The 51,612-nt window shown below is 64.5% G+C and carries 46 protein-coding genes, 3 tRNA genes and 1 pseudogene; 16 read left to right on the top strand and 34 right to left on the bottom strand.

Annotated features, from left to right (window positions below; genetic code table 11):
* Positions 1–33: 33 nt before the first annotated feature.
* The 4 genes from ACE039_RS22010 to ACE039_RS22025 all read right to left on the bottom strand — a co-directional run bounded on the left by ACE039_RS22010 (position 34) and on the right by ACE039_RS22025 (position 2,678).
* A tRNA-Leu gene (locus ACE039_RS22010) sits at positions 34–118 on the bottom strand.
* 180 nt (positions 119–298) lie between these two features.
* The gene (gene secG / locus ACE039_RS22015; RefSeq protein ID WP_332007360.1) at positions 299–802 is read right to left on the bottom strand and encodes a preprotein translocase subunit SecG; all 504 of its coding nucleotides are present in this window, start codon (positions 800–802) and stop codon (positions 299–301) included.
* Between the two features lie 21 nt (positions 803–823).
* Complete coding sequence (tpiA, locus tag ACE039_RS22020; protein WP_105555245.1) at positions 824–1,570, bottom strand: triose-phosphate isomerase; 747 nt, start codon at positions 1,568–1,570, stop codon at positions 824–826.
* A 130-nt stretch (positions 1,571–1,700) separates the two neighbouring features.
* Positions 1,701–2,678, bottom strand: a complete 978-nt coding sequence (locus ACE039_RS22025) for an NAD(P)H-quinone oxidoreductase (protein WP_310033138.1) — start codon at positions 2,676–2,678, stop codon at positions 1,701–1,703.
* A 151-nt stretch (positions 2,679–2,829) separates the two neighbouring features.
* On the opposite strand from ACE039_RS22025, the gene ACE039_RS22030 reads away from it, so the two are divergent.
* The 5 genes from ACE039_RS22030 (at position 2,830) to ACE039_RS22050 (ending at position 7,703) form a co-directional block, all read left to right on the top strand.
* Positions 2,830–2,917: transfer RNA gene (locus tag ACE039_RS22030), tRNA-Ser, on the top strand.
* A 221-nt stretch (positions 2,918–3,138) separates the two neighbouring features.
* Complete coding sequence (locus ACE039_RS22035; RefSeq protein WP_485823323.1) at positions 3,139–3,654, top strand: sigma-70 family RNA polymerase sigma factor; 516 nt, start codon at positions 3,139–3,141, stop codon at positions 3,652–3,654.
* The gene (locus ACE039_RS22040) at positions 3,651–4,607 is read left to right on the top strand and encodes a FecR family protein (RefSeq protein WP_485823324.1); all 957 of its coding nucleotides are present in this window, start codon (positions 3,651–3,653) and stop codon (positions 4,605–4,607) included. Before ACE039_RS22035 ends, ACE039_RS22040 begins: the two co-directional genes overlap by 4 nt.
* A gap of 102 nt (positions 4,608–4,709) precedes the next feature.
* Positions 4,710–7,097, top strand: coding sequence for a TonB-dependent siderophore receptor (locus tag ACE039_RS22045; RefSeq protein WP_485823325.1), 2,388 nt, complete (start codon positions 4,710–4,712; stop codon positions 7,095–7,097).
* A gap of 168 nt (positions 7,098–7,265) precedes the next feature.
* Positions 7,266–7,703 carry a universal stress protein gene (locus ACE039_RS22050; protein WP_485823326.1) on the top strand — a complete coding sequence of 146 codons (438 nt, stop codon included), beginning with the start codon at positions 7,266–7,268 and terminating at the stop codon, positions 7,701–7,703.
* 14 nt (positions 7,704–7,717) lie between these two features.
* On the opposite strand, the gene ACE039_RS22055 is transcribed toward ACE039_RS22050, so the two are convergent.
* The 4 genes from ACE039_RS22055 to ACE039_RS22070 all read right to left on the bottom strand — a co-directional run bounded on the left by ACE039_RS22055 (position 7,718) and on the right by ACE039_RS22070 (position 12,020).
* Positions 7,718–8,653, bottom strand: a complete 936-nt coding sequence (locus tag ACE039_RS22055) for a hydroxymethylglutaryl-CoA lyase (protein WP_485823327.1) — start codon at positions 8,651–8,653, stop codon at positions 7,718–7,720.
* Positions 8,654–8,690: 37 nt separating this feature from the next.
* Complete coding sequence (locus ACE039_RS22060) at positions 8,691–9,650, bottom strand: Bug family tripartite tricarboxylate transporter substrate binding protein (protein WP_485823328.1); 960 nt, start codon at positions 9,648–9,650, stop codon at positions 8,691–8,693.
* A 71-nt stretch (positions 9,651–9,721) separates the two neighbouring features.
* A complete protein-coding gene (locus tag ACE039_RS22065; RefSeq protein ID WP_105555253.1) occupies positions 9,722–10,930 on the bottom strand; it encodes a CaiB/BaiF CoA transferase family protein in 1,209 nt (402 codons plus the stop codon).
* A 163-nt stretch (positions 10,931–11,093) separates the two neighbouring features.
* On the bottom strand, positions 11,094–12,020 hold the full coding sequence (locus ACE039_RS22070; RefSeq protein ID WP_485823329.1) for a LysR family transcriptional regulator: 927 nt from the start codon (positions 12,018–12,020) through the stop codon (positions 11,094–11,096).
* A 277-nt stretch (positions 12,021–12,297) separates the two neighbouring features.
* Here ACE039_RS22070 and ACE039_RS22075 point away from each other — a divergent pair, with 277 nt between their 5' ends.
* The 3 genes from ACE039_RS22075 (at position 12,298) to ACE039_RS22085 (ending at position 15,873) form a co-directional block, all read left to right on the top strand.
* On the top strand, positions 12,298–13,233 hold the full coding sequence (locus ACE039_RS22075; RefSeq protein WP_485823330.1) for an RDD family protein: 936 nt from the start codon (positions 12,298–12,300) through the stop codon (positions 13,231–13,233).
* A gap of 24 nt (positions 13,234–13,257) precedes the next feature.
* Complete coding sequence (locus ACE039_RS22080) at positions 13,258–14,793, top strand: tetratricopeptide repeat protein (RefSeq protein WP_485823331.1); 1,536 nt, start codon at positions 13,258–13,260, stop codon at positions 14,791–14,793.
* Positions 14,794–15,312: 519 nt separating this feature from the next.
* Positions 15,313–15,873, top strand: coding sequence for a PIN domain-containing protein (locus ACE039_RS22085; protein ID WP_485823351.1), 561 nt, complete (start codon positions 15,313–15,315; stop codon positions 15,871–15,873).
* A gap of 70 nt (positions 15,874–15,943) precedes the next feature.
* Here the strand turns inward: ACE039_RS22085 and ACE039_RS22090 are convergent, their stop codons facing one another.
* The 7 genes from ACE039_RS22090 to rpsO all read right to left on the bottom strand — a co-directional run bounded on the left by ACE039_RS22090 (position 15,944) and on the right by rpsO (position 23,038).
* Positions 15,944–17,449, bottom strand: coding sequence for a tripartite tricarboxylate transporter permease (locus tag ACE039_RS22090; protein ID WP_485823332.1), 1,506 nt, complete (start codon positions 17,447–17,449; stop codon positions 15,944–15,946).
* 9 nt (positions 17,450–17,458) lie between these two features.
* Complete coding sequence (locus ACE039_RS22095) at positions 17,459–17,881, bottom strand: tripartite tricarboxylate transporter TctB family protein (RefSeq protein ID WP_105555259.1); 423 nt, start codon at positions 17,879–17,881, stop codon at positions 17,459–17,461.
* Positions 17,882–18,153: 272 nt separating this feature from the next.
* Positions 18,154–18,330: a hypothetical protein gene (locus ACE039_RS22100; RefSeq protein WP_485823333.1), complete on the bottom strand. Its 177-nt coding sequence runs from the start codon at positions 18,328–18,330 to the stop codon at positions 18,154–18,156.
* Between the two features lie 41 nt (positions 18,331–18,371).
* Positions 18,372–19,589 (bottom strand): threonine ammonia-lyase, encoded by a 1,218-nt coding sequence (locus ACE039_RS22105; protein ID WP_448708208.1) that lies wholly within the window; start codon positions 19,587–19,589, stop codon positions 18,372–18,374.
* Positions 19,590–19,604: 15 nt separating this feature from the next.
* Positions 19,605–20,330 (bottom strand): hypothetical protein, encoded by a 726-nt coding sequence (locus ACE039_RS22110; RefSeq protein WP_485823334.1) that lies wholly within the window; start codon positions 20,328–20,330, stop codon positions 19,605–19,607.
* 181 nt (positions 20,331–20,511) lie between these two features.
* On the bottom strand, positions 20,512–22,674 hold the full coding sequence (gene pnp, locus ACE039_RS22115; protein ID WP_416023639.1) for a polyribonucleotide nucleotidyltransferase: 2,163 nt from the start codon (positions 22,672–22,674) through the stop codon (positions 20,512–20,514).
* 94 nt (positions 22,675–22,768) lie between these two features.
* Positions 22,769–23,038 (bottom strand): 30S ribosomal protein S15, encoded by a 270-nt coding sequence (gene rpsO, locus ACE039_RS22120; RefSeq protein WP_006223612.1) that lies wholly within the window; start codon positions 23,036–23,038, stop codon positions 22,769–22,771.
* 297 nt (positions 23,039–23,335) lie between these two features.
* On the opposite strand from rpsO, the gene ACE039_RS22125 reads away from it, so the two are divergent.
* Positions 23,336–23,854, top strand: a complete 519-nt coding sequence (locus ACE039_RS22125) for a hypothetical protein (RefSeq protein ID WP_105555263.1) — start codon at positions 23,336–23,338, stop codon at positions 23,852–23,854.
* Between the two features lie 62 nt (positions 23,855–23,916).
* Here the strand turns inward: ACE039_RS22125 and pssA are convergent, their stop codons facing one another.
* The 4 genes from pssA to ACE039_RS22145 all read right to left on the bottom strand — a co-directional run bounded on the left by pssA (position 23,917) and on the right by ACE039_RS22145 (position 28,221).
* Positions 23,917–24,690 carry a CDP-diacylglycerol--serine O-phosphatidyltransferase gene (gene pssA / locus ACE039_RS22130; RefSeq protein ID WP_105555264.1) on the bottom strand — a complete coding sequence of 258 codons (774 nt, stop codon included), beginning with the start codon at positions 24,688–24,690 and terminating at the stop codon, positions 23,917–23,919.
* 166 nt (positions 24,691–24,856) lie between these two features.
* Positions 24,857–25,873 carry a ketol-acid reductoisomerase gene (gene ilvC, locus ACE039_RS22135; protein ID WP_046807014.1) on the bottom strand — a complete coding sequence of 339 codons (1,017 nt, stop codon included), beginning with the start codon at positions 25,871–25,873 and terminating at the stop codon, positions 24,857–24,859.
* 76 nt (positions 25,874–25,949) lie between these two features.
* Complete coding sequence (ilvN, locus tag ACE039_RS22140) at positions 25,950–26,441, bottom strand: acetolactate synthase small subunit (RefSeq protein ID WP_006217868.1); 492 nt, start codon at positions 26,439–26,441, stop codon at positions 25,950–25,952.
* Between the two features lie 10 nt (positions 26,442–26,451).
* Complete coding sequence (locus tag ACE039_RS22145; RefSeq protein ID WP_255410149.1) at positions 26,452–28,221, bottom strand: acetolactate synthase 3 catalytic subunit; 1,770 nt, start codon at positions 28,219–28,221, stop codon at positions 26,452–26,454.
* A gap of 428 nt (positions 28,222–28,649) precedes the next feature.
* Between ACE039_RS22145 and ACE039_RS22150 the strand changes: the two genes are divergently transcribed.
* Positions 28,650–30,875 carry an FUSC family protein gene (locus ACE039_RS22150; protein ID WP_448711049.1) on the top strand — a complete coding sequence of 742 codons (2,226 nt, stop codon included), beginning with the start codon at positions 28,650–28,652 and terminating at the stop codon, positions 30,873–30,875.
* An 80-nt stretch (positions 30,876–30,955) separates the two neighbouring features.
* On the opposite strand, the gene yaaA is transcribed toward ACE039_RS22150, so the two are convergent.
* The 3 genes from yaaA to ACE039_RS22165 all read right to left on the bottom strand — a co-directional run bounded on the left by yaaA (position 30,956) and on the right by ACE039_RS22165 (position 33,847).
* Positions 30,956–31,729: a peroxide stress protein YaaA gene (yaaA, locus tag ACE039_RS22155; protein ID WP_448711047.1), complete on the bottom strand. Its 774-nt coding sequence runs from the start codon at positions 31,727–31,729 to the stop codon at positions 30,956–30,958.
* 14 nt (positions 31,730–31,743) lie between these two features.
* Entirely contained in the window at positions 31,744–32,526 is a 783-nt protein-coding gene (locus ACE039_RS22160) for a 3-hydroxybutyrate dehydrogenase (protein WP_485823335.1), read from the bottom strand.
* 103 nt (positions 32,527–32,629) lie between these two features.
* A complete protein-coding gene (locus ACE039_RS22165) occupies positions 32,630–33,847 on the bottom strand; it encodes a cation:proton antiporter domain-containing protein (protein ID WP_485823336.1) in 1,218 nt (405 codons plus the stop codon).
* A gap of 295 nt (positions 33,848–34,142) precedes the next feature.
* Between ACE039_RS22165 and ACE039_RS22170 the strand changes: the two genes are divergently transcribed.
* Positions 34,143–34,233 (top strand) — tRNA-Ser (locus ACE039_RS22170).
* Between the two features lie 83 nt (positions 34,234–34,316).
* Here ACE039_RS22170 and ACE039_RS22175 read toward each other — a convergent pair.
* From ACE039_RS22175 to ACE039_RS22190, 4 genes are all read right to left on the bottom strand, one after another.
* Positions 34,317–35,930, bottom strand: a complete 1,614-nt coding sequence (locus tag ACE039_RS22175) for a methyl-accepting chemotaxis protein (RefSeq protein ID WP_485823337.1) — start codon at positions 35,928–35,930, stop codon at positions 34,317–34,319.
* A gap of 353 nt (positions 35,931–36,283) precedes the next feature.
* Positions 36,284–36,901 carry a flavin reductase family protein gene (locus tag ACE039_RS22180; RefSeq protein ID WP_448711041.1) on the bottom strand — a complete coding sequence of 206 codons (618 nt, stop codon included), beginning with the start codon at positions 36,899–36,901 and terminating at the stop codon, positions 36,284–36,286.
* Between the two features lie 3 nt (positions 36,902–36,904).
* Entirely contained in the window at positions 36,905–37,864 is a 960-nt protein-coding gene (locus ACE039_RS22185) for a carbon-nitrogen hydrolase family protein (RefSeq protein WP_105555272.1), read from the bottom strand.
* A gap of 16 nt (positions 37,865–37,880) precedes the next feature.
* The gene (locus ACE039_RS22190) at positions 37,881–39,533 is read right to left on the bottom strand and encodes an MFS transporter (RefSeq protein ID WP_485823338.1); all 1,653 of its coding nucleotides are present in this window, start codon (positions 39,531–39,533) and stop codon (positions 37,881–37,883) included.
* 172 nt (positions 39,534–39,705) lie between these two features.
* Here ACE039_RS22190 and ACE039_RS22195 point away from each other — a divergent pair, with 172 nt between their 5' ends.
* Positions 39,706–40,554: an IclR family transcriptional regulator gene (locus tag ACE039_RS22195; protein WP_485823339.1), complete on the top strand. Its 849-nt coding sequence runs from the start codon at positions 39,706–39,708 to the stop codon at positions 40,552–40,554.
* A 25-nt stretch (positions 40,555–40,579) separates the two neighbouring features.
* On the opposite strand, the gene ACE039_RS22200 is transcribed toward ACE039_RS22195, so the two are convergent.
* Positions 40,580–41,566 carry a Bug family tripartite tricarboxylate transporter substrate binding protein gene (locus tag ACE039_RS22200; protein ID WP_485823340.1) on the bottom strand — a complete coding sequence of 329 codons (987 nt, stop codon included), beginning with the start codon at positions 41,564–41,566 and terminating at the stop codon, positions 40,580–40,582.
* A gap of 73 nt (positions 41,567–41,639) precedes the next feature.
* Positions 41,640–42,767, bottom strand: a complete 1,128-nt coding sequence (locus tag ACE039_RS22205) for a mandelate racemase/muconate lactonizing enzyme family protein (protein WP_105555276.1) — start codon at positions 42,765–42,767, stop codon at positions 41,640–41,642.
* A 162-nt stretch (positions 42,768–42,929) separates the two neighbouring features.
* Here ACE039_RS22205 and ACE039_RS22210 point away from each other — a divergent pair, with 162 nt between their 5' ends.
* Positions 42,930–43,814, top strand: a complete 885-nt coding sequence (locus ACE039_RS22210) for a LysR family transcriptional regulator (RefSeq protein WP_313463016.1) — start codon at positions 42,930–42,932, stop codon at positions 43,812–43,814.
* A 19-nt stretch (positions 43,815–43,833) separates the two neighbouring features.
* On the opposite strand, the gene ACE039_RS22215 is transcribed toward ACE039_RS22210, so the two are convergent.
* A complete protein-coding gene (locus tag ACE039_RS22215; protein WP_313463015.1) occupies positions 43,834–45,057 on the bottom strand; it encodes an amidohydrolase family protein in 1,224 nt (407 codons plus the stop codon).
* A gap of 63 nt (positions 45,058–45,120) precedes the next feature.
* The gene (locus ACE039_RS22220; protein ID WP_199196731.1) at positions 45,121–45,318 is read right to left on the bottom strand and encodes a hypothetical protein; all 198 of its coding nucleotides are present in this window, start codon (positions 45,316–45,318) and stop codon (positions 45,121–45,123) included.
* A gap of 189 nt (positions 45,319–45,507) precedes the next feature.
* Between ACE039_RS22220 and ACE039_RS22225 the strand changes: the two genes are divergently transcribed.
* A complete protein-coding gene (locus ACE039_RS22225) occupies positions 45,508–46,005 on the top strand; it encodes a hypothetical protein (RefSeq protein ID WP_448711034.1) in 498 nt (165 codons plus the stop codon).
* A gap of 290 nt (positions 46,006–46,295) precedes the next feature.
* On the top strand, positions 46,296–46,640 hold the full coding sequence (locus ACE039_RS22230; protein ID WP_485823341.1) for a virulence factor: 345 nt from the start codon (positions 46,296–46,298) through the stop codon (positions 46,638–46,640).
* A gap of 299 nt (positions 46,641–46,939) precedes the next feature.
* Here ACE039_RS22230 and ACE039_RS22235 read toward each other — a convergent pair whose 3' ends face one another.
* The 4 genes from ACE039_RS22235 to ACE039_RS22250 form a co-directional block, all read right to left on the bottom strand.
* Positions 46,940–47,188 (bottom strand): hypothetical protein, encoded by a 249-nt coding sequence (locus ACE039_RS22235; protein ID WP_169270565.1) that lies wholly within the window; start codon positions 47,186–47,188, stop codon positions 46,940–46,942.
* Positions 47,189–47,418: 230 nt separating this feature from the next.
* Positions 47,419–48,765, bottom strand: coding sequence for a serine--tRNA ligase (gene serS, locus ACE039_RS22240; protein WP_485823342.1), 1,347 nt, complete (start codon positions 48,763–48,765; stop codon positions 47,419–47,421).
* A gap of 42 nt (positions 48,766–48,807) precedes the next feature.
* Complete coding sequence (locus ACE039_RS22245; protein WP_313459105.1) at positions 48,808–50,148, bottom strand: replication-associated recombination protein A; 1,341 nt, start codon at positions 50,146–50,148, stop codon at positions 48,808–48,810.
* 90 nt (positions 50,149–50,238) lie between these two features.
* On the bottom strand, positions 50,239–51,030 hold the full coding sequence (locus tag ACE039_RS22250) for a deaminated glutathione amidase (RefSeq protein WP_485823343.1): 792 nt from the start codon (positions 51,028–51,030) through the stop codon (positions 50,239–50,241).
* A 176-nt stretch (positions 51,031–51,206) separates the two neighbouring features.
* On the opposite strand from ACE039_RS22250, the pseudogene ACE039_RS22255 reads away from it, so the two are divergent.
* Positions 51,207–51,612 (top strand): annotated as a pseudogene (locus ACE039_RS22255) (amino acid deaminase); the annotation flags it as partial.

Below are 51,612 nucleotides of genomic sequence, written 5' to 3' on the forward strand. Positions count from 1 at the left end.
TAACGTTTCAGCGGGCTTTTTACGAGGAATTCTTGGTGCCGACGGCGAGACTCGAACTCGCACAGCTTTCGCCACTACCCCCTCAAGATAGCGTGTCTACCAATTTCACCACGTCGGCATTCACCAATTTCCTGACGTCGCCATAGGCATTGCCAGAAAGTCGAGCATTCTAGCACGAATTGAACGAACGACGGAAGCGGCCCCAAATACTCCAACTGCGCCGCGTCCATCCTCCCGATCCCGCCGCCCCAAAGAAAAAGGCCGGCATCCGCCGGCCTTCCTCTGGATCTGCCCGAACTTACTTGGCAGGCGTTTCGGCCGGCTTCTGGCCGGCAGCCGGCGCGGCAGGCGCCGGTGCAGCAGGCGTGGCCGGAACCGACGGCACCGATGCATCAGGCTTGGCCGGGGCGGCAGGCGCTGCCGGCACCGAACCCGGCGCCGGCGAGGCGGCACCCGGAACCGACGAACCGCCAGCGGCGGGCGCCGCGCCCGGCACTTGGGGCACGGAACGGTCGGACGGGAAGCTCTGCATCACGCCGGAGTCCACGGCCGGGCCGCTGGTGCCCTTGTGGCTGACGTAGGCCAGGCCGGCGGTGGACGCGAAGAAGACCACGGCGGCCCACTTGGTGGCGCGCGACAGGAAGTTGGCGGCGCCGGTGGCACCGAACAGGCTGCCGGACGAACCGCTACCGAAAGCGGAACCCATGTCGGCGCCCTTGCCCTGCTGCAGCAGGACCAGAACGATGATAGCCAGCGCCGAAAAAACTTGGACGGCCAGCAGAAGTTTAAGCATCAAGGGCATTACAGACTCCGGAACGGAAACTTAGATGGCGGCAATACGCAAAAATTCTTCAGCCACAAGCGACGCGCCGCCGACCAGGGCTCCGTCGATATCCGTCATGGCGAACAAACTGGCGGCGTTGGCAGCTTTGACGCTGCCGCCGTACAAAACCTGCACCTGGGCCGCGCCCAGCGCGCGCAAGGCGGCGCGAATGGCGGCGTGGACTTCTTGCGCCTGCTCGGGGCTGGCGGTGCGGCCGGTGCCGATGGCCCAGACGGGCTCGTAGGCCAGGACCATGCGCGACACGGCGTCGGCGCCCAGCGCCAGCACGGGCTTCAACTGGCGTTCGATGACGGCCAGGGTGTTGCCGGCTTCGCGGTCGGCCAGCGACTCGCCCACGCAGACCACGGGGGTCAGGCCGGCGGCCAGCGCGGCTTGCGCCTTGGCGGCCACGATTTCATCGGTTTCACCGTGCAGCACGCGGCGCTCGGAATGGCCGGCCAATGCCCAGCGGCAACCGAATTCTTTCAGCATCGCACCGGAGACTTCGCCGGTGTAGGCACCCTTTTCGTGCGCGCTGACATCTTGCGCGCCCCAGGACACGTTGCTTCCGGTCAGGGCCGAACCGGCTTGCGCCAGATAAGGAAACGGAACACAGATGCCGATGTCGCAGTGGCTCGCGGCATCCGCGGCGCGCAGCTCGGTCAGCAACGCGGCGTTCTCGGCCAGGTTGCCGTGCATCTTCCAGTTGCCCAACACGAGGCGGGCGCGGTTTTCGACTGAAGTCATGGCGCAATTGTCAGAGAGGGTGAGTCCCGGGGCATGACACGACCGCCCACGGGCCTGCCTGGAAAAAATTCCAGGCGAAACCCGAGATTGTATCCTGTTGCGCGGCGATACGCCGAACGCCGCGCGTTTCTTACATTGTCAGGATGATTTTGCCGATATTTTCGCCGCCTTCCATCATGGCGTGCGCCTTGGAGGCCTCGGCCAGGGGGAACGTGGCGTGCACGATCGGCTTGATGGCCCCTTTTTCCAGCAAGGGCCATGCGTGTTCGCGCAGGGCGCGCGCGATGGCGCCCTTGAAATCAACCGACCGGGGACGCAGGGTGGACCCCGTGATGGTCAGGCGACGACGCATGACCTGAGACGTGTCCACATCGGCGCGCGCGCCGCCCAGTTGGGCGATGATCACGATGCGGCCGTCATCCGCCAGGCATTGCATGTCGCGGGCGATATAGTCGCCTGCCACCATGTCCAGAATGACGTCCACGCCGCGCCCGCTGGTGGCGTCCATGACTTCCTTCACGAAGTCCTGCGTCTTGTAGTTGATGCCCTTTTCGGCGCCCAGCGCTTCGACGGCGCGGGCGCGGTCGTCGCTGCCGACCGTCGCGTAGACCTTGTTGCCCATCGCGCGGGCCAGCTGGATGGCCGTGGTGCCGATGCCGCTGGCGCCGCCATGCACCAGCAGGATTTCGCCGTCGGACAGGCGGCCGCGGTCGAACACGTTGCTCCAGACGGTGAAATACGTTTCCGGCAAGCCGGCCGCTTCGATGTCGGACAGTCCCTTGGGGATGGGCAGGCATTGCGCCACGGGCGCAACGCAGTATTCAGCGTAACCGCCGCCCGCCACCAGGGCGCAGACCTTGTCGCCCACCGCAAAGCCGCTGCCAGCCAGGTCGCCACCCACGATTTCGCCGGCCACTTCCAGACCCGGCAGGTCGGAGGCGCCACGCGGAGGGGCGTAGTTGCCCTTGCGCTGGAATACGTCGGGGCGGTTGATGCCCGCAGCGCTGACTTTGATCAAAACTTCACCCGCGCCGGCTTCGGGCGTGGAGCGTTCTACGGGGACCAGGACCTCGGGGCCGCCGGGGCGGGAGATTTCTACAGCGTGCATCGCGTGCCTCCTTTGCAGCAAATGGATTATTATTGCGCCCTTTACGGCATATCGCGTTGCCGTTCGGGCAGAATGTTTGCCTGACGGCCGAATCGCCGTGCTGCGCGCGCAAGTCGACCCGACGCGCTCGCAAGACACATCAGCAGACCCCGGAAGCGTGGCAGAGTGGTCGATTGCACCGGTCTTGAAAACCGGCAACGGGCAACCGTTCGTGAGTTCGAATCTCACCGCTTCCGCCAAATACCCTTGGCAATCGCAAGGCCCCGGCCGCCCCGCGCATGTAGCGGGCACGCCGCGCGCGCCGACGCCCCCCTCTTTTCCCCCTCTACACCCACGACGACGCCCCTCTCGCTTGCCTGCGGCCGTCCGGGCCGGGCCAAGGGTGATCCCTGCTATTTGCGGGCCGCCTTTTTCTATATACTGAATGATACTTATTCCTATTTTTTAAGATCTTCAGTTCATGGGAAAGCACTCCGCCCATTCCGCCTTGGCTTCCCTATACGTGAACTATCGCCCTTGGCTGGTGGATCGCCTGCGGTTTCGGCTGCGCAACCAGGCGGACGCTGAAGATCTGGCGTCCGACACGTTTCTGCAGGCCGCCGTCAGCCGCGAGCCCGTGGCCTCGATTGTCGAACCCAAGGCGTACCTCTCCACCATCGCCCGCCGGCTGCTGTTCCATTTCTGGCGCCGCCGCGAACTGGAACAGGCGTATCTGCAATGGCTGGCCCTGCATGCCGACGACATGGCGCCGTCGCCCGAAGCCGTCGCGCTGGGCGTTGAAATGCTGATGCGGGTGGATGCGGTGCTGCATGGCCTGCCGCCCGCGGCGCGCGCCGTGTTTCTCTATAGCCAATTGGACGGATTGAGCTACGACGAAATCGGCCGGCGCATGGGCTTGTCGGCGCGAACCGTGCAGCGGCACATGGCGATGGCGCTTGAACGTTGCATGCGCGTGCGCCGCGAGGGACACGCATGACGCCCGAGATCGATCGCCAGGCCGTGCAATGGATGCTGCGCCTGACCGCCGGGGACGCCGATGCGGCCGAACAGCTTCGGTTCCAGCAATGGCGGCAGGCGGACCCCGCGCATGCCCAAGCCTGGACCACCCTGCAGGAAAGCGTGGCGGGGCCGCTTCAAGCGCTGCGCGCGCTGGGCGCGACCCAAACGCCGGATTCCGCCGGCGCGGCATTGCGCGGCATGCTGGTCCGAGGCCCGTCACGGCGCCAGTTCCTGGGCAAGACCCTGGCGTTGACGGGCGCTGCCGTGGGCGCTAGCTGGTTGGGTGCGCAGCAATGGCAACAGCGCGGCGACCTGGTCACCGGCACCGCCGAACGCCGCACGCTTGCGCTGGACGACGGCAGCCAGTTGCAGCTGAATGCGGACAGCCGGATCCGGCTGGAATTCACCAGCGCGGTGCGGCGGGTTCGATTACTGCACGGCGCATTGATCGCCGCGGTGGCGCCGGATGAAGCGCGCCCGTTCGGGGTCAGCACGGACGACGGCACGGCGTGGGCGCTGGGCACCCGCTACATGGTGCAGAAGGAAAGCGGCCACAGCGTGGCGGCCGTGCTTGAGCATACGGTGCGGGTACGCACGCGCAACGGCGCGACGGAGCAACTGGCGCAGGGGCAGGCGGCGGCCTATGGCGCCGCTGGCATCCGCCGGCTGGAAGGCTCCCCCGCCAACGCACTGGCGGCCTGGGAGGCGGGCCGGATCGACGTGCTGGACGCGTCGCTGGAAGAAGTTGCCTCGGCCTTGCGCCCCTACATGCGGGCCACGCTGCACGTGTCCGACGCGGCGGGCCGGCTGCGGGTGCAGGGCGTGTTCTCGCTGGATCGGCCCGATGAAGCCTGGGCCGCGCTGGCGGCGACCTTGCCGCTGCGCATCGACCATTACGGCGGCTTGCTGACGTGGGTGGACCGGGCCTGAGGCCCGCGCCGCGCGGCTTTTACGATTTTTTTGTCCGGTTTTTTGGCGCCGATACACCTCTGGGTAGGAATTCGAGAAATCAGCAACCCGGAGTTGTACGTCATGCATCCTTTGTATCGGGCCGGCCTAGCGGTCGCCGTCGCCGTGGTTTCCCCTGCCGCCTTCGCGCAATCGGCGCCCACCAGCCAGCAATACGAGATTCCCGCCGGACCGCTGGCGGTCGCCCTGAACCGCATCGCGGCGCAGAACAACCGCGTGCTGTCGGTGGATCCGGCCATGGTGCGCAATATCAACGCGCCGGCGCTTAGCGGCAGCTACACGTTGAACGACGCGCTGGGCCGCGTCACGGCGGGATCCGGCCTGGAGGCCGTCACCCTGCCCGGCGGCGCGCTGACCGTGCGCCCCGCGCCCCAGTCGGCCGTGGCGACGCTGGCGCCGATCAACGTCACCGCCAACGCGGAAACCGCGTGGAGCCCCGTGTCCGGCTACGTGGCCAAGCGCAGCGCCACGGGCACCAAGACCGACACGGCGATCCTGGAAACGCCGCAGTCGATTTCCGTGGTCACCGCCGACCGCATCAGCGCCATAGGCGCCACCACGCTAAGGGATGCCCTGGGCTATACGCCTGGCGTGGCGATCACGACGTACGGCGCCGACTCCCGGTACGACTGGATCGCGATCCGTGGCTTTGACGCGTACTCGCCGGGCTTCTACCTGGATGGCATGCCACTGCGCAACAACGGCAACTGGGGAATCTGGCAGACCGAGAACTACGGCGCCGAACGGATCGAAGTCCTGCGCGGGCCCTCTTCCGTGCTGTACGGGCAGACCGGCCCCGGCGGCCTGGTCAACGTCGTCAGCAAGCGGCCGACCGAAGAGCCCCTGCATGAATTGCAGGCGCAGTTGGGCGACCATTCGCGGCGTCAGCTGGCAGGCGACTTCTCCGGCCCGGTGGATGAAGACGGCAAATGGCTCTACCGCATCACCGCGATGGGGCTGGATTCCGAGATGCCGGAACACGGCATCTCGAACGACCGCCTGTACATCGCACCGTCGCTGACATGGCGGCCGTCAGCGGATACGTCATTGACGCTGCTGTCACAGTATGGCCGCAAGGACGGCGGCACCTACACCCGGGCGCGCCCCGCGGCAGGATCTTTGGTGCGCACGCCTGCCGGCACGCATATCCCCAGTGACCTTTTCGTGGGTGAACCCGACTACGACTCGTTTGACCAGACACAATGGATGGTCGGCTACCTGTTCGAACACCGCGTCAATGACGCCGTGACCCTGCGCCAGAACGCGCGCTACGGCAAGCTACGGGTCGACTACGCGGCGGTGCAGTCGCTGGGGTATCTGCCCGTCAACGACAACCCGTCGGACCCGGCCAATTACCAAACCTTGCGCCGCAGCGTATCCGGCAGCAAGGAGAACATTTCCAGCTTCACCATCGACAACCAGGCGCAGACGGATCTGCGCTTCGGCGATTGGCAGCATCGGCTGCTGCTGGGCGTGGATTACCAGCGCACGGCCATCGACCAGGTCAGTTTCAATGGCGGCTACGCGCCGCCGCTCTCCATCTACGATCCCGTCTATGGCCGCGGCGGCATCGAACGGCCCCGGCCCTGGATGGATGCCGACATCACCGTGGCGCAAACCGGTGTGTACCTGCAAGACCAGATCAAGTGGAACGACCGGTGGGTGCTGACCTTGGGCGGCCGGTACGACGATGTGTCAGGCAAGATGCGCAACCGCCAGGACGGCACCACCACGCGCTTTCCCGACCATCAGTTCACCGGCCGCGCCGGCCTGGTCTACGTGGATCCGGCGGGCTGGGCGCCGTACCTGAGCTATTCGGAATCGTTCTCTCCCACCGTCACCATCGACCCGGTCAGCGGCACGCCCTTCAAGCCGGAAACCGGCAAGCAATACGAAGCCGGCGTGCGCTATCAACCGGTCGGACGCTCGGACAGCTACAGCGCCGCGATCTTCGAGCTGCGGCGCAAGAACTACATCACCTACGACAGCCAATCGATGCCCAGCCAGAAGGGCGAAGTGCTGGTGCGCGGGCTGGAGCTTGAGGCCACCTTCCAGCCGCTACCGCGTTTGAATGTCGTCGCGGCCTATACCTGGACGCCGAAGGCCGATGTGGTCGAAAGCAGCAACCCCGCAGAGGTCGGCAAGCAGGCGACCGCCGTGCCCAAGCATCGCGCGTCGCTCTGGCTGGACTACCGGTTCGAATCCGCCGTCAAGGTCGGCATCGGCGCCCGCTACACCGGGTCGAATTTCGGCGATGGCGAAGCCGCGCCGGTCAAGGTGCCGTCGTTCCTGCTGTTCGACGCGATGATCGGCTACCAGATCAAGAACTGGACCCTGGCGCTGAACGCCCGCAACCTGACCAACAAGACCTACATCGCCAACTGCGGCTATGGCAACTGCTACTACGGCGACCAGCGTACCGTCGTGGGCACGGCGACGTACCGCTGGTAAAGGCCCGGCGGGGCGCCGGCCCGGGTTTCGGGGGCAGCGCTTGATCGGCGTCAGACGCCGTCCCGCGCGCGCCTTCCGGGCCGTGCGGGGCGGGCGTAGTATGAGGCTGTTGTTTTCGCCCGCGTGGCGGCCATGACCGCGCCGCCCTCTCCATCCCAGGAGGTTGCCATGTACAAGCACATTCTCATCCCCATCGACGGATCCAGCCTGGCCAACACCGGCCTGGAACAAGGGTTGGGCCTGGCCCGCGCGCTAGGGGCCAGCGTCACCGTGGTGACGGCCTATGGCAGCTTCCACATGCCCTCGATGGAAACCGTGCAGCTGGAAGGCGTGCGCAAAACGTATGAACATCAGGCCCAGGAGCTGGCCGCCTCGTACCTGGCGGAAGCCGCCGCCCGCGCCAAGGCCATGGATGTGCCGTGCACGACGGAAATGCGCGAAAGCGACACGCCGTATCAGGTCATCATCGACATCGCCTTGACGCAAGGCTGCGATCTGATCGCAATGACTTCGCATGGCCGCAGCGGCATGGCCGCACTGCTGCTGGGCAGCCAGACGCAAAAGGTGCTGGCGCACTCCACGGTGCCGGTGCTGGTGTACCGCTAACGCACGGCGCGGCGTTACGCCACGGCCGCCGCGGCCGCCGCGTGGAAGGTCTTGGGGATACCTGCCGCGGCCACGCCGCTGCGCAAGGTCTCTTGCGGCAAGGCGTCGGCCAGCAAGGCGCGCGCGGCCAACAACCGGGCAAGGTCCACGCCGGTCCGGTAGCCCATGCTTTCCAGCATGAACACCAGGTCTTCGGTGACGATGTTGCCCGAGGCGCCCGGAGCAAACGGGCAACCTCCCAGCCCGCCCAGGCAGGAATCGAAACTGCGGATGCCTTCGTTCAGGCCAGCCAGCGCGTTCGCCAGGCCCAGGCCCATGGTGTCGTGCAGGTGCAGCTTGGTCAGCAGGCTGCCCACGGCGTCCTGCGTAGCGCGCACCACGTCGCTCACCTGCGCGGGGTGCGCATAGCCCACCGTGTCGGCCAGCGCGATCTCATCGACGCCAGTGCGCGCCACCGCCGCGGCTACCAACGCCACGCGCCGCACGGCGACATCGCCTTCCATCGAACAACCGAACGCCGTGGCGACCGCCGCATCGATGCGCATGGGGCGCGGCTGCGATCGCACCCAGTCCACAATGGACGCCATCATCTCCACTTGCGCGTCGGTACCCTTGCCCACGTTGGCGTGGCTATGCGTGTCGCTGACCGAAATCGGAAACGACAGCACGTGCGCGCCCGCCTCGTAGGCGGCAATGGCGCCCTTCAGGTTGCAGGCCAGCGCACACACGGTCAGGCCGTCTATCTGCAGGACGTCGGGCAGGATGGCGCCCGTATCCGCCATCTGCGGCACCAGCCGCGGCGATACGAAGCTGCCCACCTCGATCTCGCGCAAGCCCGCCTGCGCCAGCTGGCGGATCCAGCGCAGCTTGTCGGCCGCCCGCATCATGCCCTTGGCCATTTGCAGCCCGTCGCGCGGGCCCACCTCGCAAAGCCTGACTTCCTGATCCATATGCCCTCCTGTCGTGTACGCCGGCCTGTGTCCCGGACTATTGCTGCACCACAATGCCCGCGCTCTTGATGGTCTGCTGTGCCTTGCCGATGTCCGACTGGATCAGCGCGGCGAACTGGGCGCTGGAGACCGGTGCCGTTTCCAGCCCCTGCGACGCCAGCGCTTCCTGCACGTCCTTGCGCGCCAGCAGCTTGTTGAAATCGGTGTTCAGCCGCGCCACGATGTCGGCCGGCGTCTTGGCCGGCGCCAGCACGCCGTAGTAGGTCACCACGCTGAAATCCTTGTAGCCAAGCTCGGCCACGGTCGGCACGTCCGGCAAGGCGGGATTGCGCTTGGGCGAGGTCACGGCAAGCGCACGCACCTTGCCCGCCTTGATGAGCGACGCCGCTGAAGAGATCGACGACCCGGCAAACTGCAGATGCCCGCCCATCAGGTCAGCCAGGGCGGGAGCCGACCCCTTGTACGGCACGTGCTGCATCTTGAAACCGGCCTCATGCTGCAGCATTTCCATGGCGATGTGCACGCCGCCGCCGGTGCCCGACGTGCCGTAGGAAATCTTGTTGGGTTCCTTCCTGGCGGCCTCGATCACTTCGGGAAGGGTCTTGTAGGGCGACGCCTCCGCCACCAGCAGCACCATCGGCGTGGTGGCCACCAGCGCCACGGGCACCAGGTCCTTGACCGGGTCGTAGGCCACCTTCATCAGTAGCGGAATCAAGGTGACGTTGTCGGATTGGCCGATCACCAGGTCATACCCTTGCGCGGGCGCGCGCGCTGCTTCGGCCAGGCCCAGCGCCGTGCCGGCGCCAGGCTTGTTCTCTGGCACCACCGCCCAGCCGTTCAGCTCATGCAGCTTGTTGCTCATCAGCCGGCCGATGTAGTCGGTGCCCCCGCCCGGGGTGGACGGGATGATGATGCGGATGGGCTTGTTGGGATAGTCCTGCGCGTGCACCGTGCAGGCGGCGGCCAACGCGGCCATCGCAATCAGTTTTCGAATCATGGGGTCTCCTCTTTGATGAATGTCTTGGCGGTCTGACGCCGCCTCGACAGGGCGTTGGCGCTACGGCCGGGTCATGCGATGACTCCCGCCGCGCGCAGCGCATCGATGCGCGCCGCATCCAGGCCCAGGCCTTGCAGAATGGCGTGGGTCTGGCCGCCTTGCACCGGCGGATCACAACGCTTGCCGGCCTTGCGCCCATCGAACTCGATGGGTAGCGCGGCCGTGGATATTTCACTTCCGTCGGGCAGCAGGGTCTTGAGCAGCGCGCCCCCGGCGTTCAGGTGCGCGTCGTCCAGCAGATCGTGCGGCTGGCGGATCGGTCCATAAGAAAGGTTGGCGTCCTCCAGCGCCTGGCACAGCGCATCGGTCTTCCAGGTTTTCAGGATCTCGGCCACGCCGGGCACCAGCCAGGACCTTGCGGCCTCGCGGTCGACGGCGGTGGCCAGGCGCGGGTCTGCGGCCCATTCCGGCGGCAGGAATTTCTGCGCGAAATTTCGCCACTGCGCGTCGCCCACCACCGCGACGAACACGCGGCCGTCCGCCGTTTCGAATACGTCGTACACGCCCCATGGCGGTTTGCGCTCCGCGCCCATGGGCTTGGGCGCCGTGCCGGTCAATTGGTATTGCGCGATGAACTGCGCCACCAGCAGCAGGTTGTTCTCGAACAGGCCCGAGCGCACATGACGGCCGCGGCCGGTGGCATGGCGGTCGTGCAGCGCGGCCAGCGCGCCCACCACGCCGAAGGTGCCGCCCAGGATGTCGTTGACCGATGCCGCCACGCGCTGCGGCGTATCGGCGCCGCCATTGATGTAGGCCAGTCCGCCCATCATCTGTACAACCTCATCCAGCGCCGTGCGATGTTTGTACGGGCCGGACAGAAACCCCTTCAGCGACACATAGATCAACCCCGGGTTGTCGGCAGACAAGGATTCATAGTCCAGCCCGTACTGGGCCAGGCTGCCGTCGCGGAAGTTCTCCACCACCATGTCGCTCCGCAGGGCCAGCTGGCGCACCACGTCCTGCCCTTCGGGCGACTTCAGGTCGATCGCCAGGCTTTGCTTGTTGCGGTTGAACACGGGGAAATAACCGCTGCCCGACCCTTTCAGGCGGCGCGTGCGGTCGCCGTCGATGGGTTCCACCTTGATCACGTCGGCACCCAGATCCGCCAGCGACAGGCCGGCGGCCGGCCCCATGATCATGTGGGACAGTTCCAGGACCTTGATGCCCCGCAAGGGCAATTCGGAACTCTCCATGAAGGGTGAAGCCGGTGCTGCGCTCATCAACGTTTCCTCTCGCGTGCCGGATGGTCGGATGCAGGTCGGCAACGTCGGAAAACCGCCTTGCCGCCCCGCGGATGCGCCCATCATCGCGGGGCAGCGGGCAGAGCGGGTAGCGGTCTTTCAGCATGGGGGCATTCTCGTTTCGGAACGTCCGGGTTTGCCCCTAGCTCTCGCCCGCCGGCAGCACGCTCAAGTGGGCCAGCAAGGCCCGCGCGGCGGGCGACAAGGCATCCGGATCCCGCACGGCAATACAGATCGGCGTGCTGGACCACGGGCCGGTCAACGGCACGAAACGGATGTCCAGGTGCGACAGGCGCGCCTTCAGGTACTGGGGCACCACCGCCACGCCCATGCCGCGCGCGACCAGCATGCAGATGGTTTCGTGCGAACTGACGCGCGCACTGATGCGACGCGTCAGGCCCGCGTCTTTGGCCGCCTGCTCGAAGACGCTGCTGATGCCGTTGTCGCGGTTCAGCTCGATCTGTTCGAAAGGCAGCAGTTGGGCGTAATCCAATGCGTCGCGGTCCGCCAGCAGGTGCTGGCCCGGCACCACGGCGGCCAGCTCGCAATGACCGCAGGCGAATACCTGCAAGCCGTCATGACCGAAGTCCGATCCCGCCGCTACGTCGGCATGTCCGTCCAGCACGGCGCGGAACGCTGCTTGCGTCGTGTCTTCCTCCAGCGAGATGTCGATTTGCGGATACGCCTGGCGAAACGACTGGATCTGCGCAGGCAGATCGCCCGACAAGGCGGCCACGCTGACGGCCAGCCGGATGTGCCCGCGCACGCCGGTCGCAAAGCCCGCCATCTCGCGATGCATGCGGTCCATGTCCTGCAGCAGCCGGCGCGCATGGGTCGCCAGTGCATTGCCGGCCGGCGTGGGCTGCACGCCCTTGACGCCTCGCTCCAGCAGCGGCACGCCAAAGGCGTCTTCCATTTCCGACATGCGCTTGCTGACGGCGGACGGCACGATGTTCTCGCGGGCGGCGGCGCGCGCCAGACTCCCCTCCTCCAGCGCCGACAAGAACAATCGGAGCGAAACGGGGTCGATGTCGCGGGCGGCGGGAGATGCGGGCAGGGCGGGCTTCATGGCACGAAGTGTCCTGCTTTGCCTGCTGCCGCAGGGATCGGGGTTTTCCCGCAGACAGGACCTGGGTATGATCCGCAGTCCGGCCGCGCGACGCGGCCTTCGTTTCGCGGATCACGCTTTCATGCAATGCCCACGCTGTAACTGGCAGAACCCGGCCTCCAATACCCTTTGCTTCAGTTGCCAAACACCGTTGCCAGTCAAAACGGCTGCGGCTGCGGCCACGCCCGCGCCCACGCAGGCCCGCGCCAAACGGGCCGCCCCGGCGCAGGACGCGCCCGTGTTCCCCAGCATCTGGGTCCGGCTTGGCGCAACCGTCATCGACGGCCTGTTCATGGTGGCGGCGATCCTCACCCTGATCTGGGCGGCCTCGCTGACCTATGAAGGGTTGACCGGCCAGCCCCACCCCGTGCTGCTGTCGGTGTTGGCGGGGCTGATCGGCTGGCTGCTGCCCGCCTTCATGGACGCCTGGGCAAACGGGTCCCCCGGCAAACGCCTGCTGAAGTTGCGCGTCGTGAACCGAAAGGCCCAAGCGCCCGGTCTGCTGCGGTCGATATGGCGCCACACGCTGAAGTACACGCTCAACCTTGCGCTGCCGGGCCTGTTCCACCACATCCAGCAAGCCATCTTTGGTGAACGGTCGATGCACAACGCCCTGGCCGGCACGCACGTCGTCGCCAGCCGGGCGCATCCGCGCGCGGTGCAGTCGGCGGTCGCCAAGACGCCCGCGGTCACCGGCACAGGCAAATTCCTGTTCTTCGTGTTCGGCGTGCTGGCGCTGGTGCTGGGTGGCGTGGTGATCGGCGTCGGCGTGATGAGCCAGGACGATGGCGACAATCCCTTGCACGCGGACGTCCGCCGGTTCGACCTCGTGTCGGACCCCATCCGCATGCTGGTCGAGAACCACTACCGCAGCAAGAAGGCCTTCCCCGCGACGATGGCCGACATCGGCATGACCCAGGAATCGCTACAGAACAGCGGATTCTCCAAGCTGGAGTTCAATCCCGTCAACGGCGTGATGCGGCTGACGATCGCTGGCGAGCCTCGCACTGACGGGTTCCCCACGCTGGCCGGCAAACACTTGATGTACCTGCCGGAACTGCGCGCGGAAAAGAAAGGCGGCGGCATCCGCCGCTGGCAATGCGGCAGCGACGACATCGCCCGCGCCGATCGTCCCTACAGCTGCCGCCACGACACCGGCGCCTTTGTGCGCTAGCCCCTTGAATACGGAACGCCTTGCATGTCGAGTCTGATCGAAGCCATCCACCGCGCCGATGACGGCCATGACCACGCGCAGATGCTTGCCTTGTGCGAACGAGGCGTGCGCGAACAGCCCGGTTCCGCCGAAATGTGGGCCCTGCGCGCCCGCTATCACGACAAGCGCGGCGCCCACGCCCTGCGCGATGCCGACCTGGCCCGGTCGCTGTCATTGGACCCGCAGTGCAGCGACGCCCTGTGCGTACGCGCCACCGCGCTCTATGACGCGGGCGAACAGCAGGAGGCCTGGCGCATCGTGCGCGAAGGCCGCCAGCGCGCGCCCTCGCACTTCGGCTTGATGATGTCCGAAGCCTATCTGCTGATCAACGACCGCCGCCTGGATGCCGCCATCGAATGCTGGACCCGCGCCTCGCAATTGCGGCCGTCCGCCGCTGCGCCGCATTGCTATATCGGTTCCAACCTGCATAACGCTGGCCGCTACCAGGACGCGCTGCCCTACCATCAGCGCGCCGTCGCGCTGGCGCCCAATAACGGCGGGTTCCTGTACGACGCGGGCAACAACTACCGCCGCCTGGGCGACCTGAAGAACGCTATCGCGATGTTCGACCGCGCCCGCGCGATCCTGGGCGAGGAAAACGCCATCCAGCACAACCGGGCCTCGTGCCTGCAAGCGCTGGAGCGCCATGAAGACGCGGTAGAGGAATGGACCAGCCTGCTGCGCCGCGAGCCCGATTGGGATTGGCCGCTGGAAGGCAAGGCGCGGTCCCTGCACCGGCTGGGCCGCGCGGACGAAGCCGCGCCGCTGTGGCGGCATCTGGACGCGCTGTCGGACTCCGGCTGGGAAGGCCGCAAGGAACAGGCCCGCGAATTCGTGCGTAGCGGCGACCCCGAACTGGCCGAAAAGGCCTTGCAAGGGCTGGACCCGATGGAAAGCGGCGACGCCCAATTGCTGTTCGTGGCGGGCAACGCCCAGCGTGACCAGCGCAACTGGGAGCAAGCGTTGGCCTATTACCTGCGCGGCTACGAGATCGCGCCCGACAACGATTTCCTGCCCGGCAACGCCGCGGACATGCTGACCCGCCTGGAACGTTACGACGAAGCCCTGCCTCTGTCGGAAGTGGCGATTTCCCTGGACCCCGACTGGCTGAAATGGCGCCGGGTGCGCATCGACGCCCTGACGAACCTGGGCCGCGGCGCCGAAGCCGTGGCCGATGCCGATCGCGCTCTTGTGACGTGGCCGGACAGCGGCCCGCTGCACGCCGAACGCATCAACGCGTTGAATGCGGCCAAGCAGTATGAAGAAGCCCTGGCCGCGTGCGACCGCCTGGTCGGGCTGGATCCCGACTACCGCAGCTGGGCTCTCTTTTCACGGGGAGAAATCTACGGCCACTTGAAGCGCCATGCCGAATCGGCCATGGCTTTCCGCCAGGCCGCCGCCTCGTACCAGCAGAACGGCAAAGCCAATTACCAGGACCTGTCGCTGCGCCGGGCCCAGGCCGCGGAAGAGGCCGCTGCCTCGCCGCGCGGGTTCCTGGGCCGCTTGTTCGGCCGGAAATAGGCGTTAAGCGGGGGCGTGCTTACCCGGATTTCCCCGGGGTGGGCCAATGCCCCTGCGCCCAAGATGGTATAGTCACGCCCGCTGCCGGCCCTGCATGGGCCGCGCAACGCCCGAGTGGTGAAATTGGTAGACACAAGGGACTTAAACTAATTTGAGCCCTTTGGAGGAAACTCCAAAGGTGTAGCCCGTCAAATTCGGCGAACGCCCTGGACCTGTTCCGAGCCAACGCCGAGCCAAGCCCCGGTTGAAAAACCGGGGAAGGTGTAGAGAGCAGACGGCGGGCACCTAAGGCCGCAAGGCTATGGTGAAGGCGTGCTCCAGACCACGAACAGCGTTTTCGCGCTGGCGGCGAAAGCCGAAGTGGTAAGAAAATCCCTCGGCCGCAAGGCCGTACCGGTTCGATTCCGGTCTCGGGCACCACTATTCTTGCCGTTAAAAGGCCTTGGCCTTTCACCCTCCCCCATCTTGACCGCTCCCGCCGCTCCTGCCCCTTTTATCGTCCTGGACGCCTGCGTGCTGATGTCCGGCATCCTGCGCCGGCTATTGCTGCGCCTGGCCGAAGCCGGCGTGTTCATTCCGGTCTGGACGGAGCGCATCGGCGAGGAGTGGCGCCGCAACGCCTCGCGCATCTGGGACATTCCGCCGGAAGTGCTGGCCGAGTTCTGGGCCGACATGAACGCGCGCTTTCCCCAGGCCAACGAAGCCGACACGCAGGTCTATGAAGCGTCGCTGCGCTACAGCGACCCGAAAGACTTCCATGTGATTGCCGCGGGCTTGGCCCGGCGCGCGCGCTGCGGCCTGCAACAGCCGCCCGTCGTGCAGATCGCCACCTGGAACCTGAAGGATTTCAATCGGTCGGAATTGCGCCGTCAGGGGCTGGATGTGTACAACCCGGACCGCATGCTGCTGCAATGGTGGCAAGGCAACGCCGAGCGCATGCGCGAAGCCATCGCCCAGATCCCCGCCGACTACGTCGCGCTGGGCCGCGAGCCCGAGCCGCTGTCCACGACCTTGCATCGTGAACGCCTGTATGGCTTTAAAAGCCTGGTGGCGCGCGACATGGACAACAAAGCGGGCTGAAAAGCGCGCAAAAAAAGGGCCTGGCCGGCTTGCGCCGCACCAGACCCGGAGCCAAGCTTGTTCCCCGTGGTCAGCCGACCTCGACGAACGTTTCTTCGCGCTTCTTGCGCAGCGCCGGCAACATCACCAACACCAGCAGAATGGCGGCCAGCGCCAGCAACGTGGCGGATAGCGGGCGCGTGACGAAGGTGCTGAATTCCCCTCGCGACAACAACAGCGCCCGGCGGAAGTTCTCTTCCATCATCGGGCCCAGCACCAGCCCCAACAATAGCGGCGCGCCTTCGCAGCCCAACTTGCTCCAGACATACCCAATGACGCCGAAGATAGCGAACATGAAGATGTCGAACACGTTGTAGTTAAGCGAATACACCCCGATCGTGCAGAACACCAGGATCGCCGGGAACAGCATGCGGTAGGGAACGCGCAGCAACTTCACCCAGATGCCGATCAGCGGCAGGTTCAAAATCACCAGCATCAGGTTGCCGATCCACATCGACGCGATCAAGCCCCAGAACAGCTCGGGGTGGCTCGTCATCACTTGCGGGCCAGGCTGGATGTTGTGGATCGTCATCGCGCCCACCATCAAGGCCATGACGGCATTGCCCGGGATACCCAGCGTCAGCAGCGGGATGAACGAGGTTTGCGCGCCCGCGTTGTTGGCGGATTCCGGGCCCGCCAGGCCGGCCGGATGCCCCTTGCCGAAACGCTCGGGTTGCTTCGACAGCTTCTTTTCAAGCGTGTACGAGGCGAACGCCGACAGCACGGAACCGCCGCCCGGCAAGATGCCCAGCGCCGAACCCAGGGCGGTGCCCCGGACGATGGCGGGCGCCGCTTCACGGAATTCCTGCCGGCTGGGGTACAGGGAACCTACCTTGTCGGTAATCTCGACCCGGTTCTCTTTTTGCTCCAGGTTTGCCATGATTTCAGACAGCCCGAAAACGCCCATCGCGACGATGGCGAAGTCGATACCGTCCTGCAATTCCGGGATGCTGAAATCGTAGCGGGCAACGCCCGAATTGACGTCGGTGCCGACCATGCCCAGCAGCAGCCCCAGCAAGATCATGCAGATGGCCTTGGGCAGCGACCCCGAAGCCAGCACGACAGCGCCGATCAGGCCCAGGGCCATCAACGAAAAGTACTCGGCGGGTCCGAACGCAAACGCCACTTCCGCCAGGGGCGGCGCGAACGCTGCGATCAACACGGTGGCGACGCTGCCCGCGAAGAATGACCCGATGGCGGCAAGCGACAAGGCCGCGCCGGCCCGGCCGTTGCGCGCCATCTGGTGACCATCCAGCACCGTCACCACGGCGGACGTTTCGCCCGGCAGGTTCACCAGAATGGCCGTCGTCGAGCCGCCATACTGGGTGCCGTAATAAATGCCCGCCAGCATGATCAAGCCGGCCGTGGGCGGCAGCACATACGTGATCGGAAGCAGCATCGCGATGGTGGGCACCGGGCCCAGGCCCGGCAACACACCAACCAGCGTGCCCAGCAGGCAGCCCAGGAATGCATAGCTGAGGTTTTCCGGCGTGAACGCCACGGAGAAACCCAGCATCAGGTTTTGCATTAGTTCCATTGCGGTCTCCTAGTTGGCGAATGCGCTGGGCCACAGGGGAAAAATCAGGCCCAGGCCGCGTATGAACGCAAGGTAGGAGAACGCCACGAGGAACAGGCCGTTGGCAACGGCGACTTTCCAGTTGAATTCGTGGCTGGCGAGACTGCTGATGAGCACCAGCAGGAAAACTGAAAGGTAAAGCCCCAGGTGTTGAAGCGCGAAACCGTACAACACCACTGACCCCACCACCAGGAAGAGGATGCGGAAATCGTAACGGCTGATGGTGGTTGTCTGGGCGTTCTTTGCCAGTGCGCTGATCAGCACGACCGCGCCCATCAGCGCCAGCACGATGCCCAGCCAGAACGGGAAATATCCCGGTCCCATGCGGGCCGCGCTTCCCATGGAATATTCGGTGGCCTGCGCGGAAAAGGCCCCTCCTAAAGCAATAAACATGGCTCCGGACCAAAAGTCCTGTCTGTTTCTAATCAAGCTGCGGTCTCCCTGGTCTGACGCGCCGAACAATCACTGGAAACAACGGCGCGTGCTTATAGCGACGCCTTTCCGCGCTGAACGAATGACAGGCGGAAAAGCGAAGTGGGAGATGCTAAATCGCATGACGACATATCGAATATCCGGAAGAACCATAACTTTTTTCGGGATATCCCTAAGCCAAATAGTGGACAGTTTTTTCTCGATTGGCCGCGATGGCGGCTTTCAAATACCCTTCAACTTCCTTTCAACGCAGGCACCGTGCGGATGTTCGCGATGGCAAAAAAAGTTCCAGGGGCGGCGCAGAAATTTTTCTGCCGCGCACGCGCCACACAAATTTTTTTCGACGACAGCCAACGGAAACGGGCAGCCCAAAGTGAAAACGCCCGCAAGATGCGGGCGTTCGGGATCAAGGTACGGTTGCGGTCAAGTCGGCATCAAGCCGCTGCTGCCGTCAATGGTCATGATTGCTGGCCGCGAAGCCCGCAGCGTTCAGGATGTCGATCACTTCCAGGATGTGCTCCGGCCCGCGCGTCTGCAAGACGAAGTCCACCTCGACGTTGCGCACCGGCAATGACGTGAAGGCACGCTGGTGATGCACTTCGGTGATGTTGGCCTGCGCATCGGCGATCAGCTTGGTGGCGTGGGCCAATGCGCCCGGCAGGTCGCGCAAGTCCACGCGGATGCGGGCCAGGCGCCCGGCGCGCACCATGCCGCGTTCGATCAGTTCGCCCAGCATCAGCGGGTCGATGTTGCCGCCCGTCAGCACCAGTCCGATGCGCTTGCCCTTGAAGCGGTCGCTGCCCGCCTCCTGCGCGCGCAGCAGCGCGGCCAGGCCAGCCGCCCCCGCGCCTTCCACCACGGTCTTCTCGATTTCCAGCAGCACGACGATGGCGTGCTCGATATCGCTTTCACTGACCAGTTCGATCTGATCGACCAACCGGCTGACGATCGGCTGGGTCAGCGCGCCCGGCGACTTCACGGCGATGCCTTCGGCAATGGTGTACAGACCCTGCGGCATGGATACGCCCTTGACGGCGGCGTACATCGACGGAAAGCGTTCGGTCTGCACGCCCACGATCTCGATACCGGGCTTCAAGGCCTTGGCGGCCGTGGCGACGCCCGAAATCAGGCCACCACCGCCGATGGCGATCACCAGCGTGTCCAATTGGGGCTGGTCTTCCAGCATTTCCAGCGCAACCGTGCCTTGTCCCGAAATGACGGCTTCATCGTCATAGGGGTGGATCATGATCAGGCCGCGCGCTTGCGCCAGCTCGTAGCCATGGGCCTTGGCATCGTCGAAAGTATCGCCAGCCAGCACGACCTCGGCGCCAAAGCGCCGGGTGTTGGCCACTTTGACCGTGGGGGTGAAACGCGGCATCACGATCACGGCCGGCACGCCCATGCGCTGCGCATGGTAGGCCACGCCCTGGGCATGGTTGCCGGCCGACACGGCGATCACGCCCTTGGCGCGCTCGTCCTCCGACAGGGTCAGCATGCGGTTCAACGCGCCGCGTTCCTTGAACGACGCCGTGAATTGCAGGTTCTCGAACTTCAGCCAGATCTCGGCGCCGAAGATGTCGGACAGCGTGCGCGACAGGGTAAAGGGGGTCTTCAGCACCTGGCCGCGCAAGTTTTCGCGGGCGGTCTGGATAGAGGCGATATCGATCACGATGGGTAGATCCTGTTAGCGCACGGGCAGGAAATTGAATAGCAGCAGGCCCTGCGCGTAGTTGATTCCGATGCGCCGCGAATTCTCGCCCAGCAAGTTGGCGATCAAGTCCAGCCGGCCGATGATGGCGCCGAACTCGCGCTCGAAGCTCAGGTTCGTGGCGTTGGGGGACATTTCATTGGCCAGCAATAGCAGCTCGCCTTGATTGTTGCGGCGCGATGCCAGCAACCAGGCGGCGGCCTCGACATTCCGTGCGGCATTGTAGACCCGCTGGCCGTCCAGCGCGTCGGTGGCGTACAGCCGGGTCTTGCCGTTGTGGGCCGCGATGATGGTGTCGGCCATGCCGTAGATGAAGGCGCCGACGCGGTCGCCGGTGTAGTTGGGGTCAAGGGAGACGGCCAGAATCTGGATGTCGCGCAGGCCGGCAAGATCGCTGGGCGGAATGCGGACTTCAATCGCGTGCTTGACCCGGTTGACGGCCTCTTTCTGGTCCGCCACGCCGGTCTTGCGCCATTCGCGGGGATTGCGGCGGTAGAGCTTGTCCAGCAGCGAATACAGGCTGGACAGGTTGTCGCGCACTTCCAGTGTGACGGTACGGTTGAAGTCGGTCTGGCCGAATTGATCGGCGGACATGCCTTCGCTATTGGGTCCGCGCTGGCCCGGCCCCGGACCGCTCATGCAGCCGGCCAGCAGCACGGTAAGCAGCACCGCGGCGGTGGCGCCCCCCGGCCCTCCCGTCATACTAGGCTCATCCGATTCCCCCTTTCTCGCGCAAGACTTTACAGCAAGGTCGGCGAAGTTGGGAGACGTCGGCGGGTTGAAGTCGCAAGAAGATGAATCAGTGGCGGGCCCGGATTTTTGTGTGGTGCAATAAAAAAACGGCGCCTTGCGGCGCCGTTCTTCGTTCAATCAGCCTGCCAGCTTATTCAGCTTGCGGTTCCGACTGAGGGGCGGCTTCCGGCGCGGCAGCGGGCTGCTGCGCTTCGATGCCACCGATTGCCTTGATGGACAGGCGCAGGCGGCCCTTGTCGTCGGCCTCGATGACCTTGACACGGACTTGCTGGCCGACCTTCAGCACATCGTTGATGTTCGCGATGCGGTAGTTGGCGATTTCCGAGATGTGCAGCAGGCCATCACGGCCCGGCAGCACTTGCACGATGGCGCCGAAGTCCAGCAGGCGCAGGACCGAACCTTCGTAGATCTGGCCCACTTCGACGTCAGCCGTCAGTTCGACGATGCGGCGCTGGGCTTCTTTGGCCTGCCCTTCGTCGACGCTGGCGATCACAATCGTGCCGTCGTCAGAGATGTCGATCTGCGTGCCGGTTTCTTCGGTCAGCGCGCGGATGGTGGCGCCGCCCTTGCCGATCACGTCACGGATCTTCTCGGGGTTGATCTTGATGGTCAGCATGCGCGGGGCGAAAGCCGAGAGCTCGCCGCGCGAACCGTCCAGCGCTTCCTTCATCTTGGTCAGGATGTGCAGGCGGCCTTCGCGGGCTTGCGCCAGCGCCACTTGCATGATTTCCTTCGTGATGCCCTGGATCTTGATGTCCATCTGCAGTGCGGTGACGCCGTTTTCGGTGCCCGCGACCTTGAAGTCCATGTCGCCCAGGTGATCTTCGTCACCCAGAATGTCGGTCAGCACGGCGAACTTGCCGCCGTCCAGGATCAGGCCCATGGCCACACCAGCCACGTGATCCTTGACCGGCACGCCGGCGTCCATCATGGCCAGCGAGCCGCCGCAGACCGAAGCCATCGACGACGAGCCGTTGGACTCGGTGATTTCCGACACGATGCGGATCGTGTACTGGAAGTCTTCCGGTGCCGGCAGCAGCGGGATCAGCGAGCGCTTGGCCAGACGGCCGTGGCCGATTTCGCGGCGCTTGGGCACACCGATGCGGCCCGTTTCGCCGGTGGCGAACGGAGGCATGTTGTAGTGCATCATGAAGCGGTCGCGGTATTCACCCATGAGCGCGTCGATGATCTGTTCGTCTTGCTTGGTGCCCAGCGTGGCAACGACCAGCGCTTGCGTTTCACCACGGGTGAACAGCGCGCTGCCGTGTGCGCGGGGCAGCACGCCCAGACGCACGCTGATGGGGCGCACGGTGCGGGTGTCGCGACCGTCGATACGCGGTTCGCCGTTCAGGATCTGACCGCGAACGATGGCCGATTCCAGCGAGAACATGATGTTGTCGACGGTCACGGCGTCGGGCACGGACTCGCCCTTTTCAGCAGCGGCGGCAGCCAGCTTGGCCGACACCTCGGCCGACACTTCGCGCAGCTTGGCGGTGCGGGCCTGCTTTTCGCGGATCTGGTAGGCGGCGTTCAGGCCTTCCTGGGCAGCCGAGGTCACGGCGGCGATCAGGGCTTCGTCCTTGGCGGGCGCTTGCCAATCCCAGTCGGGCTTGCCAGCGTCCTTCACCAGTTCGTGAATGGCGTTGATGACAGCCTGCATTTGCTCGTGGCCGAAGACCACGCCGCCCAGCATGATTTCTTCGGACAGCTGTTGGGCTTCCGATTCAACCATCAGCACGGCGTTTTCGGTACCGGCAACCACCAGGTCCAGCTTCGACGACTTCAGCTGCGAAGCGGTCGGGTTCAGGGCGTACTGGCCGTCGATGTAGCCCACGCGCGCGGCGCCGATCGGGCCGTTGAACGGGATACCCGAAATGGCCAGCGCGGCCGAAGCGCCGATCATGGCGGCGATGTCGGGGTCAATCTCGGGATTGACCGACAGCGTGTGGATGACCACCTGGACTTCGTTGTAGAAGTCTTCGGGGAACAGCGGACGCAGCGGACGGTCGATCAGGCGCGAGGTCAGCGTTTCCTTTTCGGACGGCTTGCCTTCACGCTTGAAGAACCCACCCGGAATACGGCCGGCAGCGTAGGTCTTCTCGATGTAGTCGACGGTCAGCGGGAAAAACGTTTGACCCGGCTTGGCCTTCTTGGAAGCCACGACAGTGGCCAGGACGACGGTGTCCTCGATCGACACCACAACGGCGCCGGAGGCCTGGCGAGCGATTTCGCCAGTTTCCAGGACGACCGTATGCTGGCCGTATTGGAACGATTTTGTCACTTTGTTGAACATGACGATTATTCCTTACAAATGAAAAACCGTGGCCGTCGCGACAATACGTCGCACCGACCACGGTTATTGCGTCATGGGGAGCCAGCCCCGTCGATCACTTACGCAGACCGAGTTTTTCGATCAGAGCGCGGTACGAATCGGGATTGCGGCCCTTGAGATAGTCGAGCAGCTTGCGGCGACGGCTGACCATACGCAGCAGACCGCGGCGCGAGTGATGGTCCTTCATGTGTTCTTTGAAGTGACCAGTCAGTTCGTTGATACGGGCGGTGAGCAGAGCCACCTGAACTTCGGGGGAGCCGGTATCGCCTTGAGCGCGTTGGAACTGCGCAACGATATCGGATTTCTTGATGTCAGCTACAGACATTGATGACCTCTTCGGACATGCGACAGGGCCGAGGTGCCCTGACGTGGTTTGGAAAAAATTTGCGTAAATCCCGGCGATAAGCGTTTTTGCTTTCTCACTGCTGCTTCAATAGCTGCGAAGTGCCCCTTTGGAGCCCCCCTGCAGCCGGACTGCCGGCGCAAAGCATCTTGCAAAATCAATACACTTGATAAAGCTCGATGATTATAGCTGATTCGCTAGAATTACCCCAGAGACGGTTTCGGCCCCGCCGGCAGAGGCCGGTGGCCGCCCCGTGCGGCGCCCCTGAGGAGCAAATATATGTCTAAATATTACAACACAACCCGTATCGCCCTCGCCTCGCTGGCGCTGGCGGGGCTTGCCGCATGCGCCAATCTGGCCCAGGTGCCGCCTGGCACCCCCTACGCCGAAGTCCTGACGCAATTCGGCCAGCCCAACTTTGAATGCCCGCAGGCGGGTGGCGGGCGCCGCGTGATCTGGACGCAACAGCCCATGGGCCAGTACGCCTGGGGCACCAATGTCGGCACCGACGGCCGCGTGGGACAAGTGCTGCCCCTGCTGACCGACGCCCATTTCAAAGTGCTGGAGACCGGCGACTGGGGCCCCGACCGCGTGCGCTGCGAGTTCGGCCCGCCCGCCCGCATCGAAGAAACCGGCCTGGGCGAGAAACGCGAAGTCGTGTGGTCGTACCGCTACAAGGAAAACGGCGTCTGGAATTCGCTGATGTACGTTTACATGAGCCGCGACGGCAGCAAGCTGACGCACTTCCACCCCGGCCCCGACCCCATGTACGACGACGAAAAATTCATGTGGCGCTAACGCCGCCCCCAAAACACAAAACCCGCCGTTCCCGGCGGGTTTTGTCTTGTAGGGCAACGCAATCAGGAAGACTGGCTGCGGCGCTCTTGCGTCAGGCGGCGCGCCTTGTTCCAGCGCCAGCCCCACATGACCCAGCCCGACAGGCCATACAGCACGAACAGGCCGAATAGCACCACCGGGGGATCGCTGGACACGAACACGAACACGGCCACCACCAGCAAGATGCCCCAGAACGGCACGCTGCGGCCCAGGGCGAAGCTCTTGCCGCTGAAAAACGGCGCGTTGGACACCATCGTGATGCCGGCGTACATGGTCAGCGTGAACGCCACCCAGGCCATCAGGCTGTCATGGATGGGCAGCTTGTTATCCACGGCCAGCCAGACGAAACCCGCCACCAGCGCGGCCGCGGCCGGGCTGGGCAAGCCCTGGAAATAGCGTTTGTCGACGACGGCGATGTTGGTATTGAAGCGCGCCAGGCGCAGCGCGGCCCCGGCCACGTAGACGAAGGCGGCAAGCCAGCCCCAACGGCCCAGGTCGTTCAGGATCCACTCGTACATGACCAGCGCGGGCGCCACGCCGAACGACGTCATGTCCGACAGCGAGTCGTATTGTTCGCCGAAGGCCGACTGCGTATTGGTCAGCCGGGCGACGCGGCCATCCATGCCGTCCAGCACCATGGCCACGAAAATGGCGATGGCGGCGACTTCGAAGCGATCGTTCATGGCCTGCACCACGGCATAGAACCCCGCGAACAACGCCGCGGTGGTGAATGCGTTAGGCAGCAGGTAGATGCTTCGGTGGCGGTTCTCGGAATCGCGCATGGAAAAATTTGGCATGGTCTCAATAACTTACAACGGACGGTGAAAGGTTAACCCATCTGGCCCCGCTTGCGGGCTACAGCAAGCCGCATGCCTGAGCAATAAGCCAAGAAAAAGCGGCATGCCTTCGCAGGCATGCCGCTTTGAACGCTTACGCGCGGGGAAACCCGCGCCTGGGCATCGATCAGTTCTTGGACTTGTCCACCAGCTTGTTGGCGGCGATCCAGGGCATCATGGCGCGCAGCTTGCCGCCCACTTGCTCGATCTGCGATTCCGCATTGATGCGGCGGCGCGAGGTCAGGGTCGGAGCGCCGGCGGTGTTTTCCAGGATGAACTTCTTGGCGTATTCGCCGGTCTGGATGTCCGTCAGGCACTGGCGCATGGCCTTGCGGGTTTCGTCGGTAACGATCTTCGGGCCCGTTTCGTACTCGCCGAATTCGGCGTTGTTCGAAATCGAGTAGTTCATGTTGGCGATGCCGCCTTCATAGATCAGGTCGACGATCAGCTTCAGTTCGTGCAGGCATTCGAAGTACGCCATTTCGGGCGCGTAGCCGGCTTCCACCAGCGTGTCGAAACCGGCCTTGATCAGTTCGACGGTACCGCCGCACAGCACGGCTTGTTCGCCGAACAGGTCGGTTTCGGTTTCTTCGCGGAAGTTGGTTTCGATGATGCCGGCACGGCCGCCGCCGTTGGCGCTGGCGTACGACAGGGCCACGTCACGCGCGGCGCCCGACTTGTCCTGGTACACGGCCACCAGGTGGGGCACGCCGCCACCTTGCTTGTACGTGTTGCGCACCGTGTGGCCGGGGGCCTTCGGGGCGATCATGATGACGTCGATGTCTTCGCGCGGCACGACCTGGCCGTAGTGGACGTTGAAGCCGTGGGCGAAAGCCAGGGCGGCGCCGGCCTTGATGTTGCCGTGCACTTCCTTGTTGTAGACCGAGGCGATGTTCTCGTCGGGCAGCAACATCATGACGATGTCGGCGGCCTTCACGGCATCAGCCACTTCCTTGACTTCCAGGCCGGCGTTGGCGGCCTTGTTCCACGAAGCGCCGTCCTTGCGCAGGCCGACGATGACCTTCACGCCCGACTCATGCAGGTTCTGCGCGTGCGCATGGCCTTGCGAACCGTAGCCGATGATGGCAACGGTCTTGCCTTTGATGAGGGACAGATCGCAGTCTTTGTCGTAGAAAACTTTCATGGTTGTGCTCCAGATTCCAGTATTTTGGATATTCGATTAATTCAGATGTAGGGTGTGGCGTGGCCTGGAAGGCCGGTCAAATCTTCAAAATCCGTTCACCGCGTCCGATGCCGGACACGCCGGTGCGTACGGTTTCAAGGATGGCACTGCGGTCCAGGGCTTCCAGGAAGGCCTGTACTTTTTCCTGCACCCCGGTCAATTCGATGGTGTAGGACTTGTCGGTCACGTCAATGATGCGGCCGCGGAAGATGTCCGCCATGCGCTTCATCTCTTCGCGTTCCTTGCCGACGGCGCGCACCTTCACGAGCATCAGCTCGCGCTCGATGTGGGCGCCTTCGGTCAAGTCCACCACTTTAACGACATCCACCAGGCGGTTCAGGTGCTTGGTGATCTGTTCGATGACCTCGTCGGAACCGGTGGTCACGATGGTCATGCGCGACAGCGTGGCGTCCTCGGTGGGTGCCACGGTCAGGGTCTCGATGTTGTAGCCCCGCGCGGAAAACAGCCCCACCACGCGCGACAGCGCACCGGGTTCGTTTTCGAGGAGGACGGAAATCACGTGCTTCATGGTGGCCTCCTTACAGGTCTTCAGAGCCAAGCAGCATTTCGGTCAGCCCACGGCCGGCCTTGACCATCGGCCACACGTTTTCGGTGCGGTCGGTGATGAAGTCCAAGAAGACCAGGCGTTCCTTGTGCTTGCCAAAGGCTTCGCGCAGCGCGGGTTCGACATCCGCCGGACGCTCGATACGCAGACCCACGTGGCCATAGGCCTCGGCCACCTTGACGAAGTCGGGCAGCGAATCCATGTAGGACTCGGAATAGCGCGAGCCGTAATCGATCTGCTGCCATTGCCGCACCATGCCCAGGAAGCGGTTGTTCAGGCAGACGATCTTGGGCGTCAGGCGATATTGATGGCAGGTCGACAGTTCCTGGATGTTCATCTGGATCGACGCTTCGCCGGTGATGACGGCGACGTCGTGCCCAGGGTTGGCCATCTGCACGCCCATCGCGTACGGCAGCCCCACACCCATGGTGCCCAGGCCGCCGGAGTTGATCCAGCGGCGCGGCTTGTCGAACTTGTAATACTGGGCCGCCCACATCTGGTGCTGGCCCACGTCGGACGTGACGAAGGCGTCGCCGCCCGTCACTTCCCAGAGCTTTTCCACCACGTATTGCGGCTTGATGACTTCGTCCGAGTTGGCGAACTTCAGGCATTCCTTGCCGCGCCAGGTCTCGACCTGGTCCCACCACTTGGCGATGGGAGCCGGCTTGTGCTCGGCGGAGGCGATCTCGTATTGGGCGCTGAGGTCGGCCAGCACGTCCTTGACGTTACCGACGATCGGGACGTCCACGCGCACGCGCTTGGAGATCGACGACGGATCGATATCGATATGGATGATCTTGCGGGCGTTCTGCGCGAAGTGCTTGGGATTGCCGATCACACGGTCATCGAAACGGGCCCCGATGGCCAGCAGCACGTCGCAGTGCTGCATCGCCATATTGGCTTCGTACGTGCCGTGCATGCCGGGCATGCCCACGAACTGGCCGCTGCTGGCCGGGTAACCGCCCAGACCCATCAGGGTGCTGGTGCACGGCGCGCCCAGCTGCGACACAAGCTTGTTGAGCTCGGGCGCGGCGTTCGACAGGATGACCCCGCCGCCCGTGTAGATCATCGGCCGCTCGGCGGCCAGCAGCATCTGCACGGCTTTCTTGATTTGCCCCTGGTGACCCTTGTTGACGGGCGCGTAGGAACGCATCGAGATCTCGCCCTTGGGCGGCGTGTACTTGCACTGCGCGACGGTGATGTCCTTGGGGATATCGACCAGCACCGGGCCGGGACGGCCCGTGCGCGCGATGTAGAACGCGCGGCGCATGGTTTCGGCCAGGTCCTTGACGTCGCGCACCAGGAAGTTGTGCTTGACGCAGGGACGCGTGATGCCGACGGTGTCGCATTCCTGGAACGCATCTTCGCCGATGGCCGCAGTGGGCACTTGCCCGCTGATGATGACCATGGGGATGGAATCCATATAGGCGGTGGCAATGCCGGTGACGGCATTGGTCACGCCCGGGCCGCTGGTCACCAGGCACACGCCAACCTTTTGCGACGAGCGCGAATAGGCATCGGCGGCGTGCACGGCAGCTTGCTCGTGACGAACCAGGATATGCTGAAATTTGTCTTGCTTGAAGATCGCGTCGTAGATGTAAAGCACTGCGCCGCCGGGATAGCCGAAAACGTGTTCCACGCCCTCATCGGCCAGGCAGCGCACGACGATATCGGCGCCATTCATTTCCATGTTGTATTTCCTTTCAGTACCGGCCCTGCAACCCTGACTGCTGCTCGCCCGGATACGGCGGCAACGGAACCCATACCGGCTACGACAACATGATCCGGCGCTTAGCGGCTCACGGAGCCACGCCACCCGGACACCCTGCCGACCCGGCACACGCTCGACAGAACGCAGTGCAAACGCCCCTTGGGGACGCTGGAGGTCGAAATGGAAGCTTCGGCAACACACGCTTGTGGCGCGGCCAACAGCAAGTATCACTGCGGCAGGATGGCTGGGAGGTGACCCTGACCATCCGCCTCAACGCGCCGGTATCGGATAGGCAGACCGGCGCAAGAGATGGAATTTACCGCGTTGCGTCAAAGGTAGCAAATCGATGTTTCGGGACCGTTGCACGCGCGATGCAGGGAAAGTCCGGTGCCCATCCGGCCCCAAAAAATCCACGGGCGTCTCTATACTTGTTCCGTTGCCTAGAACCCAGCCGCCGCCCCATGGATTTGCGCATTGCCAGCATTCGCCGCTTCCTCTACAGCCACTACTTCTTCGGAGGCGTGCGCCAGGGGGTCGGCATGCTGTTGCCTGTTTTGGTGCTGGGCGGCATCTTCGGCAACTACACCACGGGGCTGGTGGCGACCTTCGGCGCGCAATGCCTGGCGATCATCGATCAACCCGGCGGGCCACAACGCCACCGCACCAACGAGATGCTGGGCGGCGCCGCGCTGGGCACGCTGACCGTCATCATCACGGGATTGGCATCGACGCACCCGGTGATGATCTGGCTGGTCGTCATCGCGCAATGCTTCGTCTATTCGATGTTCACCGTATTCGGCAAGCGCGGCGGGCTGATCGGCTTTGCCGGCCTGCTGCTGATGACCTTGACCATGCATTCGCCGCTGGAGCCGCACGAGGTGCTGGCGCACGCGGTCGCCACGCTGGGAGGCGCCCTGTTCTATGTGGTGTTCAGCCTGGGCTTCTCGCGCCTTTTCTGGCTGCGCGAGGAACAGCAGGCGATGTCGGTGGCGCTGTTCGCCACGGGCGATTACGTCGCCGCCCGCGCCGCCTTCTACGACGAGACGGCCGACCTGGACGAGGCCTATCGCACGCTGATCCAGCGCCAATCCGTCATGACGGAAAAGCACCAGGCCGCCCGCGACATGGTGCTGCGCGCCCTGCCGCGCGGCAAGGGCGCGGGCGACCGCCAGCGCGTGATGATCTGGAACATGTTCGTCGACATGCTTCAGTTGCTGGACACGCTGGTCGCCACGCACACCGACTACGCCGCGCTGCGCCGCACGCTGGCCGGCAACGATTGCCTGATGTTCATGCGCGACGCGCTGGTGAAGATGTCGCTGGAGTTGAATCGCATTGCGCTAGACGTGTCGCGCGGCCGCCAGGTGCAGTACCGCAGCAGCGCTAAGGCGGAACTGCGCGCCATCGAATATGAAATCGAACAGCTTAAGCAGCAGGGCCTGGGCGAACGCGAACCCGAAATGCTGGCGCTGATCATCCAGGTGCTGCGCCGCCTGCGCAATTCGGCCCGGATCGTCGACCGGCTGGCGGACCACACGGCGGCTTCGCCGGATGCCAAGCCGACCGACGTGCTGCGCATCAACAAATCGTTGACCCGATTCATCTCGCGCCAGGAATTCCGCTTTGGACTGCTGACCAGCAACCTGCGCCTGGATTCGCCGCATTTCCGCTATGCGCTTCGGGTGACGGCGGCCGCCGCCATTGCGATGACGCTGGCCAGCCGCTGGCTGTCGCCCGCCTTCTCGGCGCACAACTACTGGATCATGCTGACCATCGTCATCATCATGAAGCCCGGTTTCGCGCTGACGCGGCAGCGCAACGGCTGGCGGCTGATGGGCACCCTGATCGGCTGCATCTGCGCACTGCTGCTGTTCAACGTGACCGACCAGCCGGAAGTCCTGTTCGCCGTGCTGCTGGGCGCCTGCATCATGGGCAACAGCCTGGTGCAGCTGAACTACATGGCCAGCGCCATTTTCAACACGCTCTTCGTGGTGCTGGTCTTCCACTTCGTATCGCCGGGCACGGTGTCGATGTCCGTGATTGGCGAACGCGCCATCGACACGCTGCTGGGCTGCACGCTGGCGCTGGTTTGCAGCTATATCCTGCCGTGGTGGGAAGCGCGCTACTTGAGGCCGCTGGCCGCCGCCGCCACGCGCGCCAACCGCGAGTACCTGGTGGCCGGGCTGCGCTATGCCGACGCCATGCAGGCGCACGGCGCCCCGGCAGGCGGGGCCGCCGCCGAAACGCCAGCGGTGATCGACGCCGACCTGGCCTGGCGCCTGGCGCGCAAGAACGTGCACATCGCGTTCAGCAATTTCGCCGAAGCCTTCTACCGGATGATGAGTGAACCGAAATCGCATCAGGTCAGCGTGCCCGAGCTAAACAACCTGCTGATCCAGAACCACGTGCTGGCCTCGCAGATTACCGCCGCGATCCCCATCCTGGCCGCGCTGCCAAAAACACCCGAGGCGGTGCAGTTGGCGATGAACGGCATGGTCGACCTGCTGGACGAACGCCGCCCCGAGATCGCCGCGCCCCTGCCGACGCAGTTCGACACGGAAGGCGAACAGGCCGCGCTGGCCTACCCCGTCAAGCAGATGCTGAAGGCGTCCCACATGATCCGGCAAGAGCTGCAGGCCCTGGCCGACCCGGCGCATACGCCACCGATGGCGGCCATGGCGTCTTGATCGAGACGGTGATCCCGCAATAAAAAAAACCGGCCTGGAAACAGGCCGGTTTTTGCTTCGCGCGGCGATCCGCCCCGGGGTCAGCCCAGCTTGCGCCGGAACACCAGTTTGTCTTCCGACGACGCCGACGCGTCATAGGCGTAGCCTTCCAGGTCGAAACCGTGCAGGCCTTCGGGCTTGGTGACCTTGTGCTGGATCGCGTAGCGCGCCATCAGGCCACGCGCACGCTTGGCGTGGAAGCTGATGATCTTCCAGGCGTCGTTCTTCCAGTCCTGGAACACGCACTGCACCACCCGGGCCTTCAGCGTTTTCAGGTCGACCGACTTGAAATACTCTTCAGACGCCAGGTTGACGATCACCGGCGATTTCTTGCCTTCCTGGCGCTCATTCAGGTAGCCGGCGATGGTCGACCCCCAGTACTCGTACAGGTTTTTGCCTTTGGGCGTTTGCAGCCGCGTGCCCATTTCCAGGCGGTACGGCTGCATCAGGTCCAGCGGACGCAACACGCCGTACAGGCCGCTCAGGATGGCCACGTGCTCTTGCGCCCAATCCAGCTGCTTGGCCGACAGGGTCGACGCGTCCAGCCCTTCGTACACGTCGCCGTTGAAGGCCAGCACGGCCTGACGCGAATTAGTCTGCGTGAAGGTGCGCTTCCAGTGCGCGTAACGCTGTGCGTTCAGCTCGGACAGGGCCGGGCTCAGGCTCATCAGTTCGGCAATATCGTCCGCGGACTTGGTCTTCAGCACCTTGATCAGGCCGGCGGCCTGGTCCACGAACAGCGGCTGGGTGTGCGTCTCGATATGCAGCGGCGAGTCGTAGTCCAGCTTCTTGGCGGGGGAAAGCAGAAACAGCATTCGGGGTTCCTTTATTAACGCGCCGTCCAGCCGCCATCGACGGAGACGGACGTTCCAGTGATTTGCGCCGCGGCGTCCGACGCCAGGAACACGGCGGTGCCGCCCAGTTGTTCGGGCGTCACGAATTGCAGCGAAGGCTGCTTTTCGCTGAGCAGTTCGCGGGCAGCGGTTTCCTGGTCGACGCCGTTCTTTTCAGCCAGCGCGGTGATCTGCTTTTCCACCAGCGGGGTGCGCACCCAACCCGGGCAAATGGAATTGGCGGTGATGCCCTGGCCGGCGGTTTCCAGCGCCGTGACCTTGGTGAAGCCGACCACGCCGTGCTTGGCGGCCACATAGGCCGACTTGTTGGCGGAGGCCACCAGCCCGTGCGCCGAGGCGATGTTGATGATGCGGCCAAAGCCCTGCTTCTTCATGTGCGGCAAGGCGGCCGCGGTGCCATGGAACACGGCCGACAGGTTCAACGCCAGAATGGCATCCCACTTTTCGGCGGGAAAATTCTCGATCAGCGCGGTGTGCTGGATGCCTGCGTTATTGACCAGGATGTCGATGCGGCCCAGCTGGCGCACCGTGTTTTCGACCAGTCCCCGCACCGCGTCGCCCTTGGACAGGTCGGCGCCGTCGTAGATGACCTTTACGCCATGCTTGTCGGCCAAGCCGGCGCGCACTTTTTCGATCTCGGCGGCGTCGCCGAAACCATTCAGGACGATATCGGCCCCTTGCTGGGCAAAGGCCGTGGCGATACCCAGACCGATGCCGCTGGTGGAACCGGTGACAAGGGCGACTTTTCCTTTGAGCATGACATTCTCCTGTGATCTGGCGTAGCGCGAGATGCGAAAACGGGGTTCAAGTGTAGCTGCCCGGCATGACGGCAATCATGCCATGCCCCCACACCTTGCGGGGTCAAGCAGCGGGGGGCGGGTTGCGGGGATCGGCGGGCGTTTGCCCGTCGATGGCGACGGGCTCGGCGGTGGGCAGGTCGGCCATGCCGCCCCGGCTTTCCGGCACGCGCTCCAGCAGCTTGATCAGCACCGGCACCACGCCCATCGACACCGCCACCACCACCGCCAGCACGTCGCGCTGCTCCAGGTTCATCAGATGGTTGTCCCAGGCCTCGTTGAAAATGGCGAAGCTGAATTCCCCGCCTTGCGCCAACACCATGGCGAACAGCAGGCGGTGATAGCGCGGCAGACCCAGAAACCGCGCAAAGCCGTACAAGACCAGCGCCTTGATCGCCAGCAGGGCCGCCACGCCGGCGATGATGAGCTTCCAGTGGACCGCCACCACCGCCAGATTGATGGACATCCCGATGGCCAGGAAGAACAGCCCCAGCAGCAGGCCCTTGAACGGGTCGATGGCCTTTTCCAGGTCATGCCGGTAACGCGATTCCGCCATCAGCACCCCCACCAGAAAACCGCCCAGGCCGGCGGACAGCCCCGCGTAGTCGAACAGCTGCGCCGCCCCCACCACCATCAGCAGCGCCGCCGCCGTGAACAGCTCGTTCAGTTCCGCTTTGGCGGCCCAGCCCAGCAGCCGCAGCCGATAGGCCACCGCCACCACCGCCACGGCGACCAGCGCTTCCTTGAACGACGGCGCCGACGTGCCGTCGGCTCCTAGCAAGCCGGCGGCCACCAGCATCGGAATCGCCGCCATGTCCTGGAACAGCAGGACGCCCAGCGCCGACCGGCCCAGCGGCGTGCGGGTCAGTGCGCGTTCGTCCAGCAGCCGCAACGCCACCGCCGTCGACGACAACGCCAGCGACAGCCCGCACAGCACCGCCGCCTGCCACTCCATGCCCGCCAGGTGCCGTAGCGCCGCGCCGAACACCAGCCCCAGCAGCAGGCCGCACGCCAGCATCTGGAAGGATCCCAGCACGAAGACCTCGTTGCGCATGGCCCAGAGCCGCTTGGGCGACAGCTCCAGCCCGATGATGAACAGCATCATCACCACGCCCCACTGGGACACGTTGATCATGGTGTCCACATTGGTCACCAGCTTCAGGCAGGAAGGCCCGATCAGCACGCCCGCGATCAGGTAGCCGGGGATGGCGCCCAGCCCAAGCCGCTGGGTGATCGGCACGCACAGGACGGCGGCAAGCAAGAGGATAAGGATCAGATCCATGTAGGGAAGAGGTTGCCTGGTGGGTGCGGGCCAAGGATCGAGATGCCCGTGTGGGGGGAATTCTGGGCAAAGATCGCCGGCGCCGGAAGCCCGGGGTAAGCCCCCGTAGAGATTTTTTTCCACCCCCTTTACACACAAGAAAAAAATCCTGTAGAATTGCGGGCTTCGCTGCTCCGACAACGAAGATCCTTCCGACCAGGGATCTTGGAGTGAGAAACCCGCCCTACTGCTTTAAGTCGTTTAGTTAAACGGCAAGAGCGAAGGCAGGAATTTCACCGTTACGGAATCCAGCCACGGAGAGGTGGCAGAGTGGTCGAATGTACCTGACTCGAAATCAGGCGTACGGTATCCCCGTACCGTGGGTTCGAATCCCACCCTCTCCGCCAGTATTCAAGAACGAAGCCCCTGAGAAATCAGGGGCTTTTTTCTTTTCGGCACATTAAGCCCGGGTAGGGGTCGCGGGCAGTGATCAGTATGCCGCGATCTGCTTCACGGGCGCGGCCAATCGCGCGTCTTGCGTGCGTGCCCCGACCGCATGCCCCGCCCCCGGCAGCTTGAACGCGCTGACCGCCCGCATCAGGTCGGCAGCCTGATCCTGCATGGAACCCGCGGCGGCCGCGGCCTCTTCCACCAGCGCGGCGTTCTGCTGCGTGACTTCGTCCATTTGGGACACGGCCCGATTGACCTGTTCGATGCCGTCGGCCTGCTCGGCGGACGCCGCCGCGATTTCGCCCATGATGTCCGTCACACGCTGCACCGAGCTGACGATTTCCTGCATCGTCGACCCCGCGCGTTCGGCGCTGACCGAGCCCTGGCTGATCTTCTGCACGGTGTCTTCGATCAGCGTCTTGATTTCCTTGGCGGCCTGCGCGCTGCGCTGCGCCAGCGTGCGGACCTCGGCGGCCACCACCGCGAAGCCCTTGCCCTGCTCGCCCGCCCGCGCCGCCTCGACCGCGGCGTTCAGCGCCAGGATGTTGGTCTGGAACGCGATGCCGTCGATAACCGACACGATGTCGGCGATCTTGACCGAGCTGGACGAGATCGCGCTCATCGTGCTGACGACTTCGGACACGGTGGCGCCGCCGCGGGACGCGGTGTCGGACGCCGTGGCGGCCAGCTGGTTCGCCTGGCGCGCGCTGTCGGCGTTCTGCTTCACCGTGGACGACAACTGCTCCATGGATGCGGCGGTCTCTTCCAGCGATGCGGCCTGCTGCTCGGTGCGGGACGACAGGTCGGTGTTGCCCGCCGCGATCTCGCTTGACGCGGACGCCATGCTGTCCACGCCGGTCCGGATGCGGGCGATGGTGCCTGCCAGGTTGGCGTTCATGGATTCCAGCGCCTGCATCAGTTGCCCGATTTCGTCGCGCGACGTCACGGTGACCGTGCTGGTCAAGTCATTGGCGGCGACCGTGCGCGCCACGCGCACCGCTGCGGACAAGGGGCGGGTGATGCCACGGGTCAGCAAAACGGCCAGCAGCAACCCGCTGACGACGGCAAGGGAACCGATCGCGATCATCCAGAAATTCGCGGTGGCGTAGGCGCCCTGGATCTCCGCCGCGCGCGCGTCGATGTCGGCGCGCTGCAGCGTCGACAGCTTGGTGATCTGGTCGATGAACTGGCGCGTGGCCGGCAGGAACTCCTGGGTGAATACCTTGTCGGCCGAGGCCAGGTCGCCCTCCTGCTTGGCTTTGAAGATTGCGTCGCGCGTGCGCAGGTAGTCCGCCCGGGATTTGCGGATACCGTCCCATAACTGCTTTTCTTCGCTGGTTTCGATCAACGGCTCGATCTGCTGCTGCAGCGCCGAAGAATTACGGGAAGACGCGGCGGCTTCGTCGGTGAAAAAGCCGGCCAGGCTGGCGTCAGCGCTTTTGGCGATGGCGGTGGTCCGGGTGACCCCGGTCTGGATGTTGCGGGCCCAATCGCTGATCAGGCGCTCTTTGATCAGCGAGCGCTGGGTGACGGTCTCGACCGATTCGTTGATGTTGCCCAAGCTGACCAACCCCACGATGCACATGACGATGATCATGGCCAGCAACACGGAAAAGCCGCCCGCGAGACGGGTTCCAAGCTTCATATTTTTCATACTGCCTCCAGCATCCAGCCAGGCGCCTGGATGCGGGGTTCGGCAGTTGCCGGGCGCCGGCCATAGGCCGCCTCCCCTGCAAGCCAGACGCCCGCAAGCCCCTGGATGATCCGCCCCCAAAATATTGGTGTTCGATGTGTCGAGAAAATGCCGCCGGAGAAGTCGAAATCGAGGATTCTCGCAACGGTCCAGCACATGCTAGCAGCCGGAATTTGGCGGGCATCGAGCGAACTGGAGACCTTTTTGACAGAAGCTCCCGCGTTTGCGTAACCGTCGCAAAGCAGCCATGGACGAACCGCCCCGGGGCGGCCGCCGCAGGCAAAAAAAGCGGCCTGACCGGCCGCCCTGGCGCGTCAATCGGTGACGGTTGGCCGCGCCAGCTGGAACAGATCCGTGCTGCGGGCATACCACCCGCTGCCGTGCATGCGCGCCACCAGGCCCATCTCGGCGGTTTTCACGTAACCGCGCTCGGCATCCTGCACAAAGGCGTCATCCACATGCGCGCCCAGCACCCGGCCGATGACCACGACCTGATGCGGCCCGGTCACGATCGTTGCCTGGCTGACGCATTCCAGCGACACCGGGCTGCCCTGGATCAGGGGCGGCCGCACATGCGCGGCCGGCAGCGCCGTCAGCCCGGCCTTGGCCAACTCGTCCACGCCGGGCGGATAGTCCGCGCAGGTCTGGTTCATCTGCTGCATCATCGACTCCGGCACCAGGTTCACCACGAACTCGCCGTTTTCGATGATGTTGGCGCTGGTGTCCTTGAGCTCGCCATTGGCGCGGCGCATCAGGCCGATGGCAACCGTGGGCGGTTCATGCCCCATGACGTTGAAGAAGCTGAACGGCGCCGCGTTCACGCAACCCTCGGCCGATATCGTGGTGACCCACGCGATCGGGCGGGGCGTGACGGTCGAGGTCAGAAGCTTATAGACCGTCTGCGAGGGCAAGGCGCTGAAATCGAAATGCATGACTCAGAGCTCCTGCTGGCCGATCGCGCCCTGGGCGGATACCGCCCGTTTTTCGCGGGTGTCGACGTGCAGCTGGAACACGTCCGGCCGCGCGTAATGGCCGGACACGTCGAAGTCGTACTTGCCGCGCAGGATCTGATTGGGGTTGATGTCGGCGTACAGGATCGTTTCGGCGGAAAAGTCCGGGCCGGCCAGCACTTCGCCCAAGGGGTCGATGATGGCGCTGCCGCCGCGCATCAGCACGGTATCCGGGCTGTCGCCCAGGGCGCATTCGAAGTCTTCCGGATAGGCGTCGCGGCGCAGGTGCTGGCAGGCGGTCAGCACATAACAGCGGCCTTCCAGGGCGATGTGGCGCATGCTGGGGATCCAGCTGTCGCGGTCATCCGCCGTAGGGGCGCAGTACAGCGCCACGCCCTGGCTGTACATGTACATGCGCAGCATGGGCATGTAGTTTTCCCAGCAGATAACGGCGCCGATCTTGCCGTAGGGCGTGTCGAAGACGGGCATCGTCGACCCATCGCCAAAGCCCCAGATCAGCCGTTCGCCCGCGGTCGGCATCAGTTTGCGGTGCTTGCCGGCAAGCCCTTCCTGCCCGTTGAAATACAGCACGGTGCAATACAGCGTGCCGCCGTCGGCCTCGATGCAGCCCATCACGACGAAGGTACCGGTGTCGGCGGCGGCCTGGGCCACGACCGCCACTTCTTCGCCGTCCAGGCGGATGGCTTGCTGGTGATAGCTGGCAAAGGCGTCGCGGCCTTCGGCCTTGCGCATGCCGATGGGCGCGCCGAAGGAATTGCCCTTGGGGTAGCCGCCCAGGAAGGCTTCGGGAAACACCAGCACCCGGGCGCCCTGCTCCGCCGCCTGGCGGATCAGGGAGGCCGCCTTATGGGCGCAAGCCAGGCTGTCGGTCGGGATGGACGCCGCCTGGATGACGGCGGCCTTGAAGCTCGATTGCACGGACATGTTTCTCCTCGCTCTTTTAATGGTTGGGATCTTCGTCGATGGCCTGGGCGCGGGTGTTCGGCAGGAACAGGCTGCCGATGACGCCCACCACGACCATCACGGCCACCGGATACATCAGGCCACCGAAGATATTGCCGCTGGCCTGCGCCAGATAGGTTGCGGTGAACGGCACGATCCCGCCGAAGATACCGGCGCCGATGTGGTACGGGAAGGATAGCGCGGTATAGCGGATGCGGGCCGGGAACAGTTCGACCAGATAGGACGCGACCGGTCCGTAGACCATCGCGACGACGGCCGTCATCAACACCAGGATCAGGATGATCGTGGCGCGGTCGACCTGTGCGGGGTCGGCACGGTCCGGGTAACCGGCGGCCGTCAGCGCGCGGGCGTAGCCGGCGCGGTCGAAGCCGTTGACGGTGACGCCGCCGACGCTCATGGCGATGTCCTGGCCGGGCAGCGGGGCCGCGTATTCGAAGTTGATGCCCTTGCCGACCAGAAATTTCTTGGCCTGCACGCATACTTTCTTATGATCGGCATGGCTGCCGATCATGGCGGCCTGCAAGCCGAAGTCGCAGGCGCCGCCGCTCGTGTCGGCGTGCACGCGCACCGGCGTGCTTTGCATGGCCTGGGCCAGCGCTGGGTTGCCGGCCTTCAGCAGCACGTCGAACATGGAGTGATAGCCGATGGCGGCGATGAACAGGCCCGCCATCATGATCCACTTGCGGCCGATGCGATCTGACAGCCAGCCGAACAGCACGAAGGTCGGGGCGCCGATGATGAAGCCGATCAGGATCAGCGTATAGACGCTGGTCTGGTCGATCTGCACCGCCTGCTGCAGGAAGATCATCACGTAGAACTGCCCCGTGAAGTAGGTCGCGCCCTGGCCGGCGGTCACGCCGATCAGGGCCAGCAGCACCAGCCGCAGGCTGGACCATTGGCCGAACGTTTCCTTGATCGGGTTCTTCGACAGGCGGTTCTGCTGCTTCATGCGCGTGAAGACGGGCGATTCATGCAGCTTGGCGCGCACATAGATCGAAATGGCCAGCATCACGATCGACAGGATGAACGGCAGGCGCCAGCCCCATTGCCGGAAATCCTCGGCGCTCATGGCCGCCTGCGTGCACAGGATGACGATCAGCGACAGGATCAGGCCGGCTGACGAGGTGATCTGGATCCAGCCGGTCAAGAGGCCGCGGCGCTTGGGCTCGCAGTGCTCGGCCACGTAGATCACGGCGCCGCCGTATTCGCCGCCCACCGCCAGCCCCTGGATAACGCGCAGCGTCAGCAACAGAATCCACGACAGGTGGCCCGCCGATTCATAGGTGGGCAGGCAACCGATCAACACCGTGGCGCCCCCCATCATCACGACCGTGATCAGGAAGGTGTACTTGCGGCCCCACTTGTCGCCCAGGTAGCCGAACATCACCGCGCCCAGCGGACGGATGATGAAGCCCACGGCCAGCGCGCCCAATGCGGCAAGCAGCGCCACCGTGGGGTTGTCCTGCGGAAACAGCACCTGGCTCATGAAGACGGCCAAGGTCCCGTATATGAAAAAGTCATACCACTCGAACAGCGTGCCCAGCGTCGAGGCCACCACCACCTGGCGTTCCTCTTTCCTGCTGAGCGTCGGCCCGGCGTCTATCCGCTGCATTGCGACGTTAGCTTCCATGCTTGCATTCCCCAGTCGTTTTTAATTGATACTGCTGTACGCATTAACTATTATCAAACTTGAATCGAGGCGCGACATAGCTGGGGGAAACCCGGAAAACCTGTCCCCGCCACCGGACGGAACAGGTCCGGGCCGCTGCTACACTGCCGCCAAAGACACCGTGGAGACAGTGATGGCAAGGCCCGCCGGCAAGGTTGAAAAGAACGCGGAACAGGCGCCGACCGCCGCGCGCCGCGGCATCCAGTCGATCGAAGTGGGGTTCCGGATCCTGGACGTGATCCGCAAGACGGGCCGCCCGCTGCCCTTGAAGGAAATCGCCGACGCCTGTGAACTGACCGTGCCGAACGTGCACTATTACCTGGTCAGTTTCCAGAAAGTGGGCGTGGTGCAGCAGCATGCGGACACCGGGCACTATGGCCTGGGACCCTATGCCTTGCGGCTGGGCCTGGCAGCCCTGGAGCAATTCGACGTGTTCACCACGGCGCGACCCATCATGGCCGAGGTGGCCGCCGTCACGGGACACACCGTGTTCCTGGGGGTGTGGGGCAACAAGGGGCCCACGATCGTCTACCGGGTGGAAGGCAGCCGCAGCCGGCCGTTGCTGGAACTACGCGTGGGCAGCGTGATGCCCTTGCTGTCGTCCGCCCTGGGCCGCAACTTCCTGGCCCATCTGCCGGATGCCCTGACCCGCGACCTGCTAGAGCAGGAGCTGGCCTCGGCGGTGCCGGAAAGCCATGGCGGCGCGCCCGGCAATTCCTATACGGCCAAAGATGTGCAGGCCATCCGCGACGTGGTCCGGAAGCACCACATCAGCCGCTGTCGTCACGCGCTGTTGCCGCACTTCACCTCCCTGTCGGCGCCCATCTTCGACATGCTGGGCGAAATGACCGCCGCCATCACCCTGATGGGGCCGGTGGGCGCGATCGATGATGAACTGGAATCCGGCACTGCGCGCCTGCTGCGCGAGAAAGCCCGTTCGATCTCGGCAATGGCGGGCTGGGTGGACCCGGACGCGCGCTAAGCCGCGTCGCGGGCCGTTCGCCGCGTCAGCTTTCGACGACGATCTTCGCGTCTTTGATCGTCTTCGCGTATTTCTGCTGTTCCTGGGTCATGAAGTCGGCAAAGCGCTGCACGTTGCCGCCGCCGTCTTCCGCGCCCACCTGCGCCAGCTTTTCCTGCACGTCCGGCATGGCCAGCACGCGGTCGATGTCGCGGTTCATGCGCTGGACCATGGCGCCGGGCATCTTGCCTGGCCCCACCATGCCGAACCAGATGCTGGCTTCGAACCCCGGATAGCCCTGCTCGGCCACCGTCGGCACGTCCGGCTGGCTCTTGGAACGCTGCTGCAAGGTCTGCGCCAGCGCAATCACCTTGCCCGACTGCAGCAACGGCGTCGCCGTCGTCATGCCTTCAAAGCAATACTGCACGTGGCCGCCCATCAGATCGTTCATTAGCGGAGCCGATCCCTTGTACGGAACGTGCAGCACGTCGATGCCGGCGCGCGCCTTGAATATTTCCAGCGCCAGGTGCTGGGCCGATCCCGCGCCGGCCGAGCCGAACACGATCTTGCCCGGCTGCGCGCGGCACAGCTTGACCAGGTCGGGCAATGTCCTGGCCGGCTGCGACGCGCCGCCGATCAGGATGGTGGGCGTCTTGCCCACCAGCGCGATGGGCGAAAAATCGCGGTCCACGGAATAGGCCAGTTTCGGCTGCAGCCCCGGCGCGATGCCGTGGCTATTCACGTGGGCCATCAAGAGGGTGTTGCCATCATTGGGTTGCCGCGCCACCTGCTCGGCGGCGATGATGCCGGCCGCGCCCGCGCGGTTTTCCACGATGACGGGGATGTTCCACAACACGCCCAGCTTCTGCCCCAGCAAGCGGGCCAGCACATCGGTGCCCCCGCCCGCCGGAAAGCCGACCACGATCTTCACGGGGCCGGACGGCAAGTCCGGCTGTTGCGCCCGGGCCGCGGCGGGCAGGACGAGGCCCACCCCCAGCGCCGCGGCGCCGGTCATGAATTGCCTGCGTTGCATTCTTGTCTCCTCGCGCCGGTCCCGTAGGCCGGCGGCTGGTTTTAGCAAAGCACTGCCTGCTTGCGGTGCGGCCTTAACGGCCGACCCGGACCCACTTCCCGAACCGTTCTACCATGCGCTCGTCGAACCCGAAGCCCAGGCCGGGCTCCTGGTGCAACACCACGCGCCCTTGCTTGTGCGTCAACTGACGATCAACCAGTTTGCGGAAGTTCAGCACCTGGTCGTCCCAGAAGAATTCGACGTAGCGCGCGTTCGGCGTGGCCGCGACAAGCGGCGCATGCACGTCGTGGAACCAGTGCGGGCAGACGACCACGCCATAGCTGGCCGCGGTAGCCGCGATGCGCTTCCATTCGGTGATGCCGCCGCATACGGCGGCGTCCGTCTGCAGGATGCCGGCCGCTCCCTTGTCCAGCAGTTCCTTGTGATACCAGCGGCCATAGCCAATTTCGGCGGTCGCGATCGGCAGGTGCGTCAGACGCGCCAGCTTGGCATGGCTGTCGATGTCGTCCGGGCTGAAGGGCTCTTCGATGAAATAGGGCTCGTACTGTTCGAAGCGGCGGATGTACTGCATGGCCTGGGTCACGTCCTGCCAGGCGTTGTTGCAGTCCATCATCAATTCGACGTCCGGGCCTACGGCCTCGCGCGCAGCCTTCAGCCGCGCTTCTTCCTCGCGCGGCGACAGGCGGCCAGTCTTCATCTTGACGGCACGAAAGCCCTTATCCACATAGCTGGCCATTTCTTCGCCCAGATGCTGCGGCGTCTTTCCGTCCAGGTAGTAGCCGCCGCTGGCGTAGGCGGGCACCGTTTCGAGCTCCATCGCGCCCAGAAACTTGTGCAGCGGCAGACCGGCGGTCTTGGCGTTCAAGTCCCACAACGCGATGTCCAGCGCGCTCAATGCGCGCATCACGGTGCCCTGGCGGCCTTGCAGCAGCGCCTCCTGGTACATGGACTGCCACAGGCCTTCAACGGCATGCGAATCCTTGCCCAGCAGCACGGGCCCCAGCAGGCTTTGCACCGCTGCCTCGAAGATAGCGCCGCCGGCGCTGCCCACGTAGCAAAAGCCGATGCCTTCCACGCCATCCGTGGAACGCACCTTGACCAGGCCATAGTGCCGCGTCGAGACGGTGCGGTTCGAGAACGAGGTGACTTTGTCCAACGGCACCGCGGCGGCGCATACGTCGATGGATTCAATGATGGGCACGGCAGGCTCCTTGAGAAAGGGAAATTCCGATAGGCGGCGCCAACGCGGTCTTGCGCAGGCTGAATGCTCTGGACGTATTCTTCCCTTCGCCAAAGAAAACAACAATTATCGTCACGCATCTTTAGAATACGGATATTCCATCTTCCCAAAAGGCTTGCCGCCGTGGATTCGCGCTTCCTGCAAACCTATGTGCACGTGGTGGAACTGGGCTCCATCGCCCAGGCCGCGCGGCACCAGGGCCTGACGCCCGCCACGGTGCAGCAGCGGCTGCGGGCGCTGGAAGCCGACGTGGGCAGCGCGCTGATCGCCCGCTCCGGGCGCACCGTCAAACCCACACCGGCCGGTCTTCGCATCCTGGAGCGTGCGCGCCAGATCCTGCGCGACGTGCGCGACCTGCGCTCGGCCGCCAGCGACACCGAGCTGCCCGCCGGCCCTTTGCGGCTGGGCGCCACGCCCACCGCGCTGACCGGCATCATGCCGCCCATACTGCGGACCTGGGTCGCTCGCCATCCGCATATCGAGATCTATATCGAGCCTGCTCCCACTACCCTGCTGTACGGCAAGGTGCTGTCGGGCGAACTGGACGGCGCGCTGCTGGTGCACCCGCTGTTTCCGCTGCCCAAGACCTGCGCGTGGCGCGATCTCCGGCACGAACCCCTGGTGCTGGTCACCCCTGCCGACATGAAGGTGCGCGATCCGCTGGCGGTGATCGCGCGCGAACCCTACATCTGCTATGACCGCAGCGTGGTCGGCGGCAAGATGGCGGACGACTATCTGCGGGCGCGCAACCTGCGGCCGCACGTGCGCTTCGAACTTGATGGAATCGATTCCATCGCCAAGCTGGTTTCGGAGGGATTGGGGGTGGCGTTGCTGCCCGACTGGGCCGCCTCCGACACGCCGCCAGCGCGGGTCAAACGCTGGCCGTTGCCCGCGCCGTGCCCGGTGCGCACCGTGGGCGCGATCTGGCTGCGCGCGGGCGTGCGGTCGGAATTGATGCGGGCGTTCGTGGAACTGACCGAGTCGCAACTCGGCCTGTCCCCGCCCTAGCGCCCTGGCACCTCAGCGCTCAGGCGATGGCATCCAGGCCGTTGCGCGCGACGATGGCGCCACCCGCCACGACCAGGCGGCGGGGCTTGCGGGTCACCACGGCTTCGGCCACGCAACTGGCGTCCACCAGGACCAGGTCGGCGCGCGCGCCAGGGGTCAAGCCGTAATCGGCGAACCCACAGGCACGGGCAGCCGCCCCGGAGACACAGTCGAACGCCCATTCGACCTCGTCGTCGCGCCGCAGGTCGTTGCGCAGACCGATCATCATGGCGCGCGCCAGCATGTCGGGGCTGCCATAGGGCGTCCAGGTATCGCGGATGCCGTCATTCCCGCCGAAGATCGTCACGCCAGCCTCGCGGCAGGCGCGCACGGCCGGCACGGGCCGCGATGGCGGCGCGGTGGTCAGTACGGCCGTGTCCAACGCGGCCAGGCGCCGCAGCAAGCCGTCCAACCGCTTGGCGTCGATCCCGCCCAGACAGAAAGCATGGCTGATGACCACCTTGCCTTGCATGCCCAGTGCGGCCACGCGGTCCAGAATCAGGTCCAAGGTGAACGCGCCCAACTCGCCGGGTTCGTGCAGATGGATATCCACCGGCTTGCCATGTTTGTCCGCCAGGCCGAACAACACGTCCAGGGATTTTGCGGGATCGCGGTCGATGGCCGAGGGGTCCAGCCCGCCCAGCACGTCGGCGCCCTGCGCCAACGCCTGATCCAGCAATTCGGCGGTGCCTGGCCGTATCAACAAGCCCGACTGCGGAAACGCCACGGTCTGGATGTCGACGCGGCCGGCCAGTTCCTCGCGGATGGCATGCACGCCGTCCAGATGGCGCAAGCCGGCGTCGGTGTCCACATCGACGTGGCTGCGGATGCGGGTGGTGCCTTCACGCAGGAACGCCAACGCCAGCGCGCGCGCGTGGCTGCCCGCGTCGTGGCCGGTGCTGGCCCGCCAGGCGCGCTCGTTGTCGATGCGGTCCGTCAGCGCGGACCCGACCTCGTTCACGTACCAGGGCGATTCCCAGTTCGTCTTGTCCAGGTGGGTGTGCCCTTCGATCAAGCCGGGCAGCAGCAAGGCGCCACCGCCGTCTTCCACCAGAGTATCGGCCGCGGCAGCACCGGCTGCCGCGGCATCGGCTGCCGCAGCATCGACGCCGGGGCCAATCCGGACGATGCGGCCCGCCCGCACCAGCACGTCCACCGCATCGTCGCGCGAGACGCGGACATTCTTCAATAACAGGTCGGTCATGGCATGTTCCGCACAAGCGCAAGCAGCCGGCCCGAACGGCCGGCTACGGCACCCCCTTGGGCATCAGGCTTGCGGGGGTTCGATCCAGAAGAAGCGTTCGCCCTGGCGAACCATATCGGCCACGCCTTCGGCGCCAATACGGTAGTCGGTGCCCATGAGGGAAGCGCCGCCGTCTTCGTGGATGTGGATGACGGCCAGCGGATCATTCGCCATGGTGTACCAGTAGTAGCCAGGCTTGAGGTCATGCAGGTCTGTATTCATGCCTTGAGTATACAAATAACGACGCCGGTACAAAAAGACAACACTCATACAAACCGTGCCTGACATCGCGATGACGACAGGTCATACTTGCCCGCACCTAGATAAAAATAGCTGGTGCACGAGTCACACATCGATTGGACGCATTGCCAAAAATGATCAGGGGTTAATCGATAGGAGAATAGCGAGCGCATGAAAAGGCAGCCACTTCAATTCAGCGAACCGCTTAAACAGGCCGTGTTGGACGGCTCCAAAGTGCAGAGCCGCCGCATTTTGAAGCCGCAGCCGACTAAACCCACGACCGTCTGGTACGCCGATGCCGAAGACTCCGGCAGGTGGGTGGCCATGGGTCCCAACCGAGATAATCCCGCCGAGTTGCGCAAAACGTCCAGCTGGGTGCGGTGTCCCTACGGAAAATCCGGCGAGAGCATCATATTGACGGATGAAGCCGGCCAGCCGTTCGCCAGCGCGGTAATCGTGGGCGTGCGCATACAGCGTTTGCAAAACCTGACCGAAGCCGACGCGCGCGCCGAGGGCACGCAAGCGCTGTATGAGCCATCGGCGTTGCTGCCGGGCGTGCCGCTTCAAACGGCGTTCGCGCTGACGTGGTGTGAACGCTACGGTTCGCATGCCTGGGCGGCGAATCCGTGGGTCTGGGTCGTGGAATTCCGGCGCCAGCAGGTCGAATAAGCGCGGCGACCCTCCGCCTGCGCCCGGCGGGCCATGCCGGGTTGGTGACGGCGTGTAACTCGCTACCCGGACTTCATCTCATTCCACTTGATTTCAATCCATTTCAAGTGCAGGTTTACCAGGGCGGACGCACCACGCCGCAGTGCAGCACCTGCCCGGATTCATACAGGGCAGCAGTTGCGGATTGTCGCTATTGAGGGAGGCTCGCTTACGAAAAGCGTGCCGGAAAGCCCGAAAATAGGGCCGTCGAATACTCAACTTTGCTGCGTCATGCAGCAGGCAGGTGCAACATGAAAAAATGGCTTATCGCAAGTGTTGGTGCCGCGGGTCTGCTGATCTCCAGCGTCGCACTGGCCCGTGTGGATGTGGGCATTTCCATCGGCATCCCCGGGGTGGTCTTTCCGGCGCCGGTGTATGTCGCACCCGCTCCGGTCTATGTGGCCCCGCCACCGCCCGTCTATTACCGTCCGGCTCCGGTCTATGTCGCCCCGCCGGTGGTATACCCCGCCCCGGTCTATTATCGCGGCGGCCCCTACTGGCGCGGCGGCCCGCCGCAGCGTTACTACGGCGGCAACGGCCATTACCGTGGACATGGACACGGACATGGGCACGACCGCGGCGATTGGCGCCGTTGAAAAAGGCAAAGGCCACTCGAATGAGTGGCCTTTTTTGTCGCCCGGCGGTCCCAACATAACAAGGACTCCCTGGGGAGAAAACAGACGAAGCATCCGAGGCCTGGGGCCATGATGCCGTTCCGTCAGGGCATTGTCCGGTGCCCTCGCTGGAACCCAGTCAGGCTGCGGGAGCCTGTACCGGTTTGCCAACCAGGACGGCCGGCTTCTGCACTGCCACATTGGCCTTGTTGGCCTCTTGCGACGATTCCTGAACAAGATCAATCCATCTGCGGGGCGCGCTTGACGCCCGCCACCAACCATTATGCGGACGCATGAGCAAACTCCGGTTCACCGTTGAAACGCACGCCATTGATTTCTTGGAACAGTTGGCGGCTTTCCTGTTCTGCTTCGTGCAAGTCCGAGAACGGCGCCTGTCCGGGCACTGTCCAGCATTTTTCCGGTGCGGTACCGCCGACTCGGCGTGTCCATATCTGCACGCGGTAGCCCTGCTCTTCTTCATGAGCGACAGAGCATCTCACACGAAAATCTCCAATCATTCTTGAAGTCATGGACAACTCCTTGTTTTATATGTGAATGAAGCATGTAGAACGCGGGTGTATTGTGCCGTAACTATCCGGCCCTTTTATTAAAAATACACAATTGCTCACATCAAAATCAAGCACACACGCGAGTGAGCATAATCAGGGAAAGCGACAGGAATATGTCGCATGATAAAAAAAAACGGAGCCCGAAGGCTCCGTCTTTTTATCCTCCATTTGGAGGATAGGCGCGATACGCGTCAGGGTTTCAGTACCGTCAAGCCGCCCATGTAAGGCTGCAAAGCTTCCGGAACATGCACGCTGCCGTCGGCTTGCTGATGATTTTCCAGCACGGCCACCAATGCACGGCCGACCGCCAGGCCCGAACCGTTCAAGGTATGCACGAATTCCGGTTTACCTTGTGCATTGCGGAAACGCGCTTGCATGCGGCGGGCCTGGAATGTTTCGCAGTTGGACACCGACGAAATCTCGCGCCAGGTGTTTTGCGCCGGCAACCACACTTCCAGGTCGTAGGTCTTGGCGGCGCCAAAACCCATGTCGCCCGTGCACAACAGCATGACGCGATACGGCAGGCCCAGCAATTGCAGCACGCGCTCGGCATGGCCGACCATGTCTTCCAATGCCTCGTAAGACTGGTCCGGCTGCGTGATCTGCACCATTTCGACCTTGTCGAACTGGTGTTGACGGATCATGCCGCGGGTATCGCGGCCGCCGCTGCCGGCTTCGGAACGGAAGCACGGCGTGTGGGCGGTGAGCTTGAGCGGCAGGTCGGCGGCGGACTGGATGGTGTCGCGCGCCACGCTGGTCAGCGTGATTTCCGACGTGGAGATCAGGTATTGGTCTTCCCGCACGTACGGATTGCCCGCGGCGTCCACCTTGGGGTCGTCATCGCCGCCGCCCTTGGAGACCGCGAACATGTCGTCCTTGAATTTCGGCAACTGCCCGGTTCCGTAAAGGGTCGAGGCGTTGACGATATAGGGCGTGTAGCACTCGGTGTAGCCGTGCATGCCCGTTTGCAGGTCCAGCATGAACTGGGACAGCGCACGGTGCAGGCGGGCGATCGGGCCGCGCATGAACGAAAAGCGCGCACCCGACAGCTTGGCCGCCATGTCGAAATCCAGGCCCAACGGTTCGCCGATGGCGACGTGGTCGCGCGCGTCGAACGCCAGGGCCGGCGGATTGCCGTCGGCGCCAGCGGCGCCCGGCAGCCAGCGGCGGACCTCGACGTTGTCGTCGGAGGACTCGCCCTGCGGCACGCTGGCGTGGGGCAGGTTCGGCACCGACATCAGCAGGTCATTGAGCGGAGCCTGCAAGGCAGCCAGCTCTTCTTCCAGTTGCTTCAGGCGGACCGGCACGGCCTGCGATTCGGCCATGACGGCGCTGGCGTCTTCGCCCTTCGCCTTCAACTGACCGATCTGCTTGGCCAGCGCGTTGCGGCGGGCTTGCAGGGACTCGGTTTCGGTCTGGACGGCCTTGCGGCGAGACTCCAGATCGTTGAACCGTTCCGTGTCGAAGGACACGCCACGGCTCTTGAGGCGGTCTACGACGGTTTGCAGGTCTTTACGCAGCAGTATCGGGTCTAGCATGGTGATGTCAGTGAGGTTGCGGAAGGCGAAGGGCGTGGCCCATCACCGGTTCTTGGCGCGTTCCTGCGCGTCCAGCTCACGCAGGAATGCCAACTTTTGCTGGATTTTAGCCTCCAGGCCGCGATCGGTCGGCCGATAGAAGGAAGGCTTCAGTCCATCAGGGAAATATTGTTCGCCCGCGGCGTAGCCATGCGGCTCGTCGTGGGCATAGCGGTAGGCTTTGCCGTGCCCCAGTTGCTTCATCAGCTTGGTGGGCGCGTTGCGCAGATGGATGGGCACCGGCGCGCTGCCGTGCTCCGCCGCAAACTGGCGTGCTTGATTGTAGGCGTTGTAGACGGCGTTGGATTTGGCCGCGCAGGCCATGTAGACCACGGCTTGCGCCAGCGCCAGCTCGCCCTCGGGCGAACCCAGGCGTTCATAGATGTCGGCGCCGGTGACCGCCAGGTCGGTGGCGCGCGGATCGGCCAGGCCGATATCTTCGACCGCCATGCGCACCAGCCGGCGCGACAGGTATTTGGGATCGGCGCCGCCGTCGATCATGCGGCAGAACCAGTAGAGGGCGGCGTCCGGGTTGGACCCGCGCACCGATTTATGCAGCGCGCTGATCTGGTCGTAGAAGGCGTCGCCGCCTTTGTCGAAGCGCCGCAGGTTCTGCGACAGCGAGATCTCCAGCCAGGCGGCGTCCACCGAATCGCGGCCCGCCGACTGCGCCGATTCGGCCACGACTTCCACCGCGCTGATAAGGCGGCGGGCGTCGCCGTCGGCCCAGGCCGCCAGTTGTTCGCGCGCGTCGGCCTCCACACGGATGGCCTCGCCCTCTTCCAGCCCATCGTTCAACGCAGCGACCGCACGGTCCACCAGCTGCTGCAGTTCTTCGGGCGAAAGCGATTGCAGCACGTACACCCGCGCCCGCGACAGCAAGGCCGAGTTGACCTCGAACGAGGGGTTCTCGGTGGTGGCGCCGATAAAAGTGAACAGCCCGCTTTCCACGTAGGGCAAAAAGGCGTCCTGCTGCGCCTTGTTGAAGCGGTGCACCTCGTCGACGAAGAGGATGGTGCGGCGGCCCTGGCCTTGCGCCACTTGCGCCACCGTGACGGCCTCGCGGATGTCCTTGACGCCGCCCAGCACGGCCGAAATGGCGATGAATTGGGCGTCGAAACCGTCGGCCATCAGGCGCGCCAGCGTGGTCTTGCCCACGCCCGGCGGCCCCCAGAAGATCATGGAGTGCGGACGGCCGGATTCGAAAGCGACACGCAGGGGCTTATCGGGGCCCAGCAGGTGCGATTGCCCGACGACGTCGGACAACGTGCGCGGGCGCAGGCGCTCGGCCAGGGGCACGTAAGGCCGATGGGCGGGATCGGCCGCGAAGAGATCGTTGCTCATTGGCAGCAGATGAGGGAAGACAGCAAGAAGTTCAAGTGGGTATTACACCATGACCGCCGCCGCGGGCCCCGCCCCGCGGCCCGCGGCCGTTCAGGACAATTCCGGCGGCGCGAAGCGGCGGTTGGCCAACACCGGCAGCACGCGGCGGGCATGCGCCAGGCGCTCGGGGTCGATGTCCGCGAACACCAGCGCCGGCGCCTCGCCCGCGCGCGCCGTCACCACGCCCAGGGGGTCCACCACCATGCTGCAACCGATATTGCGTTCGCCGCATTCGCCGGTAGCCACCACATAGCAGGTGTTCTCCAGGGCGCGCGCCGTGACGAGGACTTCCCAGTGCATTTCCTTCAGCGGGCCACGTACCCAGGCGGCCGGCAACACCAGCAGGTCCGCGCCGTCCAGCGCCAGGCGGCGCGCCATTTCGGGAAAGCGCACGTCGTAGCAGGTCATCAGGCCCACGCGCAGGCCGCCGATTTCAAGCAAGGGCGGGATTTCAGTGCCGGGCGTGACATTGGTGGACTCTTTCATGTTGAAAGCGTCGTACAGGTGCAGCTTGCGGTATTGCGACACGATTTCGCCGTCACGCAGCGTGACAAGCGTGTTCCAGACCCGCCCTTCGCCGGTGGGGATGTGCACGCACATCATGGTCGACAGGGACGAACCGCGGCTTGCCGCAAGCAAACGGGTCATGAACGGACCATCGAGCGGTTGCGCGGCCTTCAACACGATCTGCGGATCGGTGATGTCGCGAGCCAGGATGCCTTCGGGCAGCACCAGCAGATCGGCTCCGCCCGCGCGGGCGCGCTCCATCAGGTCGACGCAGACTTGGGCGTTCTCTTCCCAGACGCGGCTGACCGCGAACTGGCCCAAAGCGACTTTCAGCATGGCTTTTCCTTGTGCGGATCGGTTTTTTCCGGCTTTTGCCCGGCATTTCCTATTGTCGCGCCAACTGGGCCGACGTGCCGACTACGGGTAACTCCTAGCTCCCGCTTGTAAATTTCTTTCACGATAATGAAAAAAACAGACTTTGACGTAAATATTTTCCATAACCGACGCCCGCCATGACGAACTCCTCCTCCCCCGCAGCCTTGTTGGACGTGAACGGCAAAGGCCTGGGCGCGTTCCCCGAGTCCTGTACCACCGCCGACGTGGCGGCCCTGAACTGGAACCTGCTGGACGAAGACGTCAGCCTGCCGGTGGCGGTGCTGTACGAGGCCCGCGTCCGCCACAACCTGCAGTGGATGCAGCAGTTCATGGAGGCCTACCACGTCAAGCTGGCGCCGCACGGCAAGACCACGATGAGCCCTGCCCTGTTCAAGCGCCAGATCGACAACGGCGCCTGGGGCATCACGCTGGCGACCGCGCCGCAGGTGCTGGCCGCGTACCAGCACGGCATCCGCCGCGTGCTGATGGCCAACCAACTGGTTGGCCGCGCCAACATGGCCATCATCGCCCGCCTGCTGCAAG

The organism is Achromobacter maghribensis (assembly GCF_057334215.1).

Coding starts and splice junctions, on each gene's coding strand:
- secG (WP_332007360.1), bottom strand. CDS start 802: ATGCCCTTGATGCTTAAACTTCTGCTGGCCGTCCAAGTTTTTTCGGCG.
- tpiA (WP_105555245.1), bottom strand. CDS start 1,570: ATGACTTCAGTCGAAAACCGCGCCCGCCTCGTGTTGGGCAACTGGAAG.
- ACE039_RS22025 (WP_310033138.1), bottom strand. CDS start 2,678: ATGCACGCTGTAGAAATCTCCCGCCCCGGCGGCCCCGAGGTCCTGGTC.
- ACE039_RS22035 (WP_485823323.1), top strand. CDS start 3,139: ATGGGAAAGCACTCCGCCCATTCCGCCTTGGCTTCCCTATACGTGAAC.
- ACE039_RS22040 (WP_485823324.1), top strand. CDS start 3,651: ATGACGCCCGAGATCGATCGCCAGGCCGTGCAATGGATGCTGCGCCTG.
- ACE039_RS22045 (WP_485823325.1), top strand. CDS start 4,710: ATGCATCCTTTGTATCGGGCCGGCCTAGCGGTCGCCGTCGCCGTGGTT.
- ACE039_RS22050 (WP_485823326.1), top strand. CDS start 7,266: ATGTACAAGCACATTCTCATCCCCATCGACGGATCCAGCCTGGCCAAC.
- ACE039_RS22055 (WP_485823327.1), bottom strand. CDS start 8,653: ATGGATCAGGAAGTCAGGCTTTGCGAGGTGGGCCCGCGCGACGGGCTG.
- ACE039_RS22060 (WP_485823328.1), bottom strand. CDS start 9,650: ATGATTCGAAAACTGATTGCGATGGCCGCGTTGGCCGCCGCCTGCACG.
- ACE039_RS22065 (WP_105555253.1), bottom strand. CDS start 10,930: ATGAGCGCAGCACCGGCTTCACCCTTCATGGAGAGTTCCGAATTGCCC.
- ACE039_RS22070 (WP_485823329.1), bottom strand. CDS start 12,020: ATGAAGCCCGCCCTGCCCGCATCTCCCGCCGCCCGCGACATCGACCCC.
- ACE039_RS22080 (WP_485823331.1), top strand. CDS start 13,258: ATGTCGAGTCTGATCGAAGCCATCCACCGCGCCGATGACGGCCATGAC.
- ACE039_RS22085 (WP_485823351.1), top strand. CDS start 15,313: ATGTCCGGCATCCTGCGCCGGCTATTGCTGCGCCTGGCCGAAGCCGGC.
- ACE039_RS22090 (WP_485823332.1), bottom strand. CDS start 17,449: ATGGAACTAATGCAAAACCTGATGCTGGGTTTCTCCGTGGCGTTCACG.
- ACE039_RS22095 (WP_105555259.1), bottom strand. CDS start 17,881: ATGTTTATTGCTTTAGGAGGGGCCTTTTCCGCGCAGGCCACCGAATAT.
- ACE039_RS22110 (WP_485823334.1), bottom strand. CDS start 20,330: ATGACGGGAGGGCCGGGGGGCGCCACCGCCGCGGTGCTGCTTACCGTG.
- pnp (WP_416023639.1), bottom strand. CDS start 22,674: ATGTTCAACAAAGTGACAAAATCGTTCCAATACGGCCAGCATACGGTC.
- rpsO (WP_006223612.1), bottom strand. CDS start 23,038: ATGTCTGTAGCTGACATCAAGAAATCCGATATCGTTGCGCAGTTCCAA.
- ACE039_RS22125 (WP_105555263.1), top strand. CDS start 23,336: ATGTCTAAATATTACAACACAACCCGTATCGCCCTCGCCTCGCTGGCG.
- pssA (WP_105555264.1), bottom strand. CDS start 24,690: ATGCCAAATTTTTCCATGCGCGATTCCGAGAACCGCCACCGAAGCATC.
- ilvC (WP_046807014.1), bottom strand. CDS start 25,873: ATGAAAGTTTTCTACGACAAAGACTGCGATCTGTCCCTCATCAAAGGC.
- ilvN (WP_006217868.1), bottom strand. CDS start 26,441: ATGAAGCACGTGATTTCCGTCCTCCTCGAAAACGAACCCGGTGCGCTG.
- ACE039_RS22150 (WP_448711049.1), top strand. CDS start 28,650: ATGGATTTGCGCATTGCCAGCATTCGCCGCTTCCTCTACAGCCACTAC.
- yaaA (WP_448711047.1), bottom strand. CDS start 31,729: ATGCTGTTTCTGCTTTCCCCCGCCAAGAAGCTGGACTACGACTCGCCG.
- ACE039_RS22160 (WP_485823335.1), bottom strand. CDS start 32,526: ATGCTCAAAGGAAAAGTCGCCCTTGTCACCGGTTCCACCAGCGGCATC.
- ACE039_RS22165 (WP_485823336.1), bottom strand. CDS start 33,847: ATGGATCTGATCCTTATCCTCTTGCTTGCCGCCGTCCTGTGCGTGCCG.
- ACE039_RS22175 (WP_485823337.1), bottom strand. CDS start 35,930: ATGAAAAATATGAAGCTTGGAACCCGTCTCGCGGGCGGCTTTTCCGTG.
- ACE039_RS22180 (WP_448711041.1), bottom strand. CDS start 36,901: ATGCATTTCGATTTCAGCGCCTTGCCCTCGCAGACGGTCTATAAGCTT.
- ACE039_RS22185 (WP_105555272.1), bottom strand. CDS start 37,864: ATGTCCGTGCAATCGAGCTTCAAGGCCGCCGTCATCCAGGCGGCGTCC.
- ACE039_RS22190 (WP_485823338.1), bottom strand. CDS start 39,533: ATGGAAGCTAACGTCGCAATGCAGCGGATAGACGCCGGGCCGACGCTC.
- ACE039_RS22195 (WP_485823339.1), top strand. CDS start 39,706: ATGGCAAGGCCCGCCGGCAAGGTTGAAAAGAACGCGGAACAGGCGCCG.
- ACE039_RS22200 (WP_485823340.1), bottom strand. CDS start 41,566: ATGCAACGCAGGCAATTCATGACCGGCGCCGCGGCGCTGGGGGTGGGC.
- ACE039_RS22215 (WP_313463015.1), bottom strand. CDS start 45,057: ATGACCGACCTGTTATTGAAGAATGTCCGCGTCTCGCGCGACGATGCG.
- ACE039_RS22220 (WP_199196731.1), bottom strand. CDS start 45,318: ATGAATACAGACCTGCATGACCTCAAGCCTGGCTACTACTGGTACACC.
- ACE039_RS22225 (WP_448711034.1), top strand. CDS start 45,508: ATGAAAAGGCAGCCACTTCAATTCAGCGAACCGCTTAAACAGGCCGTG.
- ACE039_RS22230 (WP_485823341.1), top strand. CDS start 46,296: ATGAAAAAATGGCTTATCGCAAGTGTTGGTGCCGCGGGTCTGCTGATC.
- ACE039_RS22235 (WP_169270565.1), bottom strand. CDS start 47,188: ATGACTTCAAGAATGATTGGAGATTTTCGTGTGAGATGCTCTGTCGCT.
- serS (WP_485823342.1), bottom strand. CDS start 48,765: ATGCTAGACCCGATACTGCTGCGTAAAGACCTGCAAACCGTCGTAGAC.
- ACE039_RS22245 (WP_313459105.1), bottom strand. CDS start 50,148: ATGAGCAACGATCTCTTCGCGGCCGATCCCGCCCATCGGCCTTACGTG.
- ACE039_RS22250 (WP_485823343.1), bottom strand. CDS start 51,030: ATGCTGAAAGTCGCTTTGGGCCAGTTCGCGGTCAGCCGCGTCTGGGAA.